This window comes from Taibaiella helva, from assembly GCF_003545695.1.
Taxonomy (GTDB): domain Bacteria; phylum Bacteroidota; class Bacteroidia; order Chitinophagales; family Chitinophagaceae; genus Taibaiella; species Taibaiella helva.
This window is the reverse complement of sequence record NZ_QUZZ01000004.1, coordinates 512,071-560,499: the sequence shown is the minus strand read 5'-3', so window position 1 is coordinate 560,499 and position 48,429 is coordinate 512,071. Positions and strand designations below refer to the sequence as shown.

Annotated in this window: 37 protein-coding genes; 8 read left to right on the top strand and 29 right to left on the bottom strand. The window is 51.8% G+C overall.

Annotated elements, in window-relative coordinates; all coding sequences use genetic code 11:
• Positions 1-352: 352 nt before the first annotated feature.
• The 6 genes from DZC79_RS21190 to DZC79_RS10305 all read right to left on the bottom strand — a co-directional run bounded on the left by DZC79_RS21190 (position 353) and on the right by DZC79_RS10305 (position 5,495).
• Positions 353-496: a hypothetical protein gene (locus tag DZC79_RS21190; protein ID WP_157977059.1), complete on the bottom strand. Its 144-nt coding sequence runs from the start codon at positions 494-496 to the stop codon at positions 353-355.
• Positions 497-661: 165 nt separating this feature from the next.
• On the bottom strand, positions 662-1,660 hold the full coding sequence (gene recA, locus DZC79_RS10325; RefSeq protein ID WP_118951472.1) for a recombinase RecA: 999 nt from the start codon (positions 1,658-1,660) through the stop codon (positions 662-664).
• A gap of 153 nt (positions 1,661-1,813) precedes the next feature.
• Positions 1,814-2,665: an acetyl-CoA carboxylase, carboxyltransferase subunit beta gene (gene accD / locus DZC79_RS10320; RefSeq protein WP_118951471.1), complete on the bottom strand. Its 852-nt coding sequence runs from the start codon at positions 2,663-2,665 to the stop codon at positions 1,814-1,816.
• A 118-nt stretch (positions 2,666-2,783) separates the two neighbouring features.
• Complete coding sequence (locus DZC79_RS10315; protein WP_118951470.1) at positions 2,784-3,086, bottom strand: metal-sulfur cluster assembly factor; 303 nt, start codon at positions 3,084-3,086, stop codon at positions 2,784-2,786.
• Positions 3,087-3,108: 22 nt separating this feature from the next.
• Complete coding sequence (locus DZC79_RS10310) at positions 3,109-3,534, bottom strand: SufE family protein (RefSeq protein WP_118951469.1); 426 nt, start codon at positions 3,532-3,534, stop codon at positions 3,109-3,111.
• Between the two features lie 215 nt (positions 3,535-3,749).
• Entirely contained in the window at positions 3,750-5,495 is a 1,746-nt protein-coding gene (locus DZC79_RS10305; RefSeq protein ID WP_157977058.1) for a glycosyl hydrolase family 28-related protein, read from the bottom strand.
• A gap of 215 nt (positions 5,496-5,710) precedes the next feature.
• Here DZC79_RS10305 and DZC79_RS10300 point away from each other — a divergent pair, with 215 nt between their 5' ends.
• Positions 5,711-6,895, top strand: a complete 1,185-nt coding sequence (locus DZC79_RS10300) for an exo-beta-N-acetylmuramidase NamZ family protein (RefSeq protein ID WP_232831810.1) — start codon at positions 5,711-5,713, stop codon at positions 6,893-6,895.
• A gap of 34 nt (positions 6,896-6,929) precedes the next feature.
• Here DZC79_RS10300 and DZC79_RS10295 read toward each other — a convergent pair whose 3' ends face one another.
• The 6 genes from DZC79_RS10295 to DZC79_RS10270 all read right to left on the bottom strand — a co-directional run bounded on the left by DZC79_RS10295 (position 6,930) and on the right by DZC79_RS10270 (position 12,389).
• Positions 6,930-7,295 carry a CoA-binding protein gene (locus DZC79_RS10295; RefSeq protein WP_118951466.1) on the bottom strand — a complete coding sequence of 122 codons (366 nt, stop codon included), beginning with the start codon at positions 7,293-7,295 and terminating at the stop codon, positions 6,930-6,932.
• A 12-nt stretch (positions 7,296-7,307) separates the two neighbouring features.
• Positions 7,308-9,206, bottom strand: a complete 1,899-nt coding sequence (locus DZC79_RS10290) for a monovalent cation:proton antiporter-2 (CPA2) family protein (RefSeq protein ID WP_118951465.1) — start codon at positions 9,204-9,206, stop codon at positions 7,308-7,310.
• A 27-nt stretch (positions 9,207-9,233) separates the two neighbouring features.
• On the bottom strand, positions 9,234-9,833 hold the full coding sequence (locus tag DZC79_RS10285; protein ID WP_118951464.1) for an NAD(P)H-dependent oxidoreductase: 600 nt from the start codon (positions 9,831-9,833) through the stop codon (positions 9,234-9,236).
• 148 nt (positions 9,834-9,981) lie between these two features.
• Positions 9,982-10,362 (bottom strand): hypothetical protein, encoded by a 381-nt coding sequence (locus DZC79_RS10280; protein WP_118951463.1) that lies wholly within the window; start codon positions 10,360-10,362, stop codon positions 9,982-9,984.
• Between the two features lie 84 nt (positions 10,363-10,446).
• The gene (folP, locus tag DZC79_RS10275; protein WP_118951462.1) at positions 10,447-11,280 is read right to left on the bottom strand and encodes a dihydropteroate synthase; all 834 of its coding nucleotides are present in this window, start codon (positions 11,278-11,280) and stop codon (positions 10,447-10,449) included.
• Complete coding sequence (locus tag DZC79_RS10270) at positions 11,277-12,389, bottom strand: Ldh family oxidoreductase (protein ID WP_232831809.1); 1,113 nt, start codon at positions 12,387-12,389, stop codon at positions 11,277-11,279. The genes folP and DZC79_RS10270 overlap by 4 nt, the downstream gene beginning before the upstream one ends.
• Positions 12,390-12,655: 266 nt before the next feature.
• Between DZC79_RS10270 and DZC79_RS10265 the strand changes: the two genes are divergently transcribed.
• A complete protein-coding gene (locus tag DZC79_RS10265) occupies positions 12,656-13,801 on the top strand; it encodes a TlpA disulfide reductase family protein (RefSeq protein WP_198666843.1) in 1,146 nt (381 codons plus the stop codon).
• 120 nt (positions 13,802-13,921) lie between these two features.
• On the opposite strand, the gene DZC79_RS10260 is transcribed toward DZC79_RS10265, so the two are convergent.
• Both DZC79_RS10260 and nadC read right to left on the bottom strand, forming a co-directional pair.
• Positions 13,922-14,797: a diacylglycerol/lipid kinase family protein gene (locus DZC79_RS10260; RefSeq protein WP_157977057.1), complete on the bottom strand. Its 876-nt coding sequence runs from the start codon at positions 14,795-14,797 to the stop codon at positions 13,922-13,924.
• 16 nt (positions 14,798-14,813) lie between these two features.
• Positions 14,814-15,650, bottom strand: coding sequence for a carboxylating nicotinate-nucleotide diphosphorylase (nadC, locus tag DZC79_RS10255; protein ID WP_118951459.1), 837 nt, complete (start codon positions 15,648-15,650; stop codon positions 14,814-14,816).
• Between the two features lie 178 nt (positions 15,651-15,828).
• Here nadC and DZC79_RS10250 point away from each other — a divergent pair, with 178 nt between their 5' ends.
• A complete protein-coding gene (locus DZC79_RS10250) occupies positions 15,829-16,686 on the top strand; it encodes an energy transducer TonB family protein (protein ID WP_118951458.1) in 858 nt (285 codons plus the stop codon).
• A 119-nt stretch (positions 16,687-16,805) separates the two neighbouring features.
• Here DZC79_RS10250 and DZC79_RS10245 read toward each other — a convergent pair whose 3' ends face one another.
• A complete protein-coding gene (locus tag DZC79_RS10245) occupies positions 16,806-17,687 on the bottom strand; it encodes an N-acetylmuramoyl-L-alanine amidase family protein (RefSeq protein ID WP_118951457.1) in 882 nt (293 codons plus the stop codon).
• 175 nt (positions 17,688-17,862) lie between these two features.
• Here DZC79_RS10245 and DZC79_RS10240 point away from each other — a divergent pair, with 175 nt between their 5' ends.
• Positions 17,863-20,598 (top strand): putative LPS assembly protein LptD, encoded by a 2,736-nt coding sequence (locus DZC79_RS10240; protein ID WP_118951456.1) that lies wholly within the window; start codon positions 17,863-17,865, stop codon positions 20,596-20,598.
• Positions 20,599-20,623: 25 nt separating this feature from the next.
• On the opposite strand, the gene DZC79_RS10235 is transcribed toward DZC79_RS10240, so the two are convergent.
• Positions 20,624-23,101 (bottom strand): AsmA family protein, encoded by a 2,478-nt coding sequence (locus DZC79_RS10235; protein ID WP_157977056.1) that lies wholly within the window; start codon positions 23,099-23,101, stop codon positions 20,624-20,626.
• Between the two features lie 194 nt (positions 23,102-23,295).
• On the opposite strand from DZC79_RS10235, the gene DZC79_RS10230 reads away from it, so the two are divergent.
• Positions 23,296-23,847: a GNAT family N-acetyltransferase gene (locus tag DZC79_RS10230; protein WP_118951454.1), complete on the top strand. Its 552-nt coding sequence runs from the start codon at positions 23,296-23,298 to the stop codon at positions 23,845-23,847.
• 14 nt (positions 23,848-23,861) lie between these two features.
• Here DZC79_RS10230 and plsX read toward each other — a convergent pair whose 3' ends face one another.
• From plsX to DZC79_RS10185, 9 genes are all read right to left on the bottom strand, one after another.
• Positions 23,862-24,839 (bottom strand): phosphate acyltransferase PlsX, encoded by a 978-nt coding sequence (plsX, locus tag DZC79_RS10225; protein WP_118951453.1) that lies wholly within the window; start codon positions 24,837-24,839, stop codon positions 23,862-23,864.
• 94 nt (positions 24,840-24,933) lie between these two features.
• The gene (gene rpmF, locus DZC79_RS10220) at positions 24,934-25,143 is read right to left on the bottom strand and encodes a 50S ribosomal protein L32 (protein ID WP_118951452.1); all 210 of its coding nucleotides are present in this window, start codon (positions 25,141-25,143) and stop codon (positions 24,934-24,936) included.
• A gap of 70 nt (positions 25,144-25,213) precedes the next feature.
• Positions 25,214-25,777, bottom strand: a complete 564-nt coding sequence (locus DZC79_RS10215) for a YceD family protein (protein ID WP_118951451.1) — start codon at positions 25,775-25,777, stop codon at positions 25,214-25,216.
• A gap of 107 nt (positions 25,778-25,884) precedes the next feature.
• Positions 25,885-26,787 carry a DUF58 domain-containing protein gene (locus tag DZC79_RS10210; RefSeq protein WP_118951450.1) on the bottom strand — a complete coding sequence of 301 codons (903 nt, stop codon included), beginning with the start codon at positions 26,785-26,787 and terminating at the stop codon, positions 25,885-25,887.
• Between the two features lie 119 nt (positions 26,788-26,906).
• Entirely contained in the window at positions 26,907-35,144 is an 8,238-nt protein-coding gene (locus tag DZC79_RS10205; RefSeq protein ID WP_118951449.1) for an Ig-like domain-containing protein, read from the bottom strand.
• Between the two features lie 387 nt (positions 35,145-35,531).
• Positions 35,532-36,836 (bottom strand): UDP-N-acetylglucosamine 1-carboxyvinyltransferase, encoded by a 1,305-nt coding sequence (gene murA / locus DZC79_RS10200; RefSeq protein ID WP_118951448.1) that lies wholly within the window; start codon positions 36,834-36,836, stop codon positions 35,532-35,534.
• 82 nt (positions 36,837-36,918) lie between these two features.
• A complete protein-coding gene (gene map, locus DZC79_RS10195; protein WP_232831808.1) occupies positions 36,919-37,737 on the bottom strand; it encodes a type I methionyl aminopeptidase in 819 nt (272 codons plus the stop codon).
• A gap of 22 nt (positions 37,738-37,759) precedes the next feature.
• A complete protein-coding gene (locus tag DZC79_RS10190) occupies positions 37,760-39,100 on the bottom strand; it encodes a hemolysin family protein (RefSeq protein WP_118951447.1) in 1,341 nt (446 codons plus the stop codon).
• A gap of 429 nt (positions 39,101-39,529) precedes the next feature.
• Positions 39,530-42,577 (bottom strand): glycosyltransferase family 117 protein, encoded by a 3,048-nt coding sequence (locus DZC79_RS10185; RefSeq protein ID WP_118951446.1) that lies wholly within the window; start codon positions 42,575-42,577, stop codon positions 39,530-39,532.
• 141 nt (positions 42,578-42,718) lie between these two features.
• On the opposite strand from DZC79_RS10185, the gene DZC79_RS10180 reads away from it, so the two are divergent.
• A complete protein-coding gene (locus tag DZC79_RS10180; RefSeq protein WP_118951445.1) occupies positions 42,719-43,240 on the top strand; it encodes a DinB family protein in 522 nt (173 codons plus the stop codon).
• A gap of 18 nt (positions 43,241-43,258) precedes the next feature.
• Here DZC79_RS10180 and DZC79_RS10175 read toward each other — a convergent pair whose 3' ends face one another.
• The 4 genes from DZC79_RS10175 to DZC79_RS10155 all read right to left on the bottom strand — a co-directional run bounded on the left by DZC79_RS10175 (position 43,259) and on the right by DZC79_RS10155 (position 46,930).
• Positions 43,259-44,086, bottom strand: coding sequence for a 2OG-Fe(II) oxygenase (locus tag DZC79_RS10175; RefSeq protein WP_118951444.1), 828 nt, complete (start codon positions 44,084-44,086; stop codon positions 43,259-43,261).
• A 395-nt stretch (positions 44,087-44,481) separates the two neighbouring features.
• Entirely contained in the window at positions 44,482-44,883 is a 402-nt protein-coding gene (locus DZC79_RS10165) for an ExbD/TolR family protein (protein ID WP_118951442.1), read from the bottom strand.
• Between the two features lie 51 nt (positions 44,884-44,934).
• Positions 44,935-46,320, bottom strand: coding sequence for a LutB/LldF family L-lactate oxidation iron-sulfur protein (locus tag DZC79_RS10160; RefSeq protein ID WP_118951441.1), 1,386 nt, complete (start codon positions 46,318-46,320; stop codon positions 44,935-44,937).
• A gap of 79 nt (positions 46,321-46,399) precedes the next feature.
• A complete protein-coding gene (locus tag DZC79_RS10155) occupies positions 46,400-46,930 on the bottom strand; it encodes a hypothetical protein (protein WP_118951440.1) in 531 nt (176 codons plus the stop codon).
• A 289-nt stretch (positions 46,931-47,219) separates the two neighbouring features.
• Here DZC79_RS10155 and DZC79_RS10150 point away from each other — a divergent pair, with 289 nt between their 5' ends.
• A complete protein-coding gene (locus DZC79_RS10150) occupies positions 47,220-47,468 on the top strand; it encodes a helix-turn-helix domain-containing protein (RefSeq protein WP_232831807.1) in 249 nt (82 codons plus the stop codon).
• Between the two features lie 37 nt (positions 47,469-47,505).
• Entirely contained in the window at positions 47,506-48,357 is an 852-nt protein-coding gene (locus DZC79_RS10145; RefSeq protein ID WP_118951438.1) for a DUF4412 domain-containing protein, read from the top strand.
• Positions 48,358-48,429: the final 72 nt, after the last annotated feature.

Genomic DNA, 48,429 nt, shown 5'->3' with positions numbered 1-48,429 from the left:
TATAAAGGAATGATCAAAAAGCGGGAATTGAAAGCGAAGATGCGTTGCCCTTCGCAGTGCCCGAGACTGGAGCTGCTGGAGCATGTCAAACGTGATGAAGGCGGTGTGTATTAACAGCATTCCGGGCTACCGGCATGAAGTGCTCCCTGCAGCAGCTTCTTTTATAAAACAAGAGGCTGTCCTGAAAGGTTTCAGGCCTGTCACATTGAACGGAGTCGAAATGTAAACAGGCTGAGCCATAATTTTTGTTCTATTCCGACTACGCTCAATAGGACAAAAATTACTCCTTTTTAGACAGCCTCTGTTTTTTTGTAAGCTAAAGAATACCTTAGCTTGCTAGTTCTTCTTCACCTTAACGATAATAGCCGTGATGGTGGTGGTGATAATGCGGGCGGTGCGGGCGACGCGGCCCGTAGCCGCCGTAATAGCAGGAACTCATACCGATCGATACGATCAAAGCCAGGGCAATAAACGAAAGCCAATTCTTCTTTTTCATTGTTCTGCATTTTTTGTTGTTATCTCTTTGACTCGGAAAGATTCGGGGAGTTTATCGTCCGCTGGTCTATGGATAGAAAAGACGCAGGGAGAGGCGTACAGCACGAAGCCGTTCCCCGGCAAGGGAACGGCTTCGTGTATATTATGGGATTAAATGATCAGGGGATCAGGCAACAGCCTTGGCCTTAAGACCTTCCCGGATCTTGTTCTCGATCTCTGTTGCAAATTCAGGATTGTCCAGGAGGAAATTCTTCACAGCATCGCGGCCCTGTCCGATCTTGTTTTCGCCATAGCTGAACCAGGAACCGCTTTTGTTGAGGATACCCATATCTACACCCATGTCGATGATCTCTCCGATCTTGCTGATGCCTTCCCCAAAGACGATATCGAATTCTACCTGGCGGAAAGGAGGCGCTACCTTGTTCTTCACTACCTTAACGCGGGTACGGTTACCGGTAGCGGTATCACCGTCTTTGATCTGGGATATACGACGGATATCGAGACGGATGGAAGCGTAGAATTTAAGAGCATTACCACCGGTAGTTGTCTCAGGGTTGCCAAACATGACGCCGATCTTTTCACGCAGCTGGTTGATGAAGATACAGGTACAGTTGGTACGCGCGATAGTAGCCGTAAGCTTACGCATGGCCTGGCTCATCAGGCGGGCCTGCAGGCCCATCTTGCTGTCGCCCATTTCACCCTCCAGCTCGCTCTTGGGTACCAGGGCTGCCACAGAGTCGATTACCACGATATCCAGCGCGCCGGAAAGGATCAGCCTTTCTGCGATCTCCAGCGCCTGCTCGCCGTAGTCGGGCTGGGAGATGAGCAGGTTGTCTACATCGACACCCAACTTGCGGGCATAAGCAGCATCGAAAGCGTGCTCGGCATCCACAATGGCGCATATCCCGCCTTTCTTCTGCGCTTCAGCAATGGTATGGATCGCGATAGTCGTTTTACCGGAAGATTCCGGTCCGTAGATCTCGATAATCCTTCCCTTGGGAAAGCCGCCTACGCCGAGCGCCATATCCAGGCCCAGTGAACCGGTCGAAGTCACTTCGATCTCATTCTGCTGCTTATCGCCCAGCTTCATTACGGAGCCTTTGCCAAAATCTTTATCTATCTTATCCAGCGTCATCCTGAGCGCTTTCAGTTTTTCTTCCGACATGTTTTGTTGATTTAAATATGATGTGAAATTGTTTACAGCTTTATTTCCGGGAACGTGCGGATATCTTAATAATGGGCAGGCGATATCCCGGCCCCTGTTGATTCCACAATGCCCGCTTGTTTCATTCTTTACCCGGTGTGGGATAATTGGTTTTTATTTGCCAAACCAGTCCATCACATCGCTCAGCTTACGCTTCAGGTCCTTCCGGTTGATCACGAAATCCAGGAAGCCTTTTTCCACGAGGAATTCGCTGCGCTGGAAGCCGGGAGGAAGATCTTTCTTGATGGTTTCTTTAATGATACGGGGACCGGCAAATCCGATCAGCGCTTTAGGCTCGGCTATATTGATGTCGCCCAGCATGGCAAAGGAAGCGGTTACGCCACCGGTAGTAGGGTCGGTCATCAAAGATATATAAGGCAGCTTTGCATGCGCCAGCTGCGTAAGCTTGGCCGATGTTTTGGCCATTTGCATCAGGGAGAATGCGCTTTCCATCATGCGGGCCCCGCCCGATTTGGAAATGATCATGAAGGGCAGCTTATGCTTGATGCAGTGGTCGATGCCACGTGCGATCTTTTCGCCCACCACGGAGCCCATAGAGCCGCCGATAAAGTTGAAGTTCATGCAGGCGACCACCAGCTTCTTGCCTTCCACCTCGCCTACGCCTACCGTCATGGCATCGAGCAGGCCGGTTTGCTTTTGTGCGCTTTTCAGCCGGGCGGCGTAGGGCTTCACATCTACGAAGTGAAGCTCGTCTTTAGGGGCGATGTTATCAAAGAGCTCTTTATATTCTCCTTTGTCGAAAAGGATGTCGAAATACTCTATGGCATTGATCCGGTTGTGGTAGTTACAGTTGGGGCAGAGGTACAGATTCTCTTTCAGCGCAGTTTGCGTAACCGTAGTCCGGCACTCCGGGCATTTGTGCCAGAGACCGTCGGGTGCTTCTTTCTTTTCCTTCGTTTCGGTAGAAATACCTTTTTTGATACGCCTGAACCAGGTTGATGACATTCCTTAAATTTTGAAGTTTTGACAATCAGCAGGGAATCCAATTGATTATGCTAATTTATAATAAGAATTGGCAAAAGGGCTGACAAAAATAGAGAATCCTCACTTATTAACGGCATGTTTAGAGAAATCCCAGTTCCAGCTTAGCCTCTTCGCTCATCATATCCTTGCTCCAGGGCGGGTCGAAGGTCAGCTGGACGTGCACGTCGTTAACCCCTTCCAGCGCTTCCAGCTTGGATTGTACGTCAAAAATAATTTCACCGGCAGCAGGGCAGGCCGGCGCAGTCAGCGTCATTACAATGCCCACTTTGCCGCCTTCCTCGATCTTGATTTCGTATACCAGGCCCAGCTCATAAATATTTACCGGTATTTCGGGATCGTGCACGGTATGCAGCACAGCTACTATTTCATCATATAGATTCATTGCATTCTTTTTTATGCCCGCGTCAGGAGGCTTGTGTGGCGCTAAAGGCTACGGCGTACAATTTCATCTGCTTCAGCATAGCCAGCAGGCCGTTGCTGCGCGTGGGAGAAAGGTGGCTTTTCAGGCCTATCCGGTCGATAAAATAAATATCGGCGGCAGCGATGTCCTTGGCCGGTTGTCCCGACAGCACACTGATCATCAGCCCTACCAGCCCTTTGGTGATAATGGCATCGCTGTCGGCAGTAAACTGTACCTTGCCGTCTTTGATCTCTGCATGCAGCCATACCCTCGATTGGCAACCCCTGATGAGGTGATCATCCGTTTTGTATTGTTCGTCGATCAGTGGAAGCGCTTTACCCAACTGTATAATATGTTCGTACTTCTCCATCCAGTCATCATAGTAGGAAAAATCTTCAATGATCTGGTCCTGGATCTCATTAATTGTCATGAAAGGGAAAATTTCAGACAGCAAAGTTACGAAATCTGTACCGGCGGCAAGGTGGTATTCCTGATGCTGCTATAAGTACTTATTTTCGTTTCAGGGCTTGCCGGTCACCATTTACAGGGCAAAAGTAGAACGGGACTACGCCAAAACGTGGCGTAGATAAAACAAAAAGGGGAGGTCATTGAGGTGACCTCCCCGAAGGGTTGTTAAAAGCCGTATTAAGCAAAATTGTAGACCAGGTTTTCAATCGGAATGACTTCGATTTGATCGCTGGCTGTCGATCCGGTAAACGTAAGGGTGAATTTACGTTGTTCAGCTGTCAGTTCCGGAGTATTGGGGTTGAAAGGCAATATTGAAAAATCTTCGAGTGTGGTAGCGTTGTTGTAAATAACGCCGTGTTTCCAGGCGGCTTCGATATTGAAGCTGCCATTAACAAATGTCGCATTGGAAGAGCCCGCTTTATTAAATAGTTCTTTTTGCTCGAAGAACCAGCCCTGCAGATTCCCATATAATGCACCGTTGGCTTTCAGAATGCCGACGTACCCGCCACTGTATATGCCGGATCCCTGGATCAGGGGATTGCCAGAGTAACGTACCAGCAGTACGGAATTGGATATATCCGAAGGGTATTCGAAGGTGTACGCGATGCCATACTGTGCATTGTTTGCATCCCGCAGTACATTAGTCTCTAATACCGGAAGCGCGCCGGCGCGGCTGGGCCATAAGGTTGCTTTGTCCCTTACAAAATCAAGCAAGGGAGTAGGTACCTGCGAACCGTTGTCATGAGGGATGCCCCTGATGTTGTTGACGACTTCCACCAGGACATTTATCTTAAACACGGCACTGCCATTGCTTGCGCCGTTGTATACGATATATTGCCGCGCATAATCGTTAAAGCTGAGCGTGCTCCCGGGATTGGCTGCAAGAAAATCATCATATTTCTTTTTGGAAAAATTCATAATGCGGCCATCGATGATGCCCCTGTTGTTCTTGATTACGGTCATATTGGGAACAGCCTCTACATACCTTACTATGGTCGGTCTCAGGGCGCTATTTTCAAAGGCATAACATTGGCTCTCCTTGACGATGATGGCATTGGGATTGTAGTTGCTTATGGTAGGCCTTGATTTGGCGAAATTGTTGATCAACGTCATGCCTCCCTCGACCTCAGAACCCTGCCGGACCCTGTTGCAGGTAATGCTGCCATTATGATTGTTGATCCAGGCTGGTTCCGATACCTTACCCGGCGACTCTGCAGGTACCAGTATGGTAGATTCTATAAGGACATAGGCTGCCTGCCGGTTCTCGATCTGGGCGGGCCAGTTAACCACGGTCTGGCTGCCCCCGTCCATAGCAGCGGCATGTATCCAGCAGTCCCGGATTTCCAGCTGATCACCGCCATTCATGTCCACGGCGACGCGATTGTAAAAGAATTTACATTTTTCTACAGTGGTCTGTGTAGAGCCTGTTTGGATAAATAAACCGGTGTCGTTCTTGTAAAATTCACAGTCTTCTACGGTTAGCCTTGCTGTGTCAGAATTTCCATTGACCAAGGATACTGCTGTTCCGGGAAAACCTACAAAGGTCATCTTCTGCAGGCTTACCCCCGAGGCGGCATTGAACAAAAAGGCGTTTGTGCCGCTGAATCCGGGGCCTGTTCCGGAAGGCTCCAAAGGTAAGATAATCGCATTTTCGCCGATCACCTTGATCTGGCCGTGAGCATGATTCGTACCTGAACGATTAAAGATGATCGGCTCACTGATCCTGTATCTGCCATGAGGAAAGAACAAGGTCGGCGTCGACGCTGTGCCAAGGCTCCCCACGATCAATTGGCTCTGTACATAGTTGGTATTAATGTCGTCGAGCGCATTTAAAATCGCAGCAGTGTCGTCCTGGACACCATTGCCAAGAGCGCCATAGTCTTTTACGTTGACTACGTTGATAGGATTGAGCTGAATGGGCATAGGGTTTAATTTTTTAGGGTAAATGATAATCGAAACAGATAAAATCATGCGGCACGATCCATTGGCGATGGTATTGTTGCGCTGTTATCTTTTGATTCAGTCAGCAAACGCTTATTTTTGTGTCGTTGCTGCTCTACCTGTTTGCTTTCTCAACAAAGATCACGGCTGCCTGCGCCAGGGTGGGGCGGAGCGACTGCTAAACACAATTAATCTTTATGATGCGTTTATTCTTCCTTATTGCTTTGAGTCTCTTTAGCCTGTTTACCGGCGCCGTTTATGGCCAGGAAAAGAGTGCTAAACCTGTTCTGCCGGGTGCTTATAGCACTGCATCCTATCTGCCTGCGCTGAAGGGGAAAAGAGTAGCCCTGCTGGTCAACCAAACCTCGGAGATCAATGGCGTGCTGCTGCCCGATACGTTGTTGAAGCTGGGCGTTAAAGTCGTGAAGATCTTTTCGCCCGAGCATGGCTTCAGGGGTAATGCCGATGCCGGCGCCCATGTAAAGAGCGGTGTGGATAGCCGTACCGGCTTACAGGTGATCTCCCTTTACGGCAGCAATAAAAAACCTTCTGCCGAACAGTTGAAAGACGTGGACGTGCTGGTGTACGACCTCCAGGATGTAGGCGCGAGGTTCTATACGTATATCTCTACCCTGCAATACGCCATGGAAGCCTGCAGCGAGCAGAAGAAAGCATTGATGATCCTGGACCGGCCCGATCCGCTGGGGCATATCGTAGACGGCCCGGTGCTGGAACCGGCCAACAGCTCCTTTGTCGGTATGCAGCCCATCCCGGTGGTATACGGCATGACACCCGGCGAATATGCCGGAATGCTGGTCGGGGAAAAATGGATGAAGGGAGCAGCTCCCGGGCTGAAGGTAATCCCCTGTTCGGGCTATACCCATCGCAGCGTGTACGAGCTGCCGGTATCGCCCTCTCCCAACCTGAAAAATATGGCGGCCATTTATCTCTATCCCTCGCTGTGCTTCTTTGAGGGAACGACAATCAGCCTGGGCCGCGGTACCAGCAAGCCTTTCCAGCAGTTCGGCAGCCCGCTGCTGAAAGGGTACACCTATTCTTTTACCCCGGTCAGCATGCCCGGAGCAAGCGATCCGCCGCTGAAAAACCAAAAGTGCTACGGCCTGCTGCTGGCCGATAATGCGGCTGCAGCCCGGGAGCTGACGGCGGGCAGGCTGCAGATCAAATGGCTGCTGGAAGCCTATGGGAAATACTCTGAAAAAAGTAAGTTCTTTATTCCCTTCTTTGAAAAGCTGGCCGGCACGGCCTCGCTGCGCCGGCAGATCGAGCAGGGCTTGAGCGAAGAAGCGATACGAAAGAGCTGGGAGCCGGGGCTGGTAAAATTCAGGGCGATACGGGCCAAATACTTGCTGTATGCCGAATAGCTCCGGCCTGTAAACACTACGGGTAAGGCGTTGCTTAAAATTGACCGGTGCTCAGCAGCACCAGGGTGCAGGCCTCCATGGTCCTGATCCCTTTGGATTCGGCCAGCTGCTCCAGCTCGGGGTTCTCCGTGCCGGGATTAAAGATGATGCGCTGCGGATGCAGGGAAACAATATAGTCGTAATAATCCGGCTGCCGCGTAGGATTGATATATAAGGTAACCGTATCGATGCCTTCAAAGGGTTCTTTATCCTTGCCGAAGGCAACATCGGCAACCTTGCCGGGACGATTGCCGATCGCCACTACATCATGTCCTTTTTTACGAAGGTTATTTATGGCCAGGTAGCTGTAGCGTGCGGGATCTTCCGAAGCGCCGATGACCAGTGTTTTTTTGTTTGCCATTGTTGTATAATTTTAGTCTTCTTCTTCAACCGTTTCTTCATCCTCTTTACGGATCTCACTCATGTCCTTGCCGGTATGGGTATGGATCGAGCGCTCGTGAATGTCGTTCTGGATCAGGGTTTCCAGCTCTTCGATACGGTTGCGCATGGCGTTGATGTATTTCTTTTTGTCGTGCCGTGCCGCAGCCATTTTCTTCAGCGATTTTTCATCATGCTGCAGGAACAGGTCGTGCGCCCGTTGCGCGGTATAAGCCCGCACGCCCATGATCTTGAGCGCTTCGGTACCGGCACGTAAGGAAGTGTCGATTGTCTCGCGGAATACATGCAGCACACCGGCATCCATCAATTCGTAAGTGTCGTCGAGGCCATGTGCCCTGGCAATGATATGCATGTTGGGAAAATGTTTCTTTACGGTATTGACCAGCTGCAGCACCTGGGCGCTGTCGTCGAGGGCGACAATAATCAGCTTCGCCCGGTCGGCGCCGGCGGCCTTCAGCAGGTCGATCCGGAGGGCGTCGCCGTAGTATACCTTGATGCCGATCTTACGCAGCGATTCCACGCGGTCGCTGTTGGCATCCAGTACTGTAGTATTAATGCCATTGGCCTTCAGGAAACGACCAGTGACGCTGCCGAAACGGCCGTAGCCGGCAATGATAACCGGGTTGCTTTCCTCGAAGGCATCGGCTTCGGGACCGTTGCGGTGTGGTATTTTCTTAACGACTAGCGGCATCAGCACTTTTTCCATCACCAGCATGAATATAGGGGATAAAGCCATGCTGGCTGCCACTACCACCATCAGCAGGTTAAACAGCTCGGTAGAAAAAATATGCTGGTCTTTGGCAAAGGAGAACAGGACAAAGGCAAATTCGCCCACCTGCGCCAGGGCAAAGGCAAACAGCAGGAACTGGTCGACGCGCATGCGGAACATACGGCTCAGGAAGGCCAGGATACCCAGCTTGATCAGCATCACACCCAGCACCAGGATCGCAATCAGCCCGGGCCGCTGTGCAATGAGCTCAAAGTCGATAGACGCACCTACGGCAATGAAGAAGAGACCCAGCAGCAAGCCTTTGAAAGGCTCGATGTCGCTTTCCAGCTCATGCCGGTATTCGCTATTGGCCAGCACAACGCCCGCAAGGAAAGCGCCAAGCGCCGGGCTGAGGCCTACCAGCGACATCAGTACCGTAATGGCCACAACAAGCAGCAGAGCCGTCGCGCTGAACAGCTCACGCAGGTTGGTGGAAGCCACCATCTGGAAAATAGGCCGGGTCAGGTATTTGCCGCCGATAACGATAGCGCCTACTGCGCCCAGCACTACCAGGGTCCTGGCCCAGGGCTCCAGGTGCTGCGTGATCGTTACATGATTTTGTGCCGCGCTCCCTGCGGCCTCATCGGGGCTCAGCAGGGGCAGCAATGCGAGTATAGGGATTACGGCGATATCCTGGAACAGCAATACGGAAAAGGCATTGCGCCCTGCGACAGTTTGCATCCAGTTGTTCTCGGTCATGGTCTGCAGCACGATCGCCGTTGAAGACATGGCGAAAATAAGGCCGATAGACAAGGATTGGTTGAAGCTGAGCCCCACGATCATGTGCGCAATGAAACCGATGATGAGCGTAGTAAGCAATACCTGTAAACCGCCCAGACCCAGTATGGCGGTACGCCATCGCCACAGCAGCTGAGGTTCTACTTCCAGCCCGATAAGGAAGAGCATCATCACCACACCAAACTCCGCAAAATGCATGATATCGGCGCCGTCGTTGCCGATCCATCCCAGCACCGAAGGGCCGATAAGGATGCCGGCGAGCAGGTAGCCCAGCACCGATCCCAGTCCCAGCTTCTTGGAAAGAGGGACCAGCAGTACTGCCGAGCCCAGGTATATCAATGCTTGTACGAAGAAAGAATGATCCATAGTTCCGCTTAAAAAAGGTAATCGTTTTTACAATACGTTTTCTACCTCATAATCGTTGAGGTATTCCAGCTCCTTGAATTGGGCCAGGTCCGGCTGCCCGGAGGCAAAAAGCTTCAGCAGCTGTTTGAACTGTTTGGCATGCCGGGCCGAAGCGCTGGCATCTGCTTTGCCCGATTCATGCAGCACAAAGGGCGGCAGGTAATGCATGCGGCACACATAGGCCAGCTGGTTATAGGGTATCAGGTAAGCCGATACGGGAAAGCGGTTATGGGCATCCGGGGCATAGCTCTCCCTGGTTCCGCTGGTCGTGAGCGCGTTGAACAATATTTTGCCTTCCAGCTTGTCGCCTTCTTTGCCATAGGCCCAGCCATGGGTAAAGACCATGTCGAGGTATTGTTTCATCAATGCGGGAATGCTGTACCAATAAAAGGGATGCAGCAGGATAATGACATCGCTCTGCTCCAGCAGGCTCTGCTCTTTTGCCATATTGATGGAAAACCGTGGGTAAAGCTCGTACAGGTCCCTGACAATAACATTTTCTACGTTGCCGGCAGCTTTGATCAACCTGATATTATTCCGGGATTTTTCCAGGGCGGGATGGGCCACAACCAGTAATATCTTATTCATAATCAGAAGGATTTAGCCGGTTAACAGGAACTCAAAAATAGCGCAGTTCAGGCACAAATCCCAATAGTCATGTCTTATCAACGTATTAAGGACAAAAAATCCCCGCAGTTGTTGTGCGGGGATAGAAGAGCGGTAAGGTATATCAGGCCTACAGCGTAGCGGCATATTGTTTCAGCGCGGTTACAACACCGGCTTTAGCGGTAGCAGAATTGTCTCTGGACTGACGTATCACATCGTTGTAGGCGGCAACTTTTTTCTGGTATTGTTCCGAAGCCTGCTGCGCTGCGGTATTGCCGGAAGCCTGGGCGATCTTAAGCTTTGCAGCAGCGATACCATCATTCATCTGCTGTTTCAGGCCTTCGAGCAAAGTGCTTTGCTGCGCTGCGGAAGCCTTTTCATACTCCGATATTTTTGCGTTGAACGATTGGGCAGTTACGACAGTTTTTGTGGCGGCCTGTTGTTGCGCGTCGGATACATAGGCGCCCCCGGTAAGGAGTATTGCTGCGGCCAGTGCAATTTTTAAATTCATAACTATGACTATGTTTTTACAGATGAATGTTCATCGAAGTTAAAAAAATAATGTTGTCTTCAGGGAATTAGACAGTTAAAAATCCTAAATAGTTTGGTAAAAACGGTAGAGTTTGATGCATTCGACGGCTTCTTTTACATCATGCACCCTCAGCAGCGACGCGCCCTGCTGTAAGGCGAGCATGTGTAGGGCCGTGGTGCCGTTAAGCGCTGCTTCGGCCGAAGATTCCAGCAGGCGGTACACCATCGATTTGCGGGAAAGCCCTGCCAGCAAGGGCAGCCCGGTGATCGAAAAGATGTGCATGCCTTTCAGCAGCTGGTAATTATGCGCCTGGGTCTTGCCGAAACCGAAACCCGGATCGAGGATGATGTCGGCGATGCCGGCTTCCCGGCACTGCTGTATTTTTCCGAGAAAGAAATCCAGGATATCGGCGGTCACATCGTTATATACCGGGGCGTGCTGCATATCGGCGGGTGTTCCCTGCATGTGCATCAGGATATAGGGTACCCTCATGGCTGCAACAGCAGACAGCATTTCCGGGTCGAGCTTGCCCGCGCTGATGTCGTTGATCATATCGGCGCCGGCTTCAACAGCTGCACGGGCTACAGCCGCTCTGTAGGTGTCGATCGAAATAAAGGCTTCAGGGAAGTGCTGCCGGATCAATGCGATCACGGGCACTACGCGGTCTGTTTCTTCGGCCGCCGATATGACTTGTGCGCCTGGGCGCGTGCTCATGCCGCCTATGTCAAGTATAGCAGCGCCTTCCTCCAGCATTTTTCCGGCCTTAAGCAAATGATCCCCCGGGTTGTTTTCTCTTCCTTTAGTATAGAAAGAGTCGGGTGTTACATTCAGGATACCCATAACTAAGGGTTGCGTAGCCGCAAGCAATCGTCCTTTACAATTCAGCTGGAAGTTCATAAGGAGAAGAGATGAGCGGTGAGCGATAATTTCCGGGCAAGGGCATGCAGCTCCTCCTTTACCGATGCGGCAACCGGTACGCCTTCGACCTTCCTGATGGCTTCGGTTTCCCGTTCAGGGTCGCCGGGGATCAGCACTTTTTGTCCGGCATGGGCAGGTGTGGCTTCCCGGAAGCGGCCGATCCATTGGTCCATATGCTTCTTAAAGGTTTCGGCCGTGCGGAAGGCATCGATACGCATCGCACCGAAGAAATGCCCGAGCCCTTTTCCCGGCATGTTTTCAGAGATGGGCACATAGGCAGGGAAAGGCGGTGCCCAGGGACCGTAGGAAGCGCCGCTCAGCACTGCCGAGAAAATATCGACAATGCTGCCCAGGGCATATCCTTTATGGCTGCCGTGATCGCGGTCGCTGCCCAGCGGTAAGAGGCTGCCGCCCTGTTTCAGCTCATGGGCGTTGACGGAAGCGTTGCCCTCTTTATCCTGCACCCATCCGTAAGGCGCATCTTCCGACTTGCGCTGTAGCAGCTCCAGCTTGCCGTTGGCCGCAGTAGTGGTGGCCATGTCGGCGACAAAGGGCGGCTGGCTGCCGGCCGGAATGGCGACCGCTATGGGGTTGGTGCCCAGCATACGCTCTATAGAAAAGGTTGGCGCCACCAGGGCACTGGCATTGGTCATAGCGATGCCGATCATGTCCTCTTCCAGGGCAAGCATGGCATGATAGCCGGCGATGCCGAAATGATTGCTGTTGCTGACGCTGACCCAGCCTGTGCCCACCTGCCGCGCTTTCTCCATGGCGATGCGCATGGCTGCCGGCGCGACAACAAGCCCCAGGCCCGCATCGCCGTCGATGACCGCTGTCGAAGGGGTTTCATGCACGACGTCGATATGTGGTTGCGGATTGACCCGGCCGGCCTCCCACAGTCTTACATAACCGCTGAGCCGTGCAATGCCATGACTGTCTATGCCACGGAGATCGGCAGAGAGCAATACCTGCGCAGCGGTATGCGCGTGGGTTTCAGGGCAGCCCATCCTGCTGAATACAGCTACTGTAAAATCATACAGTTGTTCATAAGCGTACTGCACTTCTTTCATGGCCGCAAAATAACGCATTATCCCCCGGTTAGCAGCAAGGGTATATACAACTATTTACGCACACTAAAAATACCCGCCGACGGGTATTTTCCTGCCAGCCGAATCGGGGTAGATTTGCCTCCCGGGTAAGGTATGAACGGTTATCGTTACAGATAACCTTGTCTCTTGTTTTTACCTGCAGCCATTAACCACAGATTAACCTATCGGGTAATCTATTTTAGCATTCATTTATATTCGAAGGCATAAAATAATAGTAGTTTTGCGTTTAACGTTTTCGGCTTTTCATGAAAAATAACTACCACTATATCATAGGTTTATTTGCATTGCTCAGTTTTGCATCCTGTAGCAGCGAAGAGCATTTTTTCAATTTGCAGGGCTCGGTAAAAGGCATGCCGCCGCAAAGCGTGGTGCTGGAAGAGCTTGGCTTCAATGAAACCAAGCTGATCGACTCCACTACCTCTGATAAAGATGGTAAGTTCAGCTTGAAGGGTATCTATGGCGAGCCGGGCTTGTACCGGCTGAAAATGGGACCGCAGGAAATACTGGTGGTCATTGATGGAGAGAAGATCAACCTGAAATCGGATTGGGCGCATGTGGCAGATTATACAGCCGATGGTTCACCGGGCTCCGGCAGCCTGGTCGCTTTTATGAAACAATATATTAATGCCAATGAAGAGATGCTGGCGCTGGAGATGGTGGCCGACAGCCTGAACGCAACATCGGCTCCCGACAGCGTGATCGCTATGGTTCAGGCCGATCTCGACAGCCGTTCCAAAGCATTCAGGGCTTATGTACGGCAGGTGTCCGATACGACCAAAAGCCTGCCTGTAGCCATCTATGCCGTGAGCAAGCTGCTGAGCGATAACTCGGAGCTGGAGTATATGAAAACCTTTGCAGCCGGCCTTTCCAAGCGTTTCGCCGATAACCAGCTGTCTACCGAGTTCAAAGACAAGGTTCGTGAATTGGCTTCCCAGGAAAAAACCTCCGGTCCCCGCATCGGTACTACAGCGCCGGACTTCACGCTGGCTTCGCTTGATGGTAAGCAGATCGCCTTAAGCACCTTCCGTGGAAAATTTGTGCTTATTGATTTCTGGGCTTCCTGGTGTCCGCCCTGCCGCGCTGAAAACCCGAATGTCGTGGCAGCTTATGAAAAGTTCAGGGCCAAGAACTTTACCATCCTGGGCGTGTCGCTCGACAAGGATAAAGATAAATGGCAGGAAGCGGTGACCAAAGATAAGCTTGCCTGGAACCAGGTCAGCGATCTGCAGGGCTGGGAGTCTACAGTAGCGGCCCTGTACGGTGTGCAATCCATCCCCGCCAATTTCCTGCTTGATCCCGCCGGTAAGATCATTGCGACCGATCTGCGTGGCGACGAGCTGGAGCGGGTGTTGGCAGCTAAGCTGAATGCCGAAAACCTGGTGCAGAAATAAAACGAAATACAACATTATTATAAACGTATAAGGCTGTTCTCGGACGGCCTTATATGTTTATTTGATTACCAGGAGGCCGTTGGCTCCTGCAGCGGTCTTCTTTTGAAAAGGATATGCAGCTTATGCCGGTGTAATTACCGGAAGGGCTGAAGGGATCATCTCTATGGAAACTTCGTGACTGCAGGGATGAACATCGCCATCCATTTGCAGCAAGCTCAGCTTAGGATGACGGATCACGATCTTACGGCCTTTAAGGTGCCGCACATATTTGCTTTTGAGAATGCTGCCGTTAAAAGCCCTGATGGCAATAGCAGAACCCAGTATTTTGGGATACTTCCTGATGATGACGATATCAAAAAGACCATCCTGGAGATCGGCTGCGGGAGCGATGCGGAAGTTGTAGCCGAACTGCTCGGCATTGGCAACGGTCAGGATAAATGCTTTCTCATTCAGGCGCTGGCCATCGACCTCGATCTCCCATTCCCACTCCTTATAAGTCCACAGGTGCTTGGTTACGATCCAGCTGTACATCGCCATGCCCCGGCGTTTGCTCTTGGCGAATTTGCGTGCCACCAGCGCATCGAAGCCTACACCGGCGTTGCTGACAAAGATGCGGCCGTCGGCCATACCCAGGTCTATTGTGTTCTTATGTCCTTTATTGATCAGCTGGATGGCCTTTACCGGATCGAGCGGGATGCGGAGGCTGCGCGCCAGGCCGTTGCCCGAGCCTTTGGGGATGATCGCCAGTGTGGCATCGGAGCCGTAAATGCCCGCAATGATATCATTGACGGAGCCGTCGCCGCCAACCGCTACAATTGTTTTGAACCCCTTCCGCGTCGCTTCCCGGGCCAACGCTGTGCCATGCTTCGCATATTGTGTATAGGCAATGTCAGGCGTAAACTTTGTGTGATCCAGGTGCTTTTCAATAAGCCCCTGCAGCGCTTTAACCCGGTCTACTCCCGACTTGGGATTGATGATGAATAAGATCTTCTCCATAGATACGATACCGGAATTAAAGGACAGCTTTGAGGCTGAGATCGAGACTGACCGCATGATGCGTCAGCGCCCCAATGGAAATGAAGTCCACACCGGTGGCGGCATAGGAAACGATATTGCCGAGATGAATGCCTCCGGAAGCTTCGGTCTCAAAGCGACCGCCGATCAGCTGAACGGCTTCGGTAATGAGCCCGGGAGCGAAATTGTCGAGCATGATCCGGTGCACCTGGCCTGTGGCCAGCACCTTGCGTACATCGTCCAGGTTGCGGGTCTCCACCTCGATCTTAAGGTCCAGTCCCTGTGTGCGCAGGTATTCATTGGTCTTGATGATCGCAGCTTCGATGCCACCGCAGTAGTCGATATGATTGTCTTTCAGCATGACCATATCGTACAAGCCCATACGGTGATTGTAGCCGCCCCCGATACGTACGGCTTCCTTCTCGAAGCGCCGGAACAGCGGGGTCGTTTTCCGGGTATCCAGGATGCGGGCCTTATATTCTCTTATCGCGTCGGCGTAGCTCCGCGTCAATGTGGCGATACCGCTCATACGCTGCATGCAGTTCAGCACCAGCCGTTCTGCTTTCAGTATCGTATGTACCCGCGCAACCACATCAAATGCGATCTCACCTTTTGTGATCGTATCGCCATCCTCTTTGTGGGCAACGAATGCCGTCCCGGGTTCCAGGTAATCGAAAATAGCTTTGGCTACTGCCATGCCGGCCAGTATGCCATCTTCTTTTATTTTTAAAGTAGCCTTACCCTGAGTGTCTTCGGGGATGCAAGCCAGGGTGGAATAGTCGCCCGTCGCTACATCTTCTTCCAGGGCCAGCCTGATGAAATCCTGAATATCCATGTCTGAAAAATAACGCAAAGATAAGGTTATTTGAATGGGCCGGCCTGCGGAAATATCTCTTACGGGTTAAAGATAGAATGGTCTTTTGCTTTCCTTTAGGGCCGCTTTGCGCCGAAATGATTATTTTTGAGCACCGGCAGGCCGCAGAGCCACGACCGGCGGCATAAATCGGGTATTCATGACATTTGAACAACAGAAAAATACAAAGGCACTCGTTTGGACTATCGGTATTCACCTGCTGCTGTTGCTGGCCTTCCTGCTGCTGAGGTATACGCTTCCGCCGGTAACGCCACCGGTGCTGGATGCCGGTATGGAAGTGAACCTGGGTACTTCGGACAACGGCTCGGGTGACGACCAGCCTGAAATAGCTGAGGACCCGGCAGCGGCTCTGGCGACCTTGCCGGCCGATGCTTCCTCTGCCGCTGATGAGCATACTGAAAAAGAAGTGGAGACCTCAGAGGATGCCGATGCGCCTGTTGTGAATACTCCGAAAACACCACCTAATAAAAAGCGCAACCCGCAGCCGGCGGCTCAGCCCGAGCGTAACCGCAGCAGGATGTCACAACAGCAGCCTACGGCCAGCAGCAATAAGCCTGCCCAGGCCCCGCGCTATGTCTATCCCGGAGCCAGTGGCAAAGGGGGCAACAGTGCAAGGGATAACCGGCCCGGCAGCAATGAAGGCATAGGGCAGGGTAATGGTGATATGGGTGTGCCCGGCGGTACGCCCGGCGCCAGCAATTACACCGGTGTGCCCGGTGGCGGCGGTACCGCTATCGGGCACTCGATCGCAGGCCGCAATATCGTCAGCCGTCCCGATCCCAAAGCCGAATTCCGGGAGGGGGGTAAAGTGGTGATCCGGGTTACGGTCAACCGGGATGGTGCGATCGTTGATTCGCGTGTGGTGTCGGCGGCCAATGCTACTATCAGGGCGCTGGCGCTGAAAAAGCTGCAAAGCGTACGGTTCAACAAATCTCCTTCGGCGCCGGCCGAACAATTCGGTAATATTACTTTCGACTTCAAGGCTACCCGGAAATAGCAAAAGCGCATTGCGACCGGTGATGTTCCCGCCAGATAAGAATAAATTCAAAGCAAGAGGCTGTTCCCCACATTTCGGGAGACAGCCTCTTTTGTTCTGCCTGTTGCAAGGCAGCAGGCTTACTTGCCTTTTTCTATATCGTATTTATAAGCCTGGATCGCTTTGTACAGACACATTGCTATATTTTGCTGTCCTTCCTGCGTATTGAGGTATTCCTCTTCGTCGGGGTTGTTGATAAAGCCGATCTCGGTAAGCACACCCGGCATTGTACTGTTGGCCAGCACCTGCAGGCTCATCTGTTTTACACCAAGGTTGTTGCGTCCGTTGGAAGCATAGTTGGCCTGCACCTTTCCTGCAAAGTTCACGCTGCGTCCCAGAAAGGCCTGTGAGTACTGCGCGATCAGCACTGCGGTCATGGGATCATTCTTGTCCAGCAGACCCGGTTCTTCTGCCACGTTTTCCCCGTATTCGCCTATGGCCCGTTCTTTTTCGCTGTTGCGGGTAAGTCCCAGCACATAGGTCTCGGTGCCGCTTGTAGCGGTTTCCCGGTGAATGATCGTTTTATAAACCGGCACTTTCCGTTTTCTTCTGCCTTTGCCTACCGTGCGCGTACCGGTCTGGATCCTTTCGCGGCGCCCGGCAGTAGAGTTGACGTGCACAGAGAGGAAGAAATCGCCGGAAGCGCGGTTGCCGATGGGACCGCGTTCTTTAAGGTCAATAAAAACATCTGTATTCCTGGTGTAGACCACTTTAAGCTGTGGCATGCTGTCGCGGAGAAGCCGGCCCAGCTTGAGCACCACTGCAAGCGTAATGTCTTTTTCATTGGAGAATTTACCGCGGGCGCCGGGATCTTTGCCCCCATGACCGGCATCGAGTACTATTGTCTTGAATGATTTGCCTGATTGGGCGTAAGTAACAGCGGTGAAAGAGAGCAGGAGTAGGGTAAGAAAGCAACTGAAAGCAAGCCCGGAAGGACGGTAGCTGCGGTTATTTTTCATCATCGTTTTCTACAGAATTACTTACAGGATATCAATAAAATTATAACTGCCGTGAGCAAAATAAATTGCGCAGTTATCTGTTTAATTGAGGAAAGAGTGCAAAATAGAAATTTTATCAAAATTAACCTTAAAAAATAGCCGGCATAGTCAAAAAACTATAGCTTATTTTTGCGCATCGATGAGTATCCCGCTCTATTCCTGTTGCTCAGCTATCCTTACAAGCTGCCGCTTTGCCGTGGTAGCTGTTTTTGTATTGCTGTGCACCATAGGCGCATCGGCACAGAATAGCCGGCGCACGCTTCAGGCAGGGGATACGCTGAAGGCCGGCAATGCCGATACCCTGGCGGCAACAGCAGATAGCATAAGGGCGGGCAGCGCCGATAGTGATAGTCTCGCTGCGAAGACAGACAGCACCTTAAGCGACAGCGCCAAGGTGGCAAACAAAGAGCGGGAGCTGGGCATAAGGATATCGAAAGATGCCCTGCCCGCTACCGTGACCACTACCGCTAAAGACTCTGCCCTGCTGGATATGAAGGAAAGCATGTTCTACCTGTATGGCGATGCCAAGGCTACCTACCAGGACGTGAGCGTCCAGTCGGGGGTATTGATGTTCAACCAGAAGAACAATGTGCTTTCTGCTGTCCCTATACTGGATACCGGTGGCAAGAAGATCTCGGTGCAGGAATTCAAACAAGGCGAAGAGGCGTTCACTTACGATACGCTGAAGTATAATTTCAAAAGTAAAAGGGCCATTGTACGTAATGCCCATTCGAAATACGGCGACGGCTTTGTGATCAGCGAGCAGGTGAAGCGTAATCCCGATGAAAGTATTTACGGCTATAAAAGTATTTATACTACCTGTAACCTCGACCATCCGCACTTTGGTATCCGGGCAAGCAAGATCAAGGTCATACCGGGACGGGTTATTGCTGCCGGGCCGGCCAACCTGGAGATTATGGATATTCCTACGCCCTTGTTCCTGCCATTCGGTATGTTCCCTATCAAGCAGGGACAACGATCGGGCTTTATCCTGCCTACCTATAATATATCGGATGCCCTGGGTGTGGGTCTGCAGCGCGGCGGCTACTATTTTGCTGTAAGCGATCATCTCGGGGTTATTTCCCAGTTTGATCTTTACTCCAAGGGCAGCTGGGCTGCTTTCATCACCGGGCAGTATGCCACACGATACCGTTACAGCGGAAGCGTTTCGCTGGAGTACAGCTATCAGAAAATAGGAGAGGACTACGAGATCAACCCTAACAGTCAGCTTTCAAACAGTAAGGACTTCAAGTTCAGCTGGACGCATCAGGTAGATCCCAAGGCGCATCCCGGCACTTCATTCAGCGCTTCCGTCAATTTCGGTACCCGCAGTTTCAACCTGCGGAACAGCATGAACATTACCAACTCGCTCAATAACCAGTACAGCTCTTCCATCTCTTATGGCAAGACCTGGATAGGCAAGCCTTATTCGCTTACCGTAGGCCTTCGGCACAGCCAAAGCACTGAGGGTGGCGCTATGTCCATCACCCTGCCCGAGATCAATTTCAACCTGGGCCAGTTCTCGCCTTTCCAGCGTAAGCTGGTCAACGGGATACCCAGGTGGTATGAAAAGATCACGGTGACCTATTCTGTGAGCGCCATTAACCAGCTGAATACTTACGATTCCCTTTTCAGCCTGCGTAACATCGCTTTCAACGATATGACGAATGCGATCAAGCATACGGCTTCAGTACAGGCGACCTACAACCTTTTCCGCTATTTCAACTGGAACGTGAGCGTGCCTTACAATGAATACTGGAATACCCGCCAGCTATTCCTGAACTATAACCCGGCAACCAAGCGCAACGACTCCCTGACGCGTACCGGCTTCTTTGCCACCCGCGACTTCAGTGTGAATACTTCAATCAGCACGCGTATCTACGGTATGGCTTTGTTCAAGAAAGGAAAGATCGCCGGCCTGCGCCATGTGATCAACCCCAGCCTCGGCTTCTCTTATCAACCGGGCTTTGCGCACTCTCCCTTTGGCTATATGTATGAAATGATAGACTATACCGGCAGAAGTGTCTATGCTTCTCCTTATAGTACGGCTCCTTACGGCGGCCCTACCAATGGGGAAAACAATGGCTCTGTCAATTTTTCCGTGGGCAATACCCTGCAGATGAAAGTCAGGAGCAAGGACTCCACGGGTAAGGCCGCTACCTCCAATGTCAGCCTTATCGATGGCTTTAATATCAACGCAAGCTATAACCTGTTCGCCGATTCTTTTAATATGTCGAACATCAACATGAATTTCAGGACATCGATATTGAAGGTATTCAATCTGCAGGCCTCAGCTGTTTTTGATCCGTATCGCTACAACGACCAAGGGGTTAGAACACCCGAATACCTGGTCAATACCGGGGGAGGACTGGCGGCGCTGAGGGGCGCCAATGTCGGTCTGGGCATGTCGTTCCAGGGAGAGAAGAAGAACGAAAAGGAGCAGGAGGAAGCCATGGCTAAGAACGACGATGTGAAGCGGCTGCTGCAAAAAGGCGGATATGATGACTACTACGACTTCAACATTCCCTGGAACCTCAGCGTCGACGCGAGCCTGGGCGTACAGCGGCGTACGAGGGCAAATGCCCCGGATACTACAGTATTTACGCCTAACCTTACTTTCAGGGGCGGTTTCAATCTTACGGAACGCTGGAAGGTCGATGTCAACAGCGGGTTGCAGTTTATCGGCTTTAAGAAGGTGGATATTGCCCTGACGCAGTTCACCATTTCCAGGGACCTGCACTGTTGGCAAATGAGCCTTAGCCTCATTCCCTTCGGCTACCTGAGAAGCTTTAACTTTACGCTCCAGGTCAAATCTTCCGTACTGCAGGATCTCAAGCTGACCCGGCGAAAGAATTACCAGGACGCTAATTATTAATCATTCTGTGTGGAAGAGGCAGGGATCATTCCATCTTCACATCTGCATCCGGATCGGCGCCTGTGCTGTCTTTCAGGCCCTTCTTCAGCGGATCCCAGGCAATATTGACCTTGCCGTCGTCTCCGTCCGTTGCCCTCAGGTAGATCACAATGCCTTTATCCTTTTTCGGCTTCTTGCCCCGGGCAATCAGATCGCGGTCCTTCTGCGGGTTGCGCAGGGGAATCGCTACGCTGATATCGGTACCCTTGTCGAAAGCATATACGCCAGCAACGTTGATGGTGAGCGCGCTCGATTCGATGCTCATCGGATTGATTTTGATCTTGCCATTGGTAACGTCCAGGTCATTCTTCAGCGTGTTGAAGGTGATGTGCGACAGGTTACGCTTTTTGAACACAAATTTCTTTATCGATTCAAATGGAGGGAAATTATTCAGCTCGCCGTTATTCAGCACAAAGGATATTTTCCCGTTCATGGAATTTTTCACCAGCCCGCCCGACTGCGTAAGCGCTCCTCTGATGTTGATGCCCGCCGACAGCGCTCCTCGCAGGTTCTTTGAGCTGAGTGTGCTCTGCCCGAAGTTGTCGAAAGCATAGAATAGCTGATCGATCTTTACATTGTCCACTTTAGCATCGACATCAAAAGGAGTATTGCTCCCGGCCGTGTTCAGGTGTACGTTGGCGGCAACGGCGCCACCTGCGTGCTGCAGCCGTGCGTTCTTCAGGTCTATGGCCTGGTTGGTGAGCGCTACCTCAGCATTGATGCGCTGTGCGGTAAAATGATTGTACAGCAGCTTGCTGATGTCGACATGGAGGTACATGCTGCTCTTGTCCAGCAGCAGGGACAGGCGGTTGGATATTTTGGCCAGCTTATAGTTCTGCTTCCTGCGTGAAGCCATTTTTCGCGTCTGCCTCGGCGCCAGGAAGGTCTTGTACTCGTTAAGGTCGATCTGGTTGCTGCTGATGTTCCAGTCGAAGATGACCTTACCCGGATCGAGAAAGTAAACATTCATAAAGTTGCGCGCAGTGCCGTCGATCTTAACATTGCTCCTGGCCGAAGAGAGCGTGGTATTGCGCAGCAAGAGGTCGTTGCCGATGAACTCGATATTGACATTGCACTTGCTGAACGAGAGCGAGCGGGGAATATAGGTGAGCGCGGCATCCCTGATACGGATATGGCCGTACATCGAATGGCGGAAAGTGTCTTTCGATAATACAGGGCCGGTATAGTTAAGGCTGATATCCGCTTCGCCGCCCTTGAAATCAAAAGTGTTGCCGATAACCGCATCCAGCCGCTCTACCGGGAAACGGGATGCCAGCTTCAGCTTCATGAGCGGATTAATGAGTCCATAGACGACAATGGAATCGGCTTTGAAGGGAATGTCGGCATAGGTGCCGGTAAGGGTAGTGATCGTGATCGCCGAGTTGTCGTCGCCCCGTCCTCTTTCCGGCACATAGTTGTTGTAAAATTCACCTTTAAGGTTAGCTTTATCCACTTCACCGAAAGAAGACATCAGCACGTTATTGGCGGCCTGCCAGCGTGCGTGGATCAGCGGAGTGTCGGGATACTGGAACGAGCCGTTGATTAGCACTTGTACCGCAAGCTTTTTCTTCAGGTCGAAGCTGTCCAGCTTGGATGCGATATGGCGCGACAGGTAAGAAGTGCCTTCCCTGAACCCGATTGCGGGCGCATCAATGTCGATCGTATAGTTGACCGGTTTATTGCCAAAGTTGAACTCGCAGCCGAAATTGATATCGGTGCCATCTACTTCGATCTCCTGTTTGGGCAATTTGACCTGCTTTGTCTTTTTGTTGAAGAGAATATGCAGATCAGCATCCAGGTCCTTGTTCTTTACAAAGCCGCCTTTGTCCAGGTTAAAGCCCAGCTGGTGAAAATGCGCCCTGGTATCGGCGATTATATCCATCACGTCGCCGTTATTCCGGATACGGCCATCCATATCCTTTACCGTGATCTTGAATTGCTTGTTCCTTTCGAAATGATCAAAAGTAAAGGTTACATTCTCGATGCCGAAATTGTTGATCTCAATTTCTTTCCCTTTCTTCTTCTTTTGCACCGGCGGCTGCTTCGGCTTGAACAGGTAGGTATTGGAGTAGCCGTTCTTATCGGTGAATAAATAAATGGTCCCATCTGCTATAGTCACCTTCATCACCTGCGGATGTTTGGACAGCAGCGACAGCGCATTGATCTTTATATAAACGGATTGCATCTCCAGCAGGTTCTTGTGGTGTACCCGGTACATGCTGTCGCTGAGCGACACACCCTTAAGCCGTACGGAAATATTGGGAAAACCCTTGAGCAGCGCGGGTTCCATGTCCTCTATATGAAAATTGCCATCGATCTTCCCGCTTACTTCGGTGGTGATCTTCGCCAGCAGCTCTTTCTTATGGCTGCTGATGTACCAGGCCATCACAAACCAGGCAATAATGAGGATCAGCAGCAGGATCAAAAAGGTAATGATAATGATCTTCGCCCACCTGGGCAGCATCTTGTATTTTTTTCGGCTTCTTGCGATCAGATGCTCTTTCCCGTTTGCTGGCATTAAAGTCGGTTTAAGGGAGTAAAGTATATGTTTATTCTCATAATAACGCTGGCGGGCCGTAAAAAGTTTCCCTTTCCTGCTTTTTTTATGCAGGTGGTTTTGGAGCCCTGGCGAGCACTTTTGCCAGTATCTTTGCGGCCATGATACCCAATATACACGAGGCCAGCCCTCTTGAAATAGAAGTGATCCGTTCGCTGATCGGGAATATATGGAAGCCCACCTACCGGGAGATATTGTCGGAGGACCAGATGGATTATATGCTTGAGCGGATGTACGATACCAGTACTTTACAGCGCCAGATGCAGCAGGGCCATGTATTCCTGATCCTGAGCGCCGGCCAGGCACCGCTGGGCTTCGCCGGCTTTGAATACGACTATCCTGAAACCGGTACCTGCAAGCTGCACAAGATCTACCTGCTGCCGGAAACGCAGGGTAAGGGTATGGGGAAAATGTTGCTGAATGCTGTTGCGGAAAAGGCTGCGGCCAGGGGACAGCGCCGGTTGCTGCTGAATGTGAACCGTTACAATAAGGCTCTGGATTTTTACCGCCACTATGGTTTTGAGATCGTGGGGGAAGAAGACATCGATATCGGCAATGGTTATTTCATGAACGACTACCAGATGGCGCTGCCACTGAAAGACCGTTTCCCGGCCCATAGCGATAAGGAAAAACACAAGAGCCTGTCGTCCTGAAAGCGTGGTGAGCCTTATTTTTCGAGGGAAACTTCTGCAGTGCCGGCAAATGAATTGCGCAGAATCTCGGTAAAGTTGGAGGACACCAGCTTGATCGCGCTTTCAATCATAGAGCGGAAGGCACGGGCATTGGAGATACCATGTCCGATCAGCACCGGCGCGTTTACACCCAGGATCGGTGTGCCGCCGTAGATCTCGTAGTTGAACTGATCCAGGAAATCGTCGTTGATCTTACGGTTCTCGGTAAAGATATTGTAGATCGATTCGGCCATCTTCAGGGCCACATTGCCGGTGAAACCTTCGCACACGATCACATCGCAATTGTTGAGGAAAAGGTCGCGGCCTTCTACGTTGCCAATGAAATGTATGCCGGAGTGCTGTTTGAGCAGAGGATAAGTAGCCTGGGCCAGTATGTTGCCTTTGCCTTCCTCTTCGCCCAGGTTGAGCAGGCCCACACGGGGATTGTCCAGGTTGAGGATATGCTTTGCATAAAGCGAGCCCATCAATGCAAACTGTACCAGGTGCTCCGGCTTGCAATCGGCATTGGCACCTACGTCGAGCAGGAAGTTGTACTTGCCATCCAGCTTGGGAATAGGCGAGGCGATGGTGGGCCTTAGCACGCCGGGTATGGCCTTAACGGTATACATGGCGCCAACAAGCATAGCGCCGGTATTACCAGCGCTGAAAAAAGCATCGATCCTGCCTGCCTGCAGCAGACCGAAACCAATGGCGATACTGGAATCCTGTTTTTCCTTAAGGGCTTTGGTGGGATGCTCATGCATACCGATCACCGTGGCTGAGGGAACAAGCGTATAGTGGCTTTGCCAGGCATCGAGCAATGAGAGATAGGGAGCAGCGAGGTCAGGATTGCCAATCAGCATGAAATGCACATCGGCTCCTGTGCCCGCATTCGCTGTGAGATAAGAAATAACGCCTTTGATTGCTTCTTCGGGGGCGTAGTCGCCGCCCATGATATCAATCCCTATTTTCATTGATCAGATACGCTCTCCGGTTAAGGAATTGGAGGAAAAAGGAAATTGCCGGCAAGTTATATTAAAATACAATTTACCGGCGATTAAGTTTACATTATTCTGCTGCTCCGGTCTCGGTGGCAGGAGTATTGTCGATAACAACTTTACCTTTGTATACTAATTTTCCTTCGCTCCAATGCGCGCGGTGACGTAAGTGAGCTTCTCCGGTTACTGCGTCTGTGCTGATGGTACCAGCTACTGCTTTGTAGTGAGTACGACGTTTAGCGCCTCTTTGCGCCGAATGGCGGCGTTTAGGATTAGGCATAATTTAAAATTATGAATGATGAAAAAAAAATAAAAATCAATTTATACTTCTGCTACCAGGGTAGCGATACTCAGTTCTTCTCGGGTTCGTCCAGGTCCTTGAATTGATCAAGACCCGACCACAGCCTTTTCTTGGCCTCATCGGCGCCGCTCATTTTATCCAGCAGCTTCAGGGCTTCCGGATTACAGCCCGGAGTGCCGTCTTCCTTGTCCGGATGAATGTGCTGCAACGGCATGCTCAGCATGATGAATTCATATACCCATTCCGAAACATCCAGTATCGTCTCACTGCGGGGAACAAATACGATGTCGGCTTCTTCTTCCTCGTCCTCTTCACCTTCCTCATTCTCTCCCGTGAACTTGACGATCAGGTCAAACTCGTCCCAGAGCCGCATCCTGAAAGTATCGCCGCAACGATCGCAGGGCACATCCACATGACCATCTATATCGAAATGAAGCTGCAGGAACCCATTGTGCTTGTCCAGCTTCAGGAGCACCGCAGTATCCAGATGATCAAAATCGGGATGCTCATAGCCCAATTCTTCGATCACCTTATCGGTTACCTGGAAGCGGTATTCATGCATACCATCCTTCAGTCCAAACCAGGGAATCTCAAATTCACGATGATGCTTCATTTCAAAAAGGCGGTTATCGCCATATTTAGCTTCCGGGAAAGACCGTAACGCACAGCTTTCGCCAAAATATTAAATTCGGGCTGCAAAGGTAAACGATTTTCTTCAATTTACATCATTTTATTTCGTTTGAGCAGATAGCGGTGGAGCACCGCTTCGACCGGCTCGCGCATATCGCAGGTTACCAGGTCGATACGGTATTGGAGACAATGCGCTTCCAGCGTCTTCCGGTAAGCATTCAGTCGTGAAAGATATTCTTCCTTTATATCTGAAGGATTGATTTTCAAAGTTTCATTGGTTTCCATATCGACAAACTCATAGGGGCGATTGTCATAATTGAATTCCAGCTCCTGGTGGCCGTCGATCACATGGAAAAGGATTACCTCATGTTTGCTGTGCCGCAGATGCTGCAATGCGGAGAACAACTCCGCCCCTTTTTCCGGTGAGCCCGGCATGTCGCTGAAAACGATCACGAGCGATCGCTGGTGCAGGCGCTCGGCAATCTGGTGCAGGGCGGCTGGCGCATTGGTCTTCCTGCCCCGGTTGGGCTGGTGGAGCAGCTGCTCCAGCTCGGTGATCAGCATCCGGTAATGCCGGCTGCCTGAACGGGCCTGGGTGAGGCTGTAGAGCTCCTCGTCAAAAAAAGCCAGCGCCCCAGCGTCCAGCTGTTTTTTGAATAAATAAAGCAGGCAGGCAGCCGCTACGCCCGAATACTGAAGCTTGGTAGCGCCGGTTTCGGGAAAGAACATAGAGGCGGAGGTATCGATGGCGATGCAGCAGCGCAGGTTGGTCTCTTCCTCAAACTTTTTGACGAACATCTTATCATTGCGGCCATAAACCTTCCAGTCTACATACTTCAGGTTGTCTCCCTGGTTATATAAACGATGCTCTGCAAATTCTACGGAAAAGCCATGGAACGGGCTTTTGTGCAGGCCAATAATAAAACCTTCCACTACCTGGCGGGCGATCAGCTCCAGGTTCTCTATGGCAGACTGCTGGGGAATGGTGGTCATGGCGTAAAGATAGGGAAATGTTGCCGGGAAAAGGGACCCGCAAGAACAATAGTGGCCTTAGCGCTAATAAAAGAGCGCTGCCTTTTTAAAAGCAGCGCTCTTCCGAAAAACGGTCCCGTTTATTTTTTGATCACTTTATAACTCAGTCGTTCCTGCTTGTCGGTAAGAATCACCAGATGGTAGATGCCGGAGGTATAGGGACCAAGGTCCAGCTCGGCTTTTTCCCCTTTGGCTTTTTCCCGGATCACCAGGCGGCCGCTGCCGTCGAAGATCATCAGCGTTTCCCCTTCCCTTACACCGGTCACCTGTATTTTATCCAGGGTAGGTGTAGGGAACACATTGATCTGACGCGCCGGATCGCAGGACACGCTTACCGGTACTACCTTGCTGTACACATAACTATTGTCCTGGTCCACGATCTTCAACCGGAAATAGTTGGCGCCGTCAGGTGCTTCGGTCCAGGTGTATGCGTACCTGCTGCCGGAGCCAGTGGCTTCGAGGCGCGCGATACGTGCAAACTGCTGGCCGTCGGTGCCGGCTTCCAGCTCAAAGTGCCGGAATTGTGTTTCCACACCCGTAACCCACTCCAGCTGTATACGGCACTTGTCGACCGCCTTACCTTCAAAGGCAAGCAGGTTGACCGGCAAGGGATTGCCGCTGATGTCGAGGAATACGAACGCGGTATCGCACTCACCATCGCCATCGCAGAGGCTGTAGGTAAAGGTGTCGGCGCCGTTGTAACCTGCTGCAGGCATATAGCTGAAGGTTCCATCCGGGTTGAAGGTCAGGGTCCCGCTGCTGGCATTGGTAACCACAGCAAAGGACAGACCGCCGTCGCCTTTACCTGTGTCGTTGTTACCGACATTACCCGTGGCCGGGTTGCCGCCTGTGGAAACAGCCGTATCGTTTACCGCTACCGGTATGTCATTCACTGAGGCAATATTTAATACTACTGTAGCCGTATCACAATCGCCATCGGCATCACATACGCGGTATTGGAAGCTATCCGCACCATTGTAGTTAGCATTAGGTGTGTAGGTGAACGTGCCGTCTGCATTCATGACCAGGGTACCGTTGACTGGCGCGGTGTTGAGTACATAGCTGCAATTGCCATCGCCGCAGGTATCGTTGGTGCTCACATTGCTGCTCAGCGGTGTGTCCTCGTTGGTGCTGAGGGTATCGTTTACCGCTACCGGGATATCATTTACGGGCGTTACCGTAACGATGATACGGGCAATGCTGCAATCGTTATCGGCATCGCAAAGCTGATACATAATCATGTCGGGTCCGTTATAGTCGAGGTCCGGTGTGTAGGTGTAAATGCCGTCGGGGTTCATCACCACCTGACCATGCGCTGCGCCGCCATTGACGCCGGAAAGCGACCATATATTACCACCATCGCCGCTGGGGTGGTCGCTTAGCGCTGCATTGCCCGCCAGTATATTGTCTTCTGCTACCGTCACGGTATCATTCACCGCAACGGGGAAGTCGTCTACAGGCGTAATGATCAGGTATACGGTTGCCGTATCACAGTCTCCATCCCCATCGCAGAGGCGATAACTGAAGCTATCTGTTCCGTTGTAATTGGGATTGGGTATATAGGTGAAGGTACCATCGGTATTGACGACCGCGGTGCCATTCACAGGAAGGGTAACGGTGCTGAAGGTGTTGCCACCGTCACCACTTAAGGTATCATTCAGTCCCATATTTCCCGCTACAAGCCCGTCTTCCGCTACGATTGCTGTATCCGGACGGGCGACGGGCAGATCATTTACCGGTGTGATGTTCAGGAAGACTTGTGCCGTATCACAATCGCCGTCGATATCGCAGAGCTGGTAGGTAAAGGTGTCTGCGCCGTTAAAGTCGGTATCGGGTATATAGGTAAAGGTGCCGCTTGTATCGATGGTAACCATGCCGTGTGCCGGACCGGCGGCCAGGCTGAAGGTATTGCCGCCGTCCCCGCTCAAGGTGTCATTGGCCGAGAGGTTGCCTGTCAGCGGAGCATCTTCGGGGCCGGCAAATGTATCGGTAACCGCCAGGGGCAGGTCATTGACCGGGATAATGTTGAGTGTTACATCAGCAGTGTCTGTTAATGCCGGGCCGCCGGTATTACCGTTGTCATTGATCGCGACGATAAGAGGAACATTGCCGTTGGCGTTGGGCGCTGTTGTATAGCTGAGCCCGCCTGCAGCAATAAAGGCGTTGATGCTGTCGATATTACCTGAGAGGACCAGGTTGCCTGTTCCGTTTCCGCTCACAACCGTAACAGCGCCGCTTCCCGCCGCGTTGAGTGTACCCGCAGGTACACTGAAGTAAATGTTAACTGCCGCATTGCCCGCATCAGCATCTGCGAAGCTGATACCGGTCAGTGGGCTGGCAACATCCTCTGTTACGGGAATGCCGGCCGGCGCTGTAGCTACCGGCGCTATGTTGTAATCTTCGCGCCAGTCGCGCTCCGGTGTGCCCGGTGTATCCAGGTTGGGAAAAGAAGCCGGAGTCTGGGCGTTGGTCGGATTGATGGCCGTATCATCATTGTCATAAACATCGTCCAGTCCGTCGTTGTCCGCATCGGTTCCTGCGGGCAACACATTCGCAATGCCGTCATTGTCGGTATCGTGTGCTTCCAGGGCATCGCTGTCGTTGTCGTTGTCCGAATCAAGATCAAGGTAATCCGGATTGTCGGCACCATCCGTATTGACCGGCACGATGGCAGTACCTCCTGAATTGTCGTCGTAGGCATTATCCAGGCCGTCATTGTCGCTATCGGCGCCGGAAGGTGCTGTATAGCCGGCTGTGGACTGCCCCTCTATATTGTCGGGGATGCCGTCGTTATCCGCATCAATGTCGATAAAATTGCCTTTGCCGTCATTGTCGGTATCTAGTGCGCCTTCTGTGCTATCGGGAATACCATCATTATCAGAATCGAGATCGAGGTAATTGGGCTGGCTATCGCCATCCGTATTCTGAACGACAACCGGGATGCCGGTAGGAATACCGCTTGTGGTACCCAGCAGGTTATTATAATCATCCACGATATCCGATATACCATCGTTGTCGACATCGTTGACCACACCACTGCCGGCAATACCATTGTTGTCGGGATCGGGACCGCCATTCTCGGTTACATCAAAAATGTTATCGCCGTCAGAATCCAGGTCGAGATAATTGGGGCTGCCGTCATTGTCCTTATCGGAAGGGGTATAGCCGCCGCCGGCTACCAGGGGAATACCGGTGGCGCTGACATCGGCATTGGTAATCAGGCCGGTGCCGGGCAAGCCATTGTTATCAGGATCGGAGCCGCCGGCTTCGATCACATCAGGTACGCCGTCACCATCCGAATCCAGGTCGAGATAATTAGGGTGACCGTCTCCGTCGGCATCGGCAGTGCCTTCCACGCTATCCAGGATGCCGTCGTTGTCGTTATCCAGGTCTATGCCGTCGGGTATACCGTCCTTGTCATAATCAGAGCTGCTGCGCCAATCCCTGTCACCGCCTGCCAGCTGGTTGTCCGGCATGGTGAAAGGGGTTTGGTTGCCGTTGGTCGCATAAGTAACCGGGTTGGTATTGCCATTGTCGATGTCATAAATATCGGCCAGGCCGTCGTGATCGGCATCGGGAAGCAGGTCCATAATACCGTCGGCTCCGGGCGCATTGGTCCTGTTATTTACATTGTCTACTTCAAGCGCACTGACCACGTTGTTTTCCTGCCAGTCTCTGAACCCATCGTTGTCGGAATCGGTATCGATATAATCCGGACCGCTGCCACCGTCGGCATTGGAATAGCCACTCGCTACACCGCCATTGTTCACATCGTAGGCGTTGTCAATACCATCGCCATCGGTATCCAGGCCGCTGGGCGCTACATACTGGTTGGTCGGCAGGCCTTCGATGTTATCGGTGATGCCGTCGTTATCGTTGTCGATATCCAGGTAATTAGACAAGCCGTCGAAATCACGATCCTGGTTAAATGCGGGATTGGTGCTTATGGTCACGAAATCAGGATCGTTCAGGTCGGACAGGCCGTCTTTATCGGCGTCAACAATAGGACCCGTACCGATCACACCGTCGTTTTCACCGTCAGGAATATAGAACGCCGCTTCGTAGGTATCAGGAATACCATCGGCATCGGAGTCCAGGTCTAAATAGTTAGGGATGCCATCGCCATCCTTATCCTGTATCACTAATGGTGTGCCGCCATTGTTGGGATCCACGGCGTCGGCCAGGCCGTCGCCATCGGTGTCGGCAAAGAGACCGTTGCCGAAGCGACCGTTGAAATCAGGATCATTGGCAGGGTTCCCGTTGGATTCGATAGCATCTGTAATGCCGTCGTTGTCGGCATCGATGTCGAGGTAGTTGGGTATGCCGTCCCCATCTTTGTCGCTCGTTCCTTCGACACTATCCGGAATGCCGTCGTTGTCGTCGTCAGGATCATTACTGTCAGAAATGCCGTCCCCATCAGTATCCACTATTAACCGTGCAGCGCCGGACAGTACGCTGGTGCAGGCACTGTCCGATTGGGTCAGCTTCACCTGGTAGCGATAGCCGTCCATGGGGCTTTGTATGCCGGTAAGCCTTAAGGTGTCGGTTGTTGCCCCGGAGTAAATACCACCGTTGGCCACGTCGTTCCATGTGTTGCCGTTGTCGGTGCTGAGCTGCCACTGGTAGCTGGTATTGCCCGTACCGCCTGAAGCGGCTATCGTAAATAAAGTATCCCGCCCGTTGCGTACGGTGCGGTCCGAGGGCTGTGCAGTGATCGTAGCCGTGGTACCTATACGGATGGTGACGGTATCAGATGCCGTAGAAGTACAGCCGATGCTGTTTGTAGTCGAAACAGTGAACCGCCTGAATTGTGTCAGCTGGCTGAGGGTTCCGGGAGCATAACCAGCGGTTGTTGCGCTGGCAATCGTATTCCAGGTAACGCTGTCGGTGCTGCTTTCCCAGCGATAACTGATCGTTCCGGAGCCTGTACCATCGCTCAGGGAGGTGAGCGGAGCTGGCGCGGTATTGCCACATATCAATTGGTTGGCACCGATCTGGCCGGCGGTTAACGCGCTTTGTACCGTTACATCGAAGACCACCGGCGTACCGGTGCAGCCGTTAAGTGTGGGTGTAAGTGTATACCGTACGACTCCTGTCGCGGTACCGTTGTTGATCAGCGTTTGGCTCAGCGGTGCGGCAAGCGGTGCGGTCTGATCGCTGAACCCGCTGACATTGCTGCCGCTGTTCAGGCTGGCGGTCCAGGTGTATTGCAGGCCCGCGACGCTGGTCGCCGGTGTGACGCTGAAGGTACCGCCAGTGCAGAGTACGGCGGGATTGCCTGCGGTGGCCGAAAGGGTGGGGGTTACGGTAACGGTGATCGTGAACGGATTGCCCGTACATCCGGCATTGGTTGGTGTTACCGTATAGGTGGCCGTTCCTGTTGCCGTTCCGGAGTTGGTCAGTGTCTGGTTTACGGAAGCCTGGTTGCTGCCCGCAGTGGCACCGGTTACACTGCCGCTGATCGCAGGTGCGCTCCAGGTAAAGGTTGTTCCGGTGGGTACGCCGACAGGCGCAAAGCTGAAGCTTCCTGAAGCGCAGATGGTATAAGCCTGGTTGGCGACGACCGGTCTCTGTGTTACGATAATAGTGAGCGGTGAAGACATCGCTTCCGTACATCCGCCGCCGCTGACCACCGCCCGGAATGACGTTGTTATCATCAGGTTGGTATAGTTAAGCGTGGTTGTGGTCACATTGGGGGTAACCGTGCTCCAGGTAGCACCGTTGTCTGTTGATGATTCCCAGCGAACGACCGATGCTGTAGTGCCGGAGAGGGTCAGCGTGCCATTCGACCCGCTGCACACGGGCACTGTGCCGCTGACCGTGCCGCTGGACGTAATGGTGATGGTATGTGTGGCCGTTTTAGGCGTACAGCCGGCTGCGGTTGCCGTAACCACCGCGGTGCCGCTAAACAGGGCAGAGAAAGTGACTTCACCTGTATTAGGATTGATCACCGCTTGCGATCCTGTGGTATTGATGCTGTAGGTAATACCTGTAGTATTGGCAGCCGTAGCGGTGTACGTTTGGGTTCCGGCGCCCTGGCAGCGGGAAGAAGCGCTGCCCAGCGCAAACACCGGTGTACCTGCCAAACCGTTGACCGCGATGCTGCCGGTGGCGAATACATTGGGACTGCCGCCGGTAGTGGTTACGGTATAAGTCTGTGCGCCTGCCGTTGTTACCGTAGGTGTACCCGATATCGTGATCACCTTGGTCGATGGGTTATAGCTCGCGGTAACCCCTGCCGGCAGGCCCGTAACACCAGCACCTGTAGCGGTTCCGCCTATGGCATAGGTGATGTTGGTTATGGCGGTATTGATACAAACGGATTGGGCATCGCTGGGTGGAGCTGTAGGAGACGTCAGCGTAATGGCCGTAACCGGTGTTGTAGATACAGAGCTTGCATCGTTGGTAGCATTGGCATCGGTTTGCGTGCCCGATATCGTTGCCGTATTGGTATAGACACCGGAAGCATTTACCTTGGCGGTAATAACCAGTGTGGCGTTGCTGTTGGGCGCCATAGTGCCGATGGACCAGAGACCTGTGCTGCTGTTGTAGGAAGTCCCTGCCGAAGCGTTGTGACTGATGTAGGTATAACCTGATGGCAGCTGATCGGTCACCGATACGCCGAGGGCGCTACCCGCACCGGTATTGGTCGCAGTAAGGGTAAAGTTGACAGAGCCGTTGACAGGAGGATTGGGGTCATCTACTGTTTTGGTAATGCTGCGGTCGACATTGCAGAGGGCCACGGTTACAGGCAGGCATTGGGCGCTGATGCCGCAGCTCAGGCCGGAGGTAAGTGTATAAGTCCCCGATTGGCTCACCGTATAAGTACTGGCTGTAGCGCCGGCGATAGGGTTACCGTCCAGGTACCACTGGTAAGGTGCGCTGCTGCCGGCATCGGCAGACAGCTGTGCGGCCGCACAGTTAGACTGTGTGAGTATGGGTTTGAGAGCCTTTTGAGGGAAAGGGGAGATAAAGTTCGACATGGAGAAACCACCGCCGGTCTGCACCATAGCCGTTGTGATGCGCGAGGTGCTGGTCAGGGTTATCGTTGAAGGCGAATTGATATTGGCATTGGTAAAGTCGATCACATAATCGCCGGAGCTGCCGAGCTGCCGGCGGATGCCTACTCCCGCAATGGTCTCAACATCCGTATTGTTGTAATTGGCGGTAGTGCTGCCGGTCGTGGTCAGGTACACCTTGTCTGTTGCATTCCCGATCACGATGTAGGCAAAATAGGACAGGTCGCCGCCGGTAAAAGTCCTGAACTTATAAGTCTGCACTTTCTGACTGCCGCCGCAGGCGGCGATAGGCGCCAGGGTAGCCATATCTACTTCGCAGTTGTTGGCTGTTCCGGCATAGGCTACAATATTCTTGTTGGCGACAATGCGGGAGGCAGAATAAACCGTTCCGGTTTGTCCCGATCCGGTACCCGTACCGGCGAGGCCATTGGGAAAAGTCGTAAAGCTACCCGCCGCAACGAGCGTATAGCTGTTAGTGCTCTGCAATACCCCTTGAGCATTGAAGTTCGATACCGTTACCGTGGTATTCGGTTCCGTAGCGACTACGGTAGTCTGTTCCGCAGTGTTGTTACCTTGGCCTCTTACAACCACATATTCTTTATCCAGAGCCGACACCGGCGGTACGGGATTGTACACACCATCCCCACAAGCCACAGGGGCGTCAAGATTGCTGCCGGAATTCATGACAGCAGGCCCGGAAGTCTCGACGAGGCTGCCGATCGCGCCCTGGAATAAATAGCTTTGGCCGGCATTCAGTGTAGTCGTGGCTGTACCGTTGATCTTAACGGTGGTGTTGTTCTCGACGGCCATTACGCTATACACGGGCTTACCCGCCGTACCGGAAATAACGCCGTCACGATAATAGCCCACGCGGAAGGCAGTACCGACGGCAGCATCGCCGAAGCTGAACAGGGCGGCATTTCCTTTGATATTCGCATCCGTTAGCTGATCCGAAGCGACATTGCGCAGGTTGGCATTGATAGGATAATTGCTTTCCAGGATCAGCCCCCTGTCAGAGAGTACTGTATTCAGCGCATTTTGCGGCAAGGTGTTCGCGTTCCCAACAAAGCGGTACACCACCGGCGTATCGACGCCTACATTCAGCGTGGTGATCAGGCTGCCGTTGCTTTTTTTGACGAGCACTATGGTGCCGGCAGTATTGGTCGATAAGACCAGCTCATTGGCGCTGCTCCAGTATTGCCAGGGAGCCGGTGCAATGTAATGGGTTTTGTAACCCTGGCCGTTAGCATGGAGGTGAAAGAAGAGAAGAAGAATGAGTAGACGTAGAAGCGACTTCATTGGCAGTAGGTGTTTTGTTGGTTTGTTAAGAGTTCTTATGATCCGGTGGGTCTTTGAAAAGAATGCAATACTGGAAGAGTATCTTCCCAAATTTTTGTTCGCTAATAATGCAATTATTATTGTTGAAAATGCTTATTGTATGCGAAAATAATGAAATGCACGTTGTTCGCAACTTTATTATTATGAGCTCAGGAGAAGTAAGGGGGAGCGAGAGAAGTGGCCATAGTGGCGATTATACAAATAAAAAAAGCCTGCATAATGATATGCAGGCTTTTAGATAGATAATGAATTATTAAATGATATGCATGTCGCAGAATTATACTTTATTACAAAAAGATGTGAGTCTATGCGTTTCTCCGCAGGAATTGTATGCTGAAATACTCGCGATCAGATTCTCCGGATATCAGCGCCCAGCGCATTCAGGCGGCCGTCGATATTCTGGTAGCCCCGGTCGATCTGGTCAATGTTTTCAATAATGCTTTTGCCTTCGGCCGAAAGGGCGGCGATTAACAGCGCTACGCCGGCGCGTATATCGGGAGAGGCCATACGGATACCCCTCAACGAAGCCTGCCGGTTCAGTCCCATCACTACCGCCCTGTGCGGATCGCACAGCACGATCTGCGCACCCATCTCAATCAGCTTATCCACAAAAAACAGGCGGCTCTCAAACATCTTCTGGTGAATGAGCACATTGCCTTTGGCCTGGGTGGCCATTACCAGGATCACGCTCAGCAGGTCGGGCGATACGCCGGGCCAGGGATGATCGTAAACCGTGAGGATAGAGCCGTCGATAAAAGTATGAATGCGGTAATGGTCCTGGCGCGGAATGTAAATGTCATTGCCGTTTATTTCCATCTGTATGCCGAAGCGGCTGAAGGTTTCGGGCATCAGGCCCAGGTCGTTTACATCGGCATTTCTAATGGTCAGCTCGCTTTGGGTCATCGCCGCCAGCGCAATAAAGGAGCCGGTCTCGATCATATCGGCCAGCAGCCTGTGGGTGCAGCCCCCCAATGAAGCAACACCTTCGATTACCAGCAGGTTGGACCCGATACCGCTGATCTTTGCACCCATCTGGTTCAGCATCTTGCACAACTGCTGTACATAGGGTTCGCAGGCTGCGTTGTAAATAGTCGTGGTCCCCTGGGCCAGCACGGCAGCCATCACGATATTGGCCGTACCGGTTACCGAAGGCTCTTCCATCAGCAGGTAAGCGCCTTTCAGCTTGTCGGTGCTCATGATGAATTCCTTGTGCTCCGGATCGTACTTGAATTCAACACCCATCTTCTCAAAGCCACGGATGTGGGTATCGAGACGACGGCGGCCGATCTTGTCCCCGCCGGGCTGCGGCAGGTAGGTGCGGCCGAAGCGGGCCAGCAGCGGGCCAGCCAGCATAACTGCGCCCCGGAGCTTGCCCGATTTTTTTTTGTACAGGTCCGATTGCAGGAATTCAATGTCGACCGTACGGGCCTGCAGGATGCAGGTATCGCGGCTGGGCCGTTCTATGCTGACGCCCAGGTCGCCCAGCAGCTCGATCAGCATGTTAACGTCCAGGATATCGGGAATATTGGTTATGGTTACTTTTTCCTCGGTAAGGAGTACGGCGCAGAGTACCTGCAGGGCCTCGTTCTTGGCGCCCTGCGGCTGGATCTCCCCTTGCAGGGGCTTGCCGCCGCGTATTTCAAATGCACTCATGTGTTGTTTTTATTTTGGGGAAATGATGCTTAAAGATAAGCGTAAAAAGAGAAGTCAAGTTTCAAAAAACTTGACTTCTCTTTTACAATGTATAATAGCTGGAGTTCAGGTTACTGTTGGCCTTCTCCGCTTTTTCGATAGGACCATAGTTGGAAAGGATATCAGGCTTACCTTTCTTAACACAAACATCATGCTCGAAATGTACCGAGGGCAGGCCGTCTTCTGTAACAATGGTCCAGCCGTCGTCGGCGGTATAGATATGGCGTGTGCCCAGGTTGATCATTGGCTCGATCGCCAGTACCTGGTTTTCCTGTAAGCGTTTTCCCGAACCTCTTTTGCCATAATTGGGCACCTGCGGATCCTCGTGCATCTCACGGCCAACGCCATGTCCTACCAGCTCGCGCACCACTCCGTAGCCGTGTTTGCGGTTGGTATGGTTTTCGATGGCAAAAGCAATATCGCCCGTACGGTTGCCGGTGATCGCCTGCTCGATGCCCAGGTAAAGCGATTCTTTCGTTACCCTGATGAGGTCCAGCACTTCCTGCTTTACCTCGCCGATAGCAAATGTATACGCATGATCGCCATGGAAGCCGTTCTTGTAAAAGCCGCAGTCAATGGAAACGATATCGCCTTCCTTCAGCTCATATTCGCTGGGAAAGCCATGCACTACCGCCTCATTTACCGAAATGCAAAGCGAATAGGGATAGGGATTGCGGGGATCACCATAATTCTTGAAAGACGGGATACCGCCATTGTCGCGGATAAAGGTTTCGGCCATTTTATCGATATCGATCGTGCGGATGCCGGCTTTTAATATTTTGGCCACCTCTGTCAGCGTCGCACTCACCATCAGTGCGCTGTGTCTCTGGATTTCTACTTCTTCGTTGGTTCTGTAATTCACTTATTGTACTGTTTATACCAGCCTAGGGCCAGTTCTTGTTTTCTATATATTCTTCTTTTACTTTGAGCTGTACTGTTTCTACGGAGTTGCGGTACATTTTTACGATCACCGCTTCGTATTTGTCAATGTCTATTCGTTCCCCTTCCTGCAGCTCTTTATCTTCATTCACTTCGTTAAGCAGCCCTGCAAGGGTTTCGAAGTGCTCGCCTTCCTCAAGGCGGAACGGGATATATTTGTTGATGTCGGAGAGGGTATAGTGCGCATTGATCAGGTAAGTATGCTCACCTGTTTTTTCCACGATAGGTTTTTCATTGTCGTACTCATCCTGTATCTCGCCTACGAGCTCTTCCAGGATGTCTTCCATGGAAACGATACCGGTCAGCTCGCCGATCTCGTTGGTAACGATGGCCATCTGGATATGCTTTTGCTGAAATTCCTTCAGCACATTCTTGATCTTGGCGCTTTCCGAAATAAAGTTGGCTTTCCGCAGCAGGGGCTCAATGCTTTTCTCTTCAGGCTTGTTGAAGAGGTGCTTGATCATGTCCTTGGTGTACAGCACACCTTTGATATTATCCAGCGAATCGTCGTACACAGGGTACCGGCTGTAGCCTTCCTGTATGGCAAAGTCGATGGCTTCCTTCATATTCAGGCTGATCTCGATCGCTGAGATATTCTTGCGAAGCGTCTGGATATTGCTTACCCGGCGGTCGTCGAATTCAAAAACGTTCTGGATCAGCGCCCGCTCTGTCTCTTCGATAGCGCCACCTTCATGGCTTTCCGAAATGATCACCTTCAGCTCTTCCTCGGAGTGGATCTCGGAGCCATGGATGGGTTTAATGCCCAGCACACGCAGGATCAGGTTGGCCAGGCCATTGAGGACCCAGATAAAGGGCCGCCCGACGAAATAAAAGACCTTGAGGGGCAGGGCAACAAAAAAGGTGGTCTTGGTAGGGTAGCGTATGGCCAGCGATTTGGGCGCCAGCTCGCCAAAGACAATGTGCAGAATCGTAATGATGCCGAAGGCTACAGGAATGGAAATGCTTTGTGCCGTCTTTTCCGTTATGTTCAGGTTGAATACATTGAAAGAACGGCGGATCATATGCGTCATTACTTCTTCGCCCACCCAGCCCAGCCCGAGACTTGCCAGGGTAATACCCAGCTGTGTGGCGGCCAGGTAAGCGTCGAGGTTGCTGACAATGGATTTGGCTGCTGCAGAAAGGCTTTTGTTCAGCCCGGTGCGCACTTCGATCTGCGAAGAACGGACCTTGACAATGGCAAATTCTGCCGCAACGAAGAAGCCGTTTAAAAGAACAAGGAATAAGGTAAAGAGTATTTTCAGTATCGAGACGGGTTCTGTGTCCATTTCTTGGATAAATTAGTCAGGAAATGCCGCTCTGTGGTAGTGATGTGCAGGTTGGCTTTTCTAGAGGTAAAAAGCAGCGATCCACTTGTTTTATTTCGCTGCTTTACACCCAAATTATCACAAAAATAAGGATTATTGGTAAAGTAAACACATAGCCGATGGAAATACACCCTGGCTATATAGACAGACATGCCGGGAAAAGGAATGGAATACAAGTATTTGTAGCTATCAAAGCCGGATAAGATGCTGGTTCGGACCGATAGCGCAGCTTTTTGAAGCTAGCCGGAAGCCGATAAAGCATCTATAACAAAAGCGCTCCTGAAAGGGAGCGCTTTTGTTTATTCATTCCTGCAAATGACTGATTCATTCCTGCAAATTACTGTTTGTTATTTGATGTTTTTCTTTTTTTGAATTTTTACGATCGGTATTTTATCGCTGTTGTGGCATGGGAATCCCGGAGCTGAGCGCCGTCAGCGTTTGTTCCCATTTTTTAGCCGATTCCGCATCATTGCCCTGGCCGGCAGAGCTTACCAGGAAGGCCAGCGCCTGCAGGTTTTGCTGTACGGTATACAAGTCGGTACCGGCTTGCATATTCTCGTTCAACGAATGGAAGTATTTCACTTCATCGCTGATGTTCTGCACCATTTTACCGGCCACCTTGCGGGCCTTTTCAGTAGCGCCGGCACGGTAATAAGCATCGACCAGGTAAATAATGCTGCGGTCGTAAAGCAATACATCATACGGCATAGATGTTTCGGATACCTTCTTCATATAGCTGTCCAGCACCTTTACCGCATCCGCTTTACGGTTTTGGGCAATGAGGGCCAGGGCCAGCTCTGCGGCGTTCTGGCGGTACACCAGGAAGATCAGGCGGTTCTTCTCGTCATAGTACACATTGTTCTTGCCGGCATTGCCCATCTGGAAGACCTCCGTTTGCAGCTTAATGTTTTTGTCCAGGTCAGTAAAGGGTGCAATCCCGCCTACCGGGCTTTGCTTCACCACCGGAACCAGCTTACGCAAGCCGCCTTCGGACTGGAAGTAAGCATCGAGGCCAAGGTTGGGGGTGCCGTCGGTCATATAGAGTGAACGGGTCCAGCCTGTTTTGGCCTGGCCGGCGATAATGTTCATCAGCGCCAGGTCAGAGCGGCGTGCCGCGTTGTCATTCAGGGTAAAGCGCATTTCAGCCGGGATGTTCGCCGAATCGGCTGCTGCTACCAGCCCGCTTTTGATCAGCGCATTTTTGTCAAGCTTTACAGACAGGTTCTTCGTAGGCAGGTAGCTTACCTCGGGATTTCCGGGAAGCATGTTCTTGCCGGAAGTGAAGAAATGGATGACTTCCTCAAGATCGAAGTAGCGGTCGGCAGGGATACGCTTATCCTCATAGTAAGGAATATAGTTCAGCTTGCCGCCACGATAGTCTTCCGGTTTCCAGATCACCGGCAGGGCATCGGCATCATTGACCTTAAAGGTCAGCTGCTCGTTCTGCCAGTCGGTACCCAGCAGGTTATAATTGATGATACGGACATCAGTGCGGATACCTTCCACCTCCTGCAGGTACCACAGGGGGTAAGTATCGTTGTCGCCGTAAGTAATCAGGATCGCGTTTTTGTCACAGCTCATGAGCATGTTATAGGCATGGTCGCGGGCGATGGTCTTCTGCGAACGGTCATGGTCGTCCCATTCCTGGGCAGCCATCAGTACAGGCACCGCCAGCAGGCATATAGCCGTAGCTGCCAGCGAGGGTGCGCTGCCTTTAAGGAATTTGCGGAACCATTCCGTAACCATAAGGACGCCCAGGCCGATCCATATGGCAAAGGCATAGGTAGAGCCGGCATAAGTATAATCCCTTTCCCTGGGCTGCATTGGTGTATTGTTCAGGTAGATCACGATGGCCAGGCCGGTAAAGAAGAAGAGCAGCGCAACAATAGTGCCTTCTTTCTTGTCGCGGTTGAACTGGTACACCAGCCCGATAATGCCCAGGGCCAGGGGCAGGAGGTACAGCTGGTTCCGGGCTTTGCTGTTGCGCAGCGAATCGGGCATCAGGTCGATATTGCCACGGCCGGCCATCTTATCAATGAACTTGATCCCCGATATCCAGTTGCCGCTATGGGCTTCGCCCTGGCCTTCCATATCATTCTGCCGGCCGGCATAGTTCCACATAATGTAGCGCCAGTACATCCAGTTGACCTGGTAGCCCCAGAAGAATTTCTGGTTATCCAGTGACGAAGGTACATCTTCGGGGCCCAGCCCCAGGTAACCCCTGTAAAAGCTCACGTGACCCTGGTCAAGGCAATCGTGTATCCTGGGGAAAAGGCGGGTATGATCGTATTCGTAAACCGGTTTATGGTCGACCAGCTCATAGCTGCGTTTGCCGTTCTTTTCCACAGGCGCGTAGATGGCGCGGCCTTCGCCCACATTCACTACACGGGAATCGAAGTCAGGTCCTGAAACCAGGGGCATTTCTCCATACTGATCACGCTGCAGGTAAGGGATCAGGGTCATTACATTGTCGGGATTACCCATATCGATGGGCACATCCGCTTTGGAACGTACGATAATGCTGATATAGCTCGAATAGCCGATAATGGTGAAGGCGGCGCAAAGCACACCAAGATGCAGGAGGTAATGTCCTTTTCTCTTTGACCATACAATCAGCCAGCCGATCAGGGCGGCGATAACAACGAGGAAAATAATCGCGCCGGAGTTGAACGGCATGCCAAACGAGTTGACAAACAGCAGCTCGAACCAGGAGGCGAAAATAGGCACGTACTGGATGATGCCGAACTGCACAAAGCCCAGTATGGCGCAGCCGATCACGAAAGCCAGGATACTGCCCGGAATGCTGGATTTGTACCGTTTAAAGTAGTATACCATCACGATCGCGGGCAGCGTAAGCAGGTTCAGCAGATGGACACCTATAGATAAGCCGGTCAGGTAAAAGATAAGGACCAGCCAGCGGTCGGCATGCGGCGAATCGGCCGAGTCCTCCCACTTCAGCACCGCCCAGAAAACAATAGCTGTAAAGAAGGATGAAGTGGCATATACTTCCGCCTCCACAGCGGAGAACCAGAAAGTATCGGAAAAAGTGTAGGCCAGCGCACCGACAATACCGGCGCCCATTATGGCGATAAGATTGCCCTGGCTGAGCTGCTCATCCTGTTTGGTAACCAGCTTCCGCGCAAAGTGCGTGATGGTCCAGAACAGGAACAATATGGTGAACGCGCTCATGAGCGCGCTCATGGAGTTGATAAAGATCGCGACTTTATCGGGGCTGGGCGCCACGATGCCGAAAAGACGGCCCAGCATCATGAACAAAGGAGCACCGGGAGAGTGGCCCACCTGCAGCCTGTAGGCAGTGGACAGGAACTCGCCGCAATCCCAGAGACTGGCGGTTGCCTCCATCGTAAGCAAATAAGTGACGTAGGCGATGATAAAAACCACCCAGCCAGTGATGTTGTTGACTTTCCTGAAGTTCATGAGCGAGGAAAAATTGTTTTAAGCGCGACAAAAATAACAAAATAGCTGAAAGGACAAAGACGATAACAAAGCGTTTCATGTCTGCCTGAATTTTGGATGGGCGTCGGCAGTATCTTTGTAAGAACCTAAATCCGTACATGCATGCTGCCTGCCGAAAACGAATACGCCCCTTATTATAGCCGGTATATTAAAATGGTGACCGGCGATATTTTCGATGAATTGAAAGAACAACCCGCTTCCTTCGCTGCTTTCGTCAATAGCATACCCAAAGAAAAAGGCGACTATGCTTATGCACCCGGGAAATGGACGGTAAAGGAAGTGCTGGGCCACCTGCTCGATACGGAGCGCATTATGGCTTACCGTGCGCTACGCATTGCCCGGATGGACGATACACCCCTGCCAGGCTTCGATGAAAATGCTTTTGTCGTACACGCGCATTTCGGCGACAGGGATATCCCTTCACTTCTGGAGGAGCTGGAGCTGATCCGGCGCAGCAACCTCTTTCTGTTTGAAACCTTTACGGAAGAAGAATTGCGGAGAACCGGCACGGCTTCGGGACATACTGTGAGCGTGAATGCTTTGCTGTATATTATTGTCGGCCATATAAAACATCACCGGCTTATCCTGGAGGAACGCTATCTCCAGACACCTCATCAATCCTGACAAAGCAGCTTTCGCCGGTTATTTGTTCATGTATTTCTTGTAATATTTGAACAGTATAGGCGGCGTAAGGGCCGATACCAGCTGGATCATTTTATTGTATTGCTTCATGTGCCGGCTATCCATGCCTTCCCGGCCGCGGAAATCCGTGGCCAATCGTGGTATTCCTACTTCGTTAGCCGGCCGGCCGTTTGTGTAATAATATAAAGCAAGTGATTTCCGGCTACGGTCTTCAGGGCAGGTTAGCGGATCGGGATGGCCATGATAGGAATCGTCAGTCGTGTTGAAGATCACCAGGCGGTTGAATAACGGCAGCAGCTTTACCCGGCAACCTGTCATCTTGTTATCCCAAAGCTCAAAATGCCCGCCGTAGCTTTCATCCCAGTCTTCATTGAGGTATACCAGGAGATTCAGTCTCCGGTCGAGGTTCAGGTAAGGATGCCGGTTGAAGTCGGCGTGGATCTTCAGAAAACCGCCCCGCTTGATCTGGTGAAAGCCGCCGCCCCAGAAATAGGGGTCGGGCAACAGGCCTTCGATGCCGGTGAGGCAGGTGAGATATGCCAGGAAAGGTTGGGAGTTAAGAAAATGTACATACCTGCGCGTAACCTCGCCAAACCTGGATTCGCTACGCGAAGCAAACTTATCTTCATTCACGTTTTTGTACCGGATATCGTTATCCTTATTCATGTCGGGAAACTCCTGCAGCACCTGCTTCAACAGCTTCGGTTTAAAAAAATTGTCAACACAGATATAGGGAAAAGGCTCGGCCTTTGTGTATAACGCATGCGCGCTCTTTGCCGATTCGTATAGTTCATGAAAGGGCGTCTCTAAAAACTCGGATTGAAACATCGTATCAGTTGTTTAAGCATAAAGCTGCCTTTACCGGAAAAGGATCGGCCGTAAAATGAATTCGTCTGCAGATAGTATAAAGACAAAATGCCTGCTGCTGAAACCATTACCGGCTTTTTATTATTAACCAGTAAATAACATTTGTCTCCTGGCCGCTTTTCTTCGGCGTAAGAAAAAGGGGGGGCTGCCTGCACAAAGTAGCGGGCTCTCCGAATAAAAAACACCTTCCGGCTATTCAGGTATGCCACCCGCTGCATTCTTGTTGCAAATATGCATTTCAGCTCGCTAAACTTGCTACGGCCTATTAAAATGATGCAACTGCAGGATAAGCCACGGTGGCTTAAAAGACGAAAGCCTGCCCCGGAAAGGAGCAGGCTTTCTTATGGAAAGATAGCTTATTTCTCTTTGTTCACTGCCATGACGGCTTTTACCTTAAGCGCCTGTGTGGCACGCAGTACGGCCGCCAGGTTATAGATGGCGCCGGTGCTGTCGGCATTGATCACCACTGTCTTTTCTGCGTCCGGCGATTTGGCCAGCATCTCTGCTATCGCACTTTGCAGGGCTTCGGGCGCTACTTGTTTGGTGCCGACGAAATACTGGTTCTTCGCATCAATAGAGACCACTACGTTTTGCTTGGCTTTGGTATCTTTATTGGCCTTGGGTATAGCCATCCGGATCACATTGGGATTGGCCAGCGTGGCAATGATGAGGAAGAAGAACAGCAGAATGAACAGGATATCGTTCAATGCTGAAGTATGCGGCTCGCTTTTCTCGCGCAGGGTCGGGCGTAAATTCATGCAGTATCAGTTTGGGCCTTCGGGCAAAAATAGTTTTTTTGGACAGAACGGTCAGGCCTTTTTCCGTTCCTTCCAGAGCTGGTTAAAGGATTTGGGGGCAAACACCACTTTGTCCCTGCGGTCGCCCCAGGCGCTGCGCAGCGCTTTCTCGAATACAAAATTCTTCATTCTGCCGCTGGCGCCGTTCATCAGGCCGCGATGCAGCACGCCTCTCTTGAAGAGCCGCCAGGCGAATCTTTCGGCGAAGCCATCGTATTTTTCCTCAGTATAGATATGCCGGTTTTCCAGCAGCATTTCATGAATGTTGATTTTTATCGGGCAGGCATCGGTGCAGCTGCCGCAAAGGCTGGAAGCATAGCTGAGGTGCCCGAATTCAGCCATGCCATTCAGGTGCGGGGTAATCACGGAACCGATAGGACCGCTGTAAGTGCTTCCATAAGTGTGTCCGCCAATATTCCTGTATACCGGGCAGGCATTGAGGCATGAGCCGCAACGGATGCAGTACATGGATTCCCGTACTTCCTTACGCAGCAGATTCGTGCGTCCGTTGTCCAGCAGGATCACATACATTTCGCGGGGCCCATCGGTTTCGCCTGCCTGCCGGGGACCACAGAAGATAGAATTGTAGACCGTAAGCGTTTGTCCTGTACCATAGGTAGCCAGCAAAGGCCAGAACAGGGGCAGGTCCTGCAGGGAAGGCAATATTTTTTCAATGCCGACAATAGCGATATGGGTTTGGGGAAAGGCGGTCGACAGCCTTCCGTTACCTTCATTTTCGGTAATGCATACGGCACCGGTATCGGCGATCAGGAAATTGCCGCCGGTAATGCCTACTTCCGCTTCGGTGTATTTGTGGCGCAGCTTGTCGCGGGCTATGAGGGTCAGCTCCGAAGGGCTTAGTCCCGGGGGCACGCCCAGCTTGTCGTGGAAAAGCTGGGCAATATCCTCTTTGCTTTTGTGCATGGCCGGCGTAACGATATGGTAAGGCGGCTCGCCGTCCAGCTGCTGAATGTATTCGCCCAGGTCGGTCTCCAGCGATTCGATCTCATGTTCGGCCAGGAAGTCGTTCAGGTGCAGCTCTTCCGTAACCATGGACTTGGATTTGACCACCGTTCGGGTATTCTTGTCCCGGCAGATAGCCAGTACTGCATTCAGCGCGTCTTCTTTGTCTTCAGCCCAGATCACTTTGCCGCCACGTTCAGTAAAGTTCTTTTCAAACAGCTCGAGGTATTTGTCCAGCTGCTCTACGGCGCGCCACTTAATATTTTTAGCTTGCCTGCGCGCGGTATCCAGCGCGGCAAACTGCCCTTTGCCTTTCACAACAGCGGCGTTATAGCGATCGATATTGAAATTGATCTTCCGCTTGTGATCCAGGTCATGCGCTTTCACATCGCTTTTAGCGATAAATATGTCTTTGGGTTGTTCCGGAGAATTCATTGCAATGTTTCAATGGTAAAGATATTGAATAATCAATCATCCGGGTGGAGCTGCCTGTTGTTCTTTTGATAAAATGCTGCTAATGCCCGGAGGCTTTGTCCAGCTGCTGCAACACTTTCCTGGCGCGGCTTTTAAAGCTGGGTGCGGCTTCGTGCTGCAGGTTGTCTTCAATAATGAGCCGCAGCTCCTGGCCGATCTCGGGATAAATGCCGGCAAGCCGGGCCAGGATGCTCATTGCAAAAGCCCTTACAGCAAGGGCTTCACGCGGATCGGCCAGGGAAGCGAAGCAGCTGTTCATCAACGGTGCATGCACTGCTTCGGGCAGCTCGAGGTATTGCATCAGCCGGTAAACATTCCGCTTGACGGCAATATGCGTGCCTTTGTCTTCCAGCCGCTGCACCAGGCCGGGAATATGTGGCTGCATCAGCTCGGGATGCAGCCGCCCGACATCGCTTACGATCCAGGCGGCGCGCTGTACCACCCGGTATTCATCCCGTATGAAAATATCGATCAGGGCGGCGATCCTGCCGGTATCCCTGCCGATCCACTGTACGATCCTGGTTACTTGTTCCCTGGAATGCTCTTCCAGTATGGCTGCTCTTAAATGCATACTTCGTGAAGATGAGGCTGTGCCCCAAAAGTACCTGCTTTCATTTTCCCTTCGTCGATTTTTGCATGACGTTCGTCGATTTTTTTTGGAAAAAGGAACGTCCTGCCCGCATCTTTGGATCGTGAAAAGAAATTAACCCGGCTGGCTATGAAAGCGAACAGTCCCGTCCTTATCCGGTTCCGCTTCCTTTACATGTCCGATGCCCGTTTTCTTTAACTGTCTTCCTGCGCAGGGTAGCCCGGTATCACATGAACCTATATACTAAACCCCTCAAATTTAACCCATGAACATGCAGCCCTCCTTCATGCCCTGTATCGGCGCTGAGAAAGCGGCCGGTCTCCTTTCCCGCCGCGAGAGAGAAATTTTAGGATTGATCATCAATGGCTACACCAACAGCGAAATCGCAGGCCTGCTCTACGTTAGCTGCCGTACGGTGGATACGCACCGGCAGAATATGCTGGCCAAGCTCGGCGCTCGCAATACTGCGGTGCTGGTACGCTTTGCTGTTGAAAATATTCAGCACCTCGGACTTAACTGATCCGTACTTTTTTTAAACCCGTCAATCCTTTACAGCTATGAATTCCCGAGCCCGCACGGGTATGGCCCTTATGCTGGCCGCCCTCCTGTATGCTCCTCTGGTACCTTATGCGCAGCGGTCTGCTGTGCGCAACGGGATCGAGAAACGCATGGAAAAGAAATATGGTGATCCGCAACGCAAAAAAGGAAAAGAGGAGATCGAAAAGATCACCTATGAAAACGACAAGCGGTATAAAGATCCCAGCAATAAAGTTCAGGCGACGATCGTCTTTGAGAGCAAGCAATTCAATAAAAAAGGCGAGGTAAAGAATACCTCCAGGGATAAGATCGTCTTTGGTAAGACCGGCGAATGCATGGTCATGCGGGAAGGCGAAAAGGATGAAATGTGGATGATCTTCAACTATGCCGACAAAGCCAATTATATGGTAATGCTGCGCGACCGTTCCGCCATGAAAATGCCCCTGGTCAATATGCAGAAGATGATCGAAAAGGCCGCGCAGAAAGAAGCCGAACGCAGCGGCAGCGACGATAAGGCTTCCTGGAAGGCCACTGACGAGCAGCAGATGATCAACGGTTACAACTGTCGTAAGTTTATCTATACCTATCCCGACAATGCTCATTTTACCACTATGGACGCCTGGGTTTCGCGTGAAGTGAAGCTCGACCTGAGCGGAAACTATATGTTGGGCGCCCGTCTCGGCAGCTATAAATTTCCCGGGCATCCGAAATACAAGGACATGATCAATGGCTTTATGGTCCGTTCCGTTCTTTACGACAAAAAGGGTAAGCCCGAAATGCAGCGCGACCTCATCGAATTCAGCCCCTCGGCCGATGAGAAATACTTTGATATGAGCGCATTCAGGATCAATGATGTGCTGAGCGGGCTGTAACTCACACTTCATACATTAACGCCTCATCATACAAAGGGCCCGGTGGAGAACCAGGTCTAATTGCCTAAGAAT

Coding starts and splice junctions, on each gene's coding strand:
- DZC79_RS21190 (WP_157977059.1), bottom strand. CDS start 496: ATGAAAAAGAAGAATTGGCTTTCGTTTATTGCCCTGGCTTTGATCGTA.
- recA (WP_118951472.1), bottom strand. CDS start 1,660: ATGTCGGAAGAAAAACTGAAAGCGCTCAGGATGACGCTGGATAAGATA.
- accD (WP_118951471.1), bottom strand. CDS start 2,665: ATGTCATCAACCTGGTTCAGGCGTATCAAAAAAGGTATTTCTACCGAA.
- DZC79_RS10315 (WP_118951470.1), bottom strand. CDS start 3,086: ATGAATCTATATGATGAAATAGTAGCTGTGCTGCATACCGTGCACGAT.
- DZC79_RS10310 (WP_118951469.1), bottom strand. CDS start 3,534: ATGACAATTAATGAGATCCAGGACCAGATCATTGAAGATTTTTCCTAC.
- DZC79_RS10305 (WP_157977058.1), bottom strand. CDS start 5,495: ATGCCCATTCAGCTCAATCCTATCAACGTAGTCAACGTAAAAGACTAT.
- DZC79_RS10300 (WP_232831810.1), top strand. CDS start 5,711: ATGATGCGTTTATTCTTCCTTATTGCTTTGAGTCTCTTTAGCCTGTTT.
- DZC79_RS10295 (WP_118951466.1), bottom strand. CDS start 7,295: ATGGCAAACAAAAAAACACTGGTCATCGGCGCTTCGGAAGATCCCGCA.
- DZC79_RS10290 (WP_118951465.1), bottom strand. CDS start 9,206: ATGGATCATTCTTTCTTCGTACAAGCATTGATATACCTGGGCTCGGCA.
- DZC79_RS10285 (WP_118951464.1), bottom strand. CDS start 9,833: ATGAATAAGATATTACTGGTTGTGGCCCATCCCGCCCTGGAAAAATCC.
- DZC79_RS10280 (WP_118951463.1), bottom strand. CDS start 10,362: ATGAATTTAAAAATTGCACTGGCCGCAGCAATACTCCTTACCGGGGGC.
- folP (WP_118951462.1), bottom strand. CDS start 11,280: ATGAACTTCCAGCTGAATTGTAAAGGACGATTGCTTGCGGCTACGCAA.
- DZC79_RS10270 (WP_232831809.1), bottom strand. CDS start 12,389: ATGCGTTATTTTGCGGCCATGAAAGAAGTGCAGTACGCTTATGAACAA.
- DZC79_RS10265 (WP_198666843.1), top strand. CDS start 12,656: ATGAAAAATAACTACCACTATATCATAGGTTTATTTGCATTGCTCAGT.
- DZC79_RS10260 (WP_157977057.1), bottom strand. CDS start 14,797: ATGGAGAAGATCTTATTCATCATCAATCCCAAGTCGGGAGTAGACCGG.
- nadC (WP_118951459.1), bottom strand. CDS start 15,650: ATGGATATTCAGGATTTCATCAGGCTGGCCCTGGAAGAAGATGTAGCG.
- DZC79_RS10250 (WP_118951458.1), top strand. CDS start 15,829: ATGACATTTGAACAACAGAAAAATACAAAGGCACTCGTTTGGACTATC.
- DZC79_RS10245 (WP_118951457.1), bottom strand. CDS start 17,687: ATGATGAAAAATAACCGCAGCTACCGTCCTTCCGGGCTTGCTTTCAGT.
- DZC79_RS10240 (WP_118951456.1), top strand. CDS start 17,863: ATGAGTATCCCGCTCTATTCCTGTTGCTCAGCTATCCTTACAAGCTGC.
- DZC79_RS10235 (WP_157977056.1), bottom strand. CDS start 23,101: ATGCTGCCCAGGTGGGCGAAGATCATTATCATTACCTTTTTGATCCTG.
- DZC79_RS10230 (WP_118951454.1), top strand. CDS start 23,296: ATGATACCCAATATACACGAGGCCAGCCCTCTTGAAATAGAAGTGATC.
- plsX (WP_118951453.1), bottom strand. CDS start 24,839: ATGAAAATAGGGATTGATATCATGGGCGGCGACTACGCCCCCGAAGAA.
- rpmF (WP_118951452.1), bottom strand. CDS start 25,143: ATGCCTAATCCTAAACGCCGCCATTCGGCGCAAAGAGGCGCTAAACGT.
- DZC79_RS10215 (WP_118951451.1), bottom strand. CDS start 25,777: ATGAAGCATCATCGTGAATTTGAGATTCCCTGGTTTGGACTGAAGGAT.
- DZC79_RS10210 (WP_118951450.1), bottom strand. CDS start 26,787: ATGACCACCATTCCCCAGCAGTCTGCCATAGAGAACCTGGAGCTGATC.
- DZC79_RS10205 (WP_118951449.1), bottom strand. CDS start 35,144: ATGAAGTCGCTTCTACGTCTACTCATTCTTCTTCTCTTCTTTCACCTC.
- murA (WP_118951448.1), bottom strand. CDS start 36,836: ATGAGTGCATTTGAAATACGCGGCGGCAAGCCCCTGCAAGGGGAGATC.
- DZC79_RS10190 (WP_118951447.1), bottom strand. CDS start 39,100: ATGGACACAGAACCCGTCTCGATACTGAAAATACTCTTTACCTTATTC.
- DZC79_RS10185 (WP_118951446.1), bottom strand. CDS start 42,577: ATGAACTTCAGGAAAGTCAACAACATCACTGGCTGGGTGGTTTTTATC.
- DZC79_RS10180 (WP_118951445.1), top strand. CDS start 42,719: ATGCTGCCTGCCGAAAACGAATACGCCCCTTATTATAGCCGGTATATT.
- DZC79_RS10175 (WP_118951444.1), bottom strand. CDS start 44,086: ATGTTTCAATCCGAGTTTTTAGAGACGCCCTTTCATGAACTATACGAA.
- DZC79_RS10165 (WP_118951442.1), bottom strand. CDS start 44,883: ATGAATTTACGCCCGACCCTGCGCGAGAAAAGCGAGCCGCATACTTCA.
- DZC79_RS10160 (WP_118951441.1), bottom strand. CDS start 46,320: ATGAATTCTCCGGAACAACCCAAAGACATATTTATCGCTAAAAGCGAT.
- DZC79_RS10155 (WP_118951440.1), bottom strand. CDS start 46,930: ATGCATTTAAGAGCAGCCATACTGGAAGAGCATTCCAGGGAACAAGTA.
- DZC79_RS10150 (WP_232831807.1), top strand. CDS start 47,220: ATGCAGCCCTCCTTCATGCCCTGTATCGGCGCTGAGAAAGCGGCCGGT.
- DZC79_RS10145 (WP_118951438.1), top strand. CDS start 47,506: ATGAATTCCCGAGCCCGCACGGGTATGGCCCTTATGCTGGCCGCCCTC.